General features: G+C 65.0%; 35 protein-coding genes and 1 pseudogene (2 of these 36 cut by a window edge). 9 read left to right on the top strand and 27 right to left on the bottom strand.

The window, feature by feature from the left end; all coding sequences use genetic code 11:
- Nucleotides 1–270, bottom strand: the 5' end (the start) of a protein-coding gene (locus tag KDD17_RS18720; RefSeq protein WP_254796889.1) for a cupin domain-containing protein. Its footprint begins 747 nt before the window's first position; 270 of the gene's 1,017 nt are visible here — the first part of the coding sequence; the start codon lies at nucleotides 268–270; the stop codon falls past the left edge of the window.
- A 91-nt stretch (nucleotides 271–361) separates the two neighbouring features.
- Between KDD17_RS18720 and pobA the strand changes: the two genes are divergently transcribed.
- The 3 genes and pseudogenes from pobA to pcaG all read left to right on the top strand — a co-directional run bounded on the left by pobA (nucleotide 362) and on the right by pcaG (nucleotide 2,870).
- Nucleotides 362–1,546 carry a 4-hydroxybenzoate 3-monooxygenase gene (gene pobA, locus KDD17_RS04320; RefSeq protein WP_212705444.1) on the top strand — a complete coding sequence of 395 codons (1,185 nt, stop codon included), beginning with the start codon at nucleotides 362–364 and terminating at the stop codon, nucleotides 1,544–1,546.
- Nucleotides 1,547–1,632: 86 nt separating this feature from the next.
- Nucleotides 1,633–2,316, top strand: a pseudogene (gene pcaH, locus KDD17_RS04315) (protocatechuate 3,4-dioxygenase subunit beta); the annotation flags it as partial.
- Nucleotides 2,316–2,870 carry a protocatechuate 3,4-dioxygenase subunit alpha gene (gene pcaG / locus KDD17_RS04310; RefSeq protein WP_212705443.1) on the top strand — a complete coding sequence of 185 codons (555 nt, stop codon included), beginning with the start codon at nucleotides 2,316–2,318 and terminating at the stop codon, nucleotides 2,868–2,870. The pseudogene pcaH and the gene pcaG, both read left to right, overlap by 1 nt.
- Before the next feature lie 8 nt (nucleotides 2,871–2,878).
- Here pcaG and KDD17_RS04305 read toward each other — a convergent pair whose 3' ends face one another.
- The 10 genes from KDD17_RS04305 to KDD17_RS04265 form a co-directional block, all read right to left on the bottom strand.
- A complete protein-coding gene (locus KDD17_RS04305) occupies nucleotides 2,879–4,174 on the bottom strand; it encodes an HlyD family type I secretion periplasmic adaptor subunit (RefSeq protein ID WP_212705442.1) in 1,296 nt (431 codons plus the stop codon).
- Nucleotides 4,171–5,898, bottom strand: coding sequence for a type I secretion system permease/ATPase (locus tag KDD17_RS04300; protein ID WP_212705441.1), 1,728 nt, complete (start codon nucleotides 5,896–5,898; stop codon nucleotides 4,171–4,173). Before KDD17_RS04300 ends, KDD17_RS04305 begins: the two co-directional genes overlap by 4 nt.
- A 37-nt stretch (nucleotides 5,899–5,935) precedes the next feature.
- A complete protein-coding gene (locus tag KDD17_RS04295) occupies nucleotides 5,936–19,024 on the bottom strand; it encodes a tandem-95 repeat protein (protein WP_212705440.1) in 13,089 nt (4,362 codons plus the stop codon).
- Nucleotides 19,021–26,304, bottom strand: a complete 7,284-nt coding sequence (locus KDD17_RS04290; RefSeq protein ID WP_212705439.1) for a calcium-binding protein — start codon at nucleotides 26,302–26,304, stop codon at nucleotides 19,021–19,023. Before KDD17_RS04290 ends, KDD17_RS04295 begins: the two co-directional genes overlap by 4 nt.
- Before the next feature lie 65 nt (nucleotides 26,305–26,369).
- Nucleotides 26,370–32,765: a hypothetical protein gene (locus KDD17_RS04285; RefSeq protein ID WP_212705438.1), complete on the bottom strand. Its 6,396-nt coding sequence runs from the start codon at nucleotides 32,763–32,765 to the stop codon at nucleotides 26,370–26,372.
- Entirely contained in the window at nucleotides 32,762–33,454 is a 693-nt protein-coding gene (locus KDD17_RS04280) for a hypothetical protein (protein ID WP_212705437.1), read from the bottom strand. The genes KDD17_RS04285 and KDD17_RS04280 overlap by 4 nt, the downstream gene beginning before the upstream one ends.
- Nucleotides 33,451–34,101, bottom strand: coding sequence for a hypothetical protein (locus tag KDD17_RS04275; protein WP_212705436.1), 651 nt, complete (start codon nucleotides 34,099–34,101; stop codon nucleotides 33,451–33,453). The genes KDD17_RS04280 and KDD17_RS04275 overlap by 4 nt, the downstream gene beginning before the upstream one ends.
- Before the next feature lie 60 nt (nucleotides 34,102–34,161).
- The gene (locus KDD17_RS18715) at nucleotides 34,162–34,308 is read right to left on the bottom strand and encodes a hypothetical protein (protein WP_254796888.1); all 147 of its coding nucleotides are present in this window, start codon (nucleotides 34,306–34,308) and stop codon (nucleotides 34,162–34,164) included.
- Entirely contained in the window at nucleotides 34,305–34,736 is a 432-nt protein-coding gene (locus KDD17_RS04270; protein WP_254796887.1) for a toxin-activating lysine-acyltransferase, read from the bottom strand. Before KDD17_RS04270 ends, KDD17_RS18715 begins: the two co-directional genes overlap by 4 nt.
- Nucleotides 34,737–35,034: 298 nt before the next feature.
- A complete protein-coding gene (locus tag KDD17_RS04265; protein ID WP_212705435.1) occupies nucleotides 35,035–36,474 on the bottom strand; it encodes an aldehyde dehydrogenase family protein in 1,440 nt (479 codons plus the stop codon).
- Nucleotides 36,475–36,674: 200 nt separating this feature from the next.
- Between KDD17_RS04265 and KDD17_RS04260 the strand changes: the two genes are divergently transcribed.
- Nucleotides 36,675–38,189 (top strand): PAS domain-containing sensor histidine kinase, encoded by a 1,515-nt coding sequence (locus tag KDD17_RS04260; RefSeq protein ID WP_212705434.1) that lies wholly within the window; start codon nucleotides 36,675–36,677, stop codon nucleotides 38,187–38,189.
- Between the two features lie 3 nt (nucleotides 38,190–38,192).
- Here the strand turns inward: KDD17_RS04260 and ureG are convergent, their stop codons facing one another.
- The 16 genes from ureG to KDD17_RS04180 all read right to left on the bottom strand — a co-directional run bounded on the left by ureG (nucleotide 38,193) and on the right by KDD17_RS04180 (nucleotide 53,154).
- Nucleotides 38,193–38,816 carry an urease accessory protein UreG gene (ureG, locus tag KDD17_RS04255; protein WP_212705433.1) on the bottom strand — a complete coding sequence of 208 codons (624 nt, stop codon included), beginning with the start codon at nucleotides 38,814–38,816 and terminating at the stop codon, nucleotides 38,193–38,195.
- A complete protein-coding gene (locus KDD17_RS04250; RefSeq protein WP_212705432.1) occupies nucleotides 38,813–39,454 on the bottom strand; it encodes an urease accessory protein UreF in 642 nt (213 codons plus the stop codon). The genes ureG and KDD17_RS04250 overlap by 4 nt, the downstream gene beginning before the upstream one ends.
- Entirely contained in the window at nucleotides 39,444–39,917 is a 474-nt protein-coding gene (locus KDD17_RS04245; protein WP_431358138.1) for an urease accessory protein UreE, read from the bottom strand. Before KDD17_RS04245 ends, KDD17_RS04250 begins: the two co-directional genes overlap by 11 nt.
- A 7-nt stretch (nucleotides 39,918–39,924) precedes the next feature.
- Nucleotides 39,925–41,634 carry an urease subunit alpha gene (gene ureC, locus KDD17_RS04240; RefSeq protein ID WP_212705430.1) on the bottom strand — a complete coding sequence of 570 codons (1,710 nt, stop codon included), beginning with the start codon at nucleotides 41,632–41,634 and terminating at the stop codon, nucleotides 39,925–39,927.
- A gap of 1 nt (nucleotide 41,635) precedes the next feature.
- Nucleotides 41,636–42,004 carry a lysozyme inhibitor LprI family protein gene (locus KDD17_RS04235; RefSeq protein ID WP_212705429.1) on the bottom strand — a complete coding sequence of 123 codons (369 nt, stop codon included), beginning with the start codon at nucleotides 42,002–42,004 and terminating at the stop codon, nucleotides 41,636–41,638.
- On the bottom strand, nucleotides 42,001–42,312 hold the full coding sequence (locus KDD17_RS04230; RefSeq protein ID WP_212705428.1) for an antifreeze protein: 312 nt from the start codon (nucleotides 42,310–42,312) through the stop codon (nucleotides 42,001–42,003). The genes KDD17_RS04235 and KDD17_RS04230 overlap by 4 nt, the downstream gene beginning before the upstream one ends.
- On the bottom strand, nucleotides 42,309–42,614 hold the full coding sequence (locus KDD17_RS04225; RefSeq protein ID WP_212705427.1) for an urease subunit beta: 306 nt from the start codon (nucleotides 42,612–42,614) through the stop codon (nucleotides 42,309–42,311). Before KDD17_RS04225 ends, KDD17_RS04230 begins: the two co-directional genes overlap by 4 nt.
- Nucleotides 42,615–42,623: 9 nt before the next feature.
- Nucleotides 42,624–42,926 (bottom strand): urease subunit gamma, encoded by a 303-nt coding sequence (locus KDD17_RS04220; RefSeq protein ID WP_212705426.1) that lies wholly within the window; start codon nucleotides 42,924–42,926, stop codon nucleotides 42,624–42,626.
- Nucleotides 42,926–43,789 (bottom strand): urease accessory protein UreD, encoded by an 864-nt coding sequence (locus KDD17_RS04215; protein ID WP_212705425.1) that lies wholly within the window; start codon nucleotides 43,787–43,789, stop codon nucleotides 42,926–42,928. Before KDD17_RS04215 ends, KDD17_RS04220 begins: the two co-directional genes overlap by 1 nt.
- Nucleotides 43,790–43,852: 63 nt before the next feature.
- Nucleotides 43,853–46,465 carry an AAA family ATPase gene (locus KDD17_RS04210; RefSeq protein WP_212705424.1) on the bottom strand — a complete coding sequence of 871 codons (2,613 nt, stop codon included), beginning with the start codon at nucleotides 46,463–46,465 and terminating at the stop codon, nucleotides 43,853–43,855.
- Entirely contained in the window at nucleotides 46,462–47,598 is a 1,137-nt protein-coding gene (locus KDD17_RS04205) for a metallophosphoesterase family protein (protein WP_212705423.1), read from the bottom strand. Before KDD17_RS04205 ends, KDD17_RS04210 begins: the two co-directional genes overlap by 4 nt.
- Nucleotides 47,599–47,683: 85 nt before the next feature.
- Nucleotides 47,684–48,676 carry an ABC transporter ATP-binding protein gene (locus tag KDD17_RS04200; protein WP_212705422.1) on the bottom strand — a complete coding sequence of 331 codons (993 nt, stop codon included), beginning with the start codon at nucleotides 48,674–48,676 and terminating at the stop codon, nucleotides 47,684–47,686.
- A complete protein-coding gene (locus tag KDD17_RS04195; protein WP_212705421.1) occupies nucleotides 48,673–49,647 on the bottom strand; it encodes an ABC transporter ATP-binding protein in 975 nt (324 codons plus the stop codon). The genes KDD17_RS04200 and KDD17_RS04195 overlap by 4 nt, the downstream gene beginning before the upstream one ends.
- Entirely contained in the window at nucleotides 49,644–50,468 is an 825-nt protein-coding gene (locus KDD17_RS04190; RefSeq protein ID WP_254796938.1) for an ABC transporter permease, read from the bottom strand. Before KDD17_RS04190 ends, KDD17_RS04195 begins: the two co-directional genes overlap by 4 nt.
- Before the next feature lie 49 nt (nucleotides 50,469–50,517).
- The gene (locus KDD17_RS04185) at nucleotides 50,518–51,492 is read right to left on the bottom strand and encodes an ABC transporter permease (protein WP_212705420.1); all 975 of its coding nucleotides are present in this window, start codon (nucleotides 51,490–51,492) and stop codon (nucleotides 50,518–50,520) included.
- A gap of 69 nt (nucleotides 51,493–51,561) precedes the next feature.
- Nucleotides 51,562–53,154, bottom strand: a complete 1,593-nt coding sequence (locus KDD17_RS04180) for an ABC transporter substrate-binding protein (protein WP_254796886.1) — start codon at nucleotides 53,152–53,154, stop codon at nucleotides 51,562–51,564.
- Between the two features lie 157 nt (nucleotides 53,155–53,311).
- Between KDD17_RS04180 and KDD17_RS04175 the strand changes: the two genes are divergently transcribed.
- The 5 genes in view from KDD17_RS04175 to KDD17_RS04155 are tightly spaced (at most 22 nt apart) and all read left to right on the top strand, a layout consistent with a single transcriptional unit that may run on beyond the window.
- On the top strand, nucleotides 53,312–53,854 hold the full coding sequence (locus KDD17_RS04175) for a MarR family winged helix-turn-helix transcriptional regulator (RefSeq protein ID WP_212705418.1): 543 nt from the start codon (nucleotides 53,312–53,314) through the stop codon (nucleotides 53,852–53,854).
- Nucleotides 53,851–54,552 (top strand): creatininase family protein, encoded by a 702-nt coding sequence (locus KDD17_RS04170; RefSeq protein WP_212705417.1) that lies wholly within the window; start codon nucleotides 53,851–53,853, stop codon nucleotides 54,550–54,552. The genes KDD17_RS04175 and KDD17_RS04170 overlap by 4 nt, the downstream gene beginning before the upstream one ends.
- On the top strand, nucleotides 54,549–55,550 hold the full coding sequence (locus tag KDD17_RS04165) for a ketopantoate reductase family protein (RefSeq protein WP_212705416.1): 1,002 nt from the start codon (nucleotides 54,549–54,551) through the stop codon (nucleotides 55,548–55,550). The genes KDD17_RS04170 and KDD17_RS04165 overlap by 4 nt, the downstream gene beginning before the upstream one ends.
- A 22-nt stretch (nucleotides 55,551–55,572) precedes the next feature.
- Nucleotides 55,573–56,289, top strand: a complete 717-nt coding sequence (locus tag KDD17_RS04160; RefSeq protein ID WP_212705415.1) for an SDR family NAD(P)-dependent oxidoreductase — start codon at nucleotides 55,573–55,575, stop codon at nucleotides 56,287–56,289.
- Nucleotides 56,286–57,671, top strand: the 5' portion of a protein-coding gene (locus KDD17_RS04155; RefSeq protein ID WP_212705414.1) for a M20/M25/M40 family metallo-hydrolase. The gene runs 21 nt beyond the window's last position; the window shows 1,386 of its 1,407 coding nt (coding positions 1–1,386); it begins with the start codon at nucleotides 56,286–56,288; the stop codon falls past the right edge of the window. Before KDD17_RS04160 ends, KDD17_RS04155 begins: the two co-directional genes overlap by 4 nt.

The following is a 57,671-nucleotide window of genomic DNA, read 5'->3' as shown; positions in this document are numbered from 1 at the left end:
GCCCACGCGCAGCGAAACCCCCGGCGTGCGAAAGACAAACACCTGCGCGAGACTCTTGTGACGGTGAAGTCGGATTGTCCAATGATGCTGGCTGCTGCGCTCGTGGATCGGCTCGTGGTGCACCGGGTCGGTATAGCTCCCCGAAAGCAGCTCACCAAAGAGTTCATAGGTCGGAATGCTCCGTTGCATCATGATGATCCCTGCGGTGGCGTGCATCTTCAGCCTGCCCCGTCTGATCGGATAGTGCAAGGATTGCGCGCGCAGTGTCATGGCCTCAGGCATTTCGACAGTGTAGGTATTTCTGACGTTAACTTGCGGTACGCTGCGCCGTGACCGGCCCGTGCATCATTCAGGGAAATCCATGGCAAGAACGCTGAAAACACAGGTCTGCATCATCGGCTCTGGCCCCAGCGGGCTTTTGCTGTCGCAGCTTCTTGCCAATGCGGGCATCGACACGGTTGTCATCGACCGCAAGGACCGCGCCCATATCGAGGGGCGGATCCGCGCGGGCGTGCTAGAACAGGGCACCGTCACCGCACTGGAGGAGGCCGGCGCCGCCGACCGGCTGCACCGCGAGGGGCTGCCCCACGACGGGTTCGAGCTGGCCTTTGACGGCGATCGCCACCGTATCGACCTCAAGGCGCTGACCGGCAAGACCGTCACGGTCTACGGCCAGACCGAGATGACCAAGGATCTGTTCGACAAGCGCCACGCTGACGGCCAGATCTTTTTCTTTGATGCAAGCGACGTCAGCCCGCGCGATCTGACAACCGCAAAACCACGCGTCGCCTTCACCCACGGGGGCGAAAGCATCATCGTCGAATGTGATTATATCGCCGGATGCGACGGCTTTCACGGGGTATCGCGACGGGCGATCCCGGCTGATGTGCTCAGGACATTTGAGCGGGTCTACCCATTCGGCTGGCTCGGCATTCTTGTCGAGCGTCCCCCCGTCAGTCACGAATTGATCTATGCCAATCACGCGCGCGGCTTTGCACTGGCGTCGATGCGATCGGCGACGCGGAGCCGCTATTACGTCCAGTGCGATCTGAAGGACGATATCGCAGACTGGTCCGATGACCGGTTCTGGGAGGAGCTTGCCACCCGGCTGGGCGCGGATGCGGCGGCAAACCTGCAAACCGGTCCTTCGTTCGAGAAATCCATCGCGCCGCTGCGGTCTTTCGTGGCCGAGCCGATGCGCTACGGTGCGCTGTTTCTGGCCGGGGATGCGGCGCATATCGTACCGCCGACGGGGGCCAAGGGGCTCAACCTGGCCGCCGCCGATATCCGCATCCTGTCGCGCGCGCTCATCGCGCATTACGCGGACGGTAACGATCACCACATCGACACCTATTCGGAAACGGTCCTGCGCCGCGTCTGGAAGGTCGAGCGTTTCTCGTGGCAGCTGTCGACGCTGATGCATCAGTTCCCCGAAAACTCGCCCTTCGAAAAGCGGATGCAGCGGGCGGAGTTCGACTATCTCAGCGGGTCCGAGACGGCATCGCGCGCGCTGGCCGAAAATTACGTGGGCCTGCCGCTTGATTGACGCAATGTCCCGATCCACCCTGCCCCGACGCAACCAAGAGCGTTCACCATGACCAAGCTTATCGCCGCGCGGGATCTTGACAGGCACCCCCCCCGCTTGCCCCCGATTACCGCAGTTCGCGCCTGCGCGCGCCGATGCACGCCCGGCTGCATCACGCGCCTACGCAAACCGAAATGACCGGCCCCGCGTTCGGGCACGGCGACATTGGCCCGCTCGACGATGATCTGATCGTGAACTACGCGGCGGCGGGTGCGGCGGCCATCGGCCCGCGCATTCTAGTACATGGCACGCTGCGCGATGAGCAGGGCCGCCCCCTGCCCGGCAAGCTGATCGAGATCTGGCAGGCCAACGCAGGCGGTCGGTATCGACACGTCAAGGACGGCTACCTCGCTGCGATTGACCCGAATTTCGGCGGCTGCGGGCGGTGCATCACCCGCGCCGACGGCAGCTACAGCTTTCGTACGGTGCAGCCCGGCCCCTACCCCTGGCCCAACGGTGGCAATGACTGGCGGCCCGCACATATCCATTTCTCGGTGTTCGGCGATGGATTTGCCCAGCGGCTGATCACCCAGATGTATTTCGAGGGAGATCCGCATATCGCGCTCTGCCCCATCGTGCAGGCGGTCCCCAGCAAGGCGGCGGTCGAGACGCTCATCGCCCGGCTCGACATGGCGGCGACGGTGCCGATGGACATCCGCGCCTACCGGTTCGACATCACGCTGCGCGGGCGCGACCAGACCCTGTTCGAGAACCGGATGGAGGGCGGGTGATGCGCAAGTTCAAAGAGACGCCGTCGCAGACCGCCGGGCCCTACGTGCACATCGGCTGCGTGCCGAGTTTTGCCGGGCTGGCGGACATGTACGGCGGGCACGACCCCGGCGCGCGGATGATCACCGGCGCGCCCGACGGCACGCCCGTGACGCTCACGCTGACGGTGATGGACGGCGCGGGCGATCCGGTCACGGACGCAATGATCGAGATCTGGCAGCCCGGCCCCGATGGCCGCTTTGGTCCCACCGAAGGATTCAGGCACTGGGGGCGTCAGCCCACCGACGCGCAGAGCGGGACGGCGGTGTTCGAGACGCTTATGCCCGGCGCGCCCACCGGACAGGCGCCGCATGTGCTGATCTGGATCGTGGCGCGGGGCATCAATCTGGGGCTGATGACGCGGCTCTATTTTCCGGGACAGGAGAACGCCGCCGATCCGGTGTTCCGCGCGGCGGGCACGCGGGCGCAGACACTATTGGCCACGCCCGCCGAGGGCGGATTTCACCACAACATCCACCTGCAAGGCCCCGATGAAACGGTTTTTTTCGACGCCTGACGCGCCGCCTATTCCTCGCGGAAGGCCTGGACCAGCTGATCGCTCAGCGGCTTGACGAGATAGCTCAGCACCGTGCGTTCGGCGGTGGTCAGATAGGCCTCCACCGGCATCCCGGGGATCAGCGCGCGGGTGCCAAGCCGGTCAAGCTGCACGTCAGGCACCGCAATTTCGACCCGGTAGTAGGACTGGCCCGTGATCTCGTCGATCGACGTCGTGGCCGACACGCCCGCCACCTGCCCGCGCAATTCCGGCGTGGTGCGCTGGTTGAACGCGGGGAACAGCACCTTTGCCTCCTGCCCCGGAAACACCTGGTCGATGGACGAAGGATCGACACGCGTGAAAAAGCTGAACCCCTCATCGCGCGGCACGATTTGCAGGATCACACCGCCTGGCGGCACCACACCGCCAAGCGTCGTGAACTGCATCTCGTGGATACGCCCGGCGTCGGGCGCGCGGATCTCGACGCGGTCGAGCTGTGCGGCGGTGGTAAGGATCTGCTGACGTAACTCTTCGATGCTGGTGGTGGTTTCGCGCAGACGGGTAACGACGTCTTCGGTAATCTCGCGGCGACCTTGCAGCACCTCGATCTCGGTATCGCGGATCGAATTCTGGATGCGCGCCAGCTCAGAGCGATGCTCGGCCACCTGGCCCAGCAGCTCTGCCTCGTTGCGTTGCAGCCCGCGCAGCTGGCTGGCGCGTGCGAGCCCCCTTTCGGTCAGCTGCGTCGTCGCCGCGATTTCTTCGGCGATGAACCCGATCTGGCGCTGCTTGGCCGCGATCAGCGCTTCGACACCGGTGATCTGGTTGCCGAATTGCGCGGCCTTCTCGGCGAGACGGTCGCGGCGGCTGGCCTCAAGCTCCTGCCGCGCCTCGAAAATCTCTATCTGGCCCGCGCGGTGCACTTCGGCCTCCGCCGCGTCCACCAGCGGATCGACCGCGGCAAAGCTGATGTCAGGCGCGTCAATCTGCTCGGCGATAAGCCGGTCGCGGGTCGCCAGAGCCTCGGACAGTCGCGCGCGGTAGATCGCCAGATTGGCCTCAAGCGAGGTGTCATCCAGCGTCACCAGCGGCGCGCCCCGCTCCACCGCATCACCTTCGCGCACGTGCAGCGCGGCGATGATACCGCCGTCGAGATGCTGCACGGATTTGGGGCGTCCCGTCACCTCGACCGTGCCGGAGGCGATGACCGCGCCGCTGATCTCGGTCGTGGTGGCCCACCACGTCCCGCCGCCCAGCAACAGCACGGAGGCCAGCGCACCCAGAACACCGGGCCAGCGGATAGATGTACGCAGGGTTGGGGTCATGCCGTCTCACTCGAGGTGGGCACCGCACGCGGGCGCAGCGACTTTTGCAGGATCTCGTCACGGGCGCCGAATTCTGCCACGCGGCCGCCGTGCAGCACCATCACCTTGTTCACCGCAGCGATGGCGCTGGGGCGGTGGGCCATCACAACAACGGTTGATCCCGCCTCGCGCAGCGCCAGGATCGCCTGTGACAGCGCATCGTCGCCCGCCGCATCGAGGTTCGAGTTCGGCTCGTCCATCACCACATAGCGCGGACCGCCGTAGACTGCCCGTGCAAGCCCGATGCGTTGCAACTGTCCGCCCGAAAAGGGGCCCGCGTCGGTCGTCATCTGCGTGGCGTAGCCATCGGGCAGTTGCAGGATCATCTCATGCACACCGGCCAGGCGCGCGGCCTTGATGACTTCCTCATCGGCGGCCTCAGGATCAAAGCGGGCGATGTTGTCGCGCACCGTGCCGGTCAGCAGCTCCAGCCGCTGCGGCAAATAGCCGATCTGGCTGCCTAGCGCATCCTCGCTCCATTGATCCAGCGTCGCCCCGTCGAGCCGGACCGATCCCTCATCCGGCAGCGTGGCACCCACGAGGATCCGCGCAAGCGTGCTTTTGCCCGACGCACTTGGTCCGATCACGCCCAGCGCGTCGCCCGGCTCAAGCCCGAAGGTCACACCGTCAAGGATCGGGGCGCGTTCGCGGGCGCGGTCCCCGGGGACATATTTGCTCACCCCTGCGACGCCCAGATGGCCTTTTGCGGGTGGCAGATCGACGGTTGGCCGGGGCACGGGAGCGGCGGCGAAGGTCTCGCGCAGTCGGCGGTGCGCCTCACGCGCGCGCACAACGGTGGCCCATTGGCCGATCACCTGATCCACCGGCGCCAGCGCCCGCCCGGCGATGATCGAGGTCGCCACGATCATGCCCGCTGTGATCTGTTGTTGCAGCGCAAGATAGCCGCCCAGCCCCAGTAGCGAGGATTGCAGCAGCAGACGGAACGCCTTGGAGGCCGCCGTATAGCCCTGCCCGCGATCTCCGCCGACCTGTGCCGTCGCCAGCCCGTCGCGGTGCATCTGCGACCAGCGTGCCGCCACGCCCCGGCGCATCCCCATCGGCAGAACCGCCTCCGCCGTGCGGCGGCTTTGCTCGACAAAAAAGGATTCCGCCCCGTCCATCTGCATCGCCTTGGCGGTATGTTTGCGCGTGGTGAACTGGTTGAGCAGCGCCAGCACCAGTACCACGCCCAGACCCGCCACCGTCAGCCAGCCCAACCACGGATGCACAAAGAAACACACCGCGACATAGATCGGGATCCACGGCAGATCGAAAAAGCCGAGCACAACCGGGCTGGACAGAAAACCGCGCACGATGGCCAGATCCGATAACGGGCGGTTCAGCATCGGCAGATCGGCAAGGGCGGCACGCAACCAGACGGCGTAGGCCTCATCGCTGATCTCCTGATCCAGCCGATAGGCCGCGCGCGACATGATCCGGCTGCGCAGGAAATCGTAGACGCCGAGAAACACAAACAGCACCACCACCATCAGGTACAGCGCCTGAAGCGTGGGCACAGACCCGCTCGACAGCACGCGGTCGTAGACCTGAAGCATGAACATCGGCCCGGTCAGCATCAGCACGTTCACCGCTGCACTGAACAGCGCGACCACCACAAATGTGCCGCGCAGGCGCGCGACCGCCGCGCTGTAGGCGGTCGCTCTGAGGGGGCGCAGTGCAGTCACGGGGGTCGCATCCTTTCGTTCAATGGGGGTGCAGCGGTCAATAGAAGGTAAACTGATCCTGGTCCAGCGCAGCCAGACGCGTACCGGCAAGGAAGATCTCGTCCCCGCCCCCCAGATCCAGCAGCACGCCGCTCCAGGTTTGCTGGGCCTGGGCCATGAGGGCCGCAAAATCCTCGATCCCATCAACGCTGATTGCAAGCGTATCGCCTGCAATCGGCGCGCCGCTGCGGCTGCGCGCGGGCTGGAAGCCATAGATGACGTCCTGTCCGTCGCCGGTGCCAAAACGGAACGTGTCGTCACCGCTGCCCGCAAACAGAAGATCATTGCCGGTGCCGCCGGTGATGTCGTCATCCCCACCACCCGCAAAGATCAGATCATTGCCCGCGCCGCCGCGCAGCGTATCATTGCCGCCCGAGGCGAAAAGATGATCGGCGCCGCTGCCGCCATCGAGCAGATCGTTGCCGCGCCCGCCAAACAGATTGTCGCGCCCGGCCCCGCCAAAGAGCGCGTCGTTGCCGCCCCCCGCAAACAGGTTGTCGCTGCCCCCTCCGCCCGCGAGCAGATTATCACCACTGCCACCAAAGAGTGCGTCGGAGCCGTCATCGCCCTCAGAGACAGTCTCATAGGTGTTGCGCACATCGACCGATACCGTCGCCTGCGCTGTCGCGGTGCCATCGGTCACGGTGTACGTGAATTGATCCAGACCCTGCTGATCAAAGGCCGCGACATAGCGGATCGCGCCATCCTGATCGAGCGACACGGCACCTGTGCCCGTCGCGGTCACGCCGATCACTTCCAGCGCCGTGCCGTCCGGTCCGCTGTCGTTGGCCAGCAGGTCCGCCTGGCTCAGCTCCAGCGGTTCGGTCACATCGGTGGCAAAGCTGTCGTTCGCCGCCAGGACAGTCGGCGCCACGCCCTCTTCGATGACGAGGCTGAAATCCTCGGTTGCAAAATCTGTGCCGTCGGTTGCCGTCAGACGCAGATCAACGCGACCGACCGCCGCCGCAGGTGCTGTGCCCGTAAAGGACACACCATCAAACGACAGCCACGCGGGCAGCGGCGATCCATCCACCAGCGTCGCCGCCAGCGACAGCGTATCGCCGTCCGCATCGGTGAAGACATCCGCAGGCAGGGTGACGCTGAAGCCGGTCCCGCTCGTCAGCGCGGCACCCGTATCATCGAGCGTCACATCGCCCAGCGGGTTCGCCACCACCGGCGCATCCTGACGCCCCAGAACCGTGAGGGTGAAATCATCCGAAATCGTTTCGACCCCGTCCGAGATTGCCAGCCGCAGCGCAATATCGCCAAAATAGTCCTGCGGCGGTGTCCCGCTCAGCGTCAGGCTCTGCGGGTCAAAGGCGATCCAGTCCGGCAGGGCCGAACCGTCCGCCCGCGTCAGCGCAAAGCTCAGCGTGTCGCCGTCGACATCGTCGTAGATGCCCTGCTGCAGGATGATGCTGAATGTCGTGTCTTCGGTGGCCGAGCGGTCCGAGAGCGGCGCGCGCAGCACCGGAATGTCGTTGACCGGGTCAATGACCAGATCAAAGTCGCGCGTTGTCTGAAATTGCCCGTCGCTTGCCGTCAGCTCAAGCGCGACGCGCCCGTTGAAATCAGCGGGCGGCTGGCCCGAAAGCCCACGGGTGGCCGCGTCGAAACTCAGCCAGTCCGGCAGGGCGATGCCGCCCGCGCGTGTCACGGTCAGCGTCAGCGCATCCCCGTTGGGATCGCGGATCGCCCCGGCGGGCAGGGTCAGGTCAATCGCCGTGTCCTCGCGCCCCGTCAGCGGGCCAATCGCGTCAATCTCGGGCGCAAGGTTGGGCAGCGTCAGATCGAGGTGCAGCGCGGCAGTGTCCTGAAGCGTGCCGTCGCTGACCGTGTAGCTCAGCGTCACGCGCCCCGCCAGCTGCGCGTCGCGGCTGATGACGATATCGCCGTCTTCGGTCACCTCGACCGCGACACCCGCGGCACCGGTGGCGCCAACGATGCTCATCGGATCGCCCTCGGGATCGCTGTCATTGGCCAACAGGTCAGCGGCGGCGATGGTAAAGACCGTCTGCGTGCCTGCATCTACCGTATCGTCCTGCGCGCGCGGCGCGTCGTTGACCGCGGCCACGCTCAGCACCAGCGGTCGCACCGTCTGGACCGCCCCGTCCGAGGCCACAATCTCAAGCGCCACATCGCCGTTGAAATCAGTCGGGGGCTGCCCGGTGAGCGTCAGCGCCTGCGCGTCGAACGCAAGCCATGCGGGCAGCGCGGCACCGTTGGGTCCGCGCACATCGACCACAAGCGTATCGCCATCGGCATCGGTGAAGAGCGCCGCGTCGAGGGTCGTGGCATAGGCCGTATCCTCGACACCACCTTGCAGGCTAAAGGGCGCAATCACCGGGGCATCATTCACCGCCGCAAAGGTGAGCGTCAGCGGGCTGACGTTTTCGGCGACACCATCTGTGGCCACAAGCTCAAGCACGATGTCACCGCTGAAATCCGCCGGCGGCTGGCCCGAGACGGTCAGCGTATCCGCATCAAAGTTCAGCCATCCCGGCAGATCCCCGCCGTTCTGCGTGCGTAGGCTGACACTCACGGTATCGCCCTCTGGATCGCTGAAATCACCGGGGTTCAGTGCGGCGGAGAAGGCCGCGTCTTCCTGCCCTGTCAGGGTCAGTTCGGGCACGATCGGCGCATCGTTGACGGGCACCAGATAGATCGTCACACGGGCCGTGGCCTCCGCGCCCAGACCGTTGAGCACGGTATAGTTGAAACCGGTCACGCCATCGCGGTCCGCATCGGGTGTGATGATCAGACGGCCCTCGCCGTCGTCAACCACACTCAGCCCGTCCTCGGCAGAAATTCCCGTGAACAGCAGGCCGCTGCCGTCGGGATCGTTGTCATTCGCGAGCAGATCCGGGATGAGCAACGTGATCGGTGTATCCTCGACCCCGTTGATGTTGTCGTTGCCCGGACGCGGATCATCCGCCACCGGCAGCACCTCCAGCGTCGCGCGCGCCATGACCGGCAGGCCGATCCCGTCGGAAACTTCATATTCGAAGTGGAACGTGCCGAACGCATCGGCGGGCGGGGCAAAACGGTAGGTACCATCGGCTTCTGGCGTGATCTCGTCACCGCGGAAATACAGGTTCTCGCCGATGACGTCGATCACCTGCGTCTCCCACAGTCCGGTGAGCGTCAGCGGATGGCCGTCGGGATCGCTGTCATTGGCCAAAAGGTCAGCCGGGTCGATCACGATCACCGTATCCTCAAGGATCGCGGGCAAGGTATCGAACACCGCCAGCGGGCGGTCGTTTTCGGGGTTGAGCCGGATCGACACGAAGCCCTCGACCGACGCGCCGCGGGCGTCTTCGACGACGTAGTGGAAGCCCGCGTTCCCGAAATAATCCGCGCGCGGGGTAAAGCGTGCGATGGTGCCATCCAGCGTGACGCTGCCGTTTTCGGGATCGGTCACGGAGACGACCGAAAAGGCGTCGCCCTCGACGTCGACATCGTTGCCGATGATTGTCGCCATATCGACGGTGATGACCGCGTCCTCGGTGCTGTTGATGACCGGATCGGGGTTCAGGATCGGCGCGTCATTGACCGGGGTCATGTCGAACACGACCGTGCCCACCGCGCTGTCGCGCCCGTCCGTCACCCGGTAGCGCAGCGTGGCTTCGCCATTGAAATCCGGGTCCGCCACGAATTGATAGCGCCCGTCCGGCAGGGTAAAGAGCGTGCCGTTCTCGGCCCCCGGCAGGAAGCTGTCAAAGCTGAAGGCATCGCCGTCGGGATCGCCGTCGTTGGCCAGCAGATCGGCCACGGTAAAGGTGATCGGCGTATCCTCTGGCGCGGTAAAGCGATCCTCGGCCGCCACCGGCGCCGAATTGGTCGAGATCACGCGCAGGTTCACCTGCCCCATCGCCGCGCCATCGGTGCCGTCGGTCACGACATAGGTGAACGAGGCAGGCCCGTCGTAATTCGGTGTCGGCGTGAAGCGGATCACACCGGCGAGCATCTCGACCGTGCCGTTGACGGCATTGCCGACCGACAGCACGCTCAGCGTGTCGCCATCCACATCCGCATCATTGGCCAGCAGATCCTCGGGGCTGAGCATCAGGGTGCTGTCCTCGAGAACGTCGAACCGGTCGACGCCCGGTTCGGGCGGATCGTTGACCGCGGCAACCTCGACGATGAACTCGGCCATATCAAAGCCCTGCGCGTCGTCGGTGACCGCATAGGCATAGCTGAAGGTGCCATTGGCACCGGGACGCGGCGTATAGATGATCTGCGCGCCCTCATTGCCATCGGCCTCGACCGCGATGGTCTGGGTGTGGCTTTGCACGCCGTCGCTCAGCGTCACCTCGATCTCAAGCTGGGTGTGCACGTTGAAGGGCACCTCGCCGATCAGCTCCCCGGTGTCGCGGTCGATGCGGATCCAGAACGGCAGCGCGCTGCCATCGGCAAGCTGCGCGGTATAGACGGCGTTCTCCAGCGCGGGCAGCGCATCGGCAAAGACGCCGGTTGTGGCAGGCACGCTCGAACGGGCCTCTTGCGTGGGCGTAACGGTCGCATCGGGCAGGAATTCCGCCACCAGCGCACCCCAGCCCAGTGTCCTGTCGGCGAACGACAGGAAATCAACCGTATCGGCCACCCAGTCGATCGCCTCACCGATAACCTGCAATCCGCCCTCGAAAAGCTCAAACGTATAGCCCGCAATGCTGTCAGCAAAGATCACCATGTCGGTGCCCAACCCGCCGATATAGCTGTCGGCGCCGGTACTGTCGTGGAAGGTATCCTGACCCGCGCCCCCGATCAGCGTATTGTCAGCAGCGTTGCCAAAGAACACCTCGTGCCCCGCGCCGCCCACGGCATCCTCGATCACGGTGCCCGCCGCGATGCTGAGATTGCCGAACAGCCCGCCGATGTTGGAGAATGACGGCGCAATCGCCGCCGGATCGGACGCGCGCAGATCAATCCGGGAATTATTGTCGAAACCCGACAGATCCAGCGTGTCGTGCCCCGCGCCGTCGACGAGTGTCGAGGCGGTCGTATCGGCCCAGTCGGACCACGTCGCCCAGATATCGCTGACGTCGGACGTTATCGTGGTGTTGAAGCCCCAGACGGTATCATCGGTAAAGGCATTCGCGGTGCCGTAGCCTTGTGCGCCATAGATCGTATCCAGCGCCAGCCAGTCCACAACCATCGGCGTCTGCAGCAGCGCAAAATCGGCAGCCACGTTGAAATTCCAGCTCTGGCTGAAATACGACATCATCGTCGCCTGCCAGCTGTCGTTCTGGAACGTCTGGTCGATGCCAAACACGGCCGCGCCGTTATAGGCGCCCTGATGCCCCAGACCCAGCGTATGGCCAACCTCGTGGAACATGGTCTGAACGGTGTAGTCGTTATAGCCCGACCCGCCGCCGTTCCAATCGGCATCCACGTTGATATGCGACGACACAATGCGCCCGCCCGCCCCCACAACCGACGAGGCATAGGCCCGGCCCGGGTCATTGTCGCTAAAGGTGATATCCGCCGTCAGCGCATCCTGCGTCTCGCGGAATTCGAGGCCCATCGTCGCCTCGTAAAGCTTGAACACCTCGCGCACCAGTTCGGCGCGATCGGCGGTCAGCCCGTCTGGGTCAATCTCGGTGCCGTTCAGGGTATAGGTAATGACCCCGCTCTTGGCGTTTCCACCGGTATCGGTGACGTTGTAGTAGCGGTCGTCGGCGCCCCAATAGGTATCCTCGACAAATTCGGCGAGGGCCGCGAGATCGGCGAAATTGCCCTGCCCCTGCAGATCGGCAAGCTCCAGCGCGCCGCGCAGCTCCTCGATGCGGTCCTGACAGGTGCTGCATCCGCAGAAATCATTGCGGTCGTGGGTCAGGAAATCCTGCACCATCGCGACGCTGATCTCACCGCCCGTGTCGATGCCGTTATAGGCCCAGTCTGAGGCCGCGGTTTGGGCATCGGGCGTATAGCCCGCGGCGATCAGATCGGGGGTGCCGCTGTCCACCGACACCGGATCGACGGCGTCGATCAGGCTCAGCGTGCCGCGCGTCATCTCGATCTGGCCACCGTGGCGGATCGACACAAGGCGGATCGGATCGCCCTCCGCATCGGTCGCATTGGCCAGCAGATCGGCGATGGCGACGGTCAGCTGACCGTCCTCGAGCATTGTGAATGTCTCGTTCTGGGCCTCGGGCGCCTCGGGCGTGTTGCGCACCTCGACCACGATCAGCGCATCGTCGGAAACCGCGCCCTTGTCGTCCTCGGCGCTGTATTGCACGACCACATGACCGTAGAAATCGTCGGGCGTGATCAGGCTGAACCGGTCGTCGGAAATCGTCAGCTCTGTCGGCGCGCCCTCATCCGTAAAGCGCACGACATCGTCCACAGCCAGCTCTGTCAGGACGGCAAATGCCGGGCCGGTGGCGGGGGTTGCGGCAAGACGGACGGCGGGCGTGCCCACGAATGTTTCGGGCGGCGTGCCCGCGAAGGTCAGGCTCTCGGCGTGGAAGCTGAGCCACTCGGGCAGGTCCGCGCCGCTTTCACGGGTCGCGCTCAGCGGTGTCTGCGGCAGCTCCAGCGCGTAGAGCCCCTGCGCGGCAAAGAACGGATCATTGGCAAAGAGCGCGTTGATCGCCGCCAGATCCGGCGCCTGCGGATCAATCCAGACCTCGATGGCAAAACCGTCGCGCCCGAAATTGCGGGCATCCTCACCGGGGTCAAGCTCCTGCGGGGAATAACGCAGCTCAAGCCGGATGGGGTCGGTTGCGTCGACCGGGGCCGCATCGGTTTGCGTCAGGGCCAGCGTATCGGCGTCGAATTCTAGCCACAGCGGCAGGCGGCGGCCGTTGTCGGCCACCACGCTGAACGCGCCGCCCTCGGCGTCAAACACCATCAGGGGCGGGGTAAGGTTAACGCCGTTCGCGATGTCCGTCTCGGCGGGCAGTGTCGTTGTGTGGCTATAAAGCGTCTCGCCCGAGGCGAAGGTGAGCATCACGTCCAGCGCCCCGTTCTGCCCGTCCGCGCGGGCGCCCGACAGCGTCAGCGTCTGCGCATCGAATTCCAGACCCTCGGGCAGCGGTGCGCCGTCGTCCAGCGTCGCCGTGATGCTCGCTTGCGCGAACGCACCCGTATCAACGCCAAAACCAGCCTCGAACGGATCACGGTCGGTCAGATCGTTGGTCACATAGCCCAGCACATCCACCGCCGACAGGAACAGCACGTCGCCATCCGCATCCAGATCATTGCCAAAGATTTCGCCCGGAATGATCGTGATGATCTCATCCTCAAGGCCAAAGCCCAGATCGTCGCGCACCTCGGGGGCGCGGTTGGCGGGCAGGATCTGCACGGTGACGGTCGCGGTATCGAAACCGCCGTTGCCGTCGGTGATCTCATAAAGGAACGTCGCCTCACCGTTGTAATCGGTGCGCGGGGTGAACAGGATCATCCCGTCGCCGTCCAGCTCCACCCGACCATTTTCGGCAAAGCGGTCGAGCGCGGAGAGCACGATCACATCGTCCAGCGGGTCGGTGTCATCGGTATCGTTGGCCAGCAAATCCGCGGGATCAATCAGCAGCGGCGCGTTCTCAAGCGTGACGAAGCCACCGTCGTCACGCGCGATTGGCGCGTCATTGATCGGGATCACGTCCAGATCGACGGTGATAACGCCCACGGCCCCGCGCGCGTCGACCAGTTCGTAGTCGAAACTGGCAGCACCCAGCGCGTCGGGCGTGAAGGTTATGATGCCCGTATCCGCATCCAGTGTCACCGCACCATTGCGCGCCCCTGCCAGGCCCACAAATTCAAACGTGTCGCCCTCGATGTCATAGTCATTCGCCATCAACTCGGCGACGGTGACGATCTCGTCCAGACCCAGGCGTATGGTGCGATCATCGCGCGCGCTGCGCGGCGCATCATTCACGGGCGATACGTTGATCAGCACCTGCGCCGCCGAGGTCAAACCATCGGGATCGGCCAGCACATAGGTAAAGCCCGCAGGCCCCACGTGATCGGCGCGGAATTCCAGCTCGATAAACTGGCTGTAGGGGTCGAAGTTCTGCAACGCCTCCCCGTTGTTGAGCCAGGCGCGCGCGTTGCTCGCCTCGGCGATATAGGGCAGATTGGCCAGCCCGCCGGGCAGCGGATCGATCTTGTTGCCCTCAAGATCGAACAGGGGGAACACATCCACGATCGTCAATGGATCGCCGTCGATGTCGGTGTCATTGGCCAACAGATCCGCGAGGCTGATACGCCAGACAGTATCCTCGATCGCGTCGAACGGCCCGTCGTCGGTGCCCTCGGGCGCGTCGTTGACCGGGCGCAGGTTGACCTCGACCCGCGCCGAGGATTCGCGGCCAAAATCATCGCGCACGGTATAGGTAAAGAACGCATCCCCGTTGAAATTCTCGTCCCCGTCAAAGGCGATCATACCCTCTTCGGTCAGGCGCACGGTGCCGTTGACGGCCTCGCCCACGGCGATCAGCGTAATGTTGTAGTCGCTGCTGTCGCTGTCGTTTGCAATCAGGCTTGCGGGATCGATCAGCGCCGTCTCATCCTCGACACCAAAGCGGTAGATGTCGTCAACGGCGTTGAACCGGCCCAGACGCTGCAACAGGTCCAGCTGCGCGCGGTCCCAGACGGTCCCATCGTCAAACACGACCTCTTCGATACCCTCGATCCCGCTGGCAAAGTGGTTCACCACCCGCAGCGTATCGATGAGGAAGCCGTCGTCCCGCTCTAGCTCAAGCAGCATGTCGTCGCCTTCGCGCACGACCGACAGATCCTTGGGCGCGATGCCCGTCCCCAGCAAGACCTGATCGACCTCGCCGCCGGTGCCGGATTCGATCACCACGTCATGGCCGCTGTCATAGCCAAAGCGGTAGCCGTCAGAGCCGCCGCCGCCGGTGATCGTATCGTCGCCCCAGTTGCCGTCGATCACCTCGCCCGCGTCGCTGCCAAGGATGGTATCGTCGTAGACCGAGCCGCGGATTTCTTCGATCGCGACCAACGTGTCGCCCGCCGCATCCCCGGCCCCGCCGGTGCCTGCGGTCAGATCAAGCGAGATCGCCGTTTCGGCGTCGCTGTAGTCCGCGATGTCATAGCCCGCACGTCCGTCCAGCAGGTCCGCCCCGCCGCTGCCGCGCAGGATGTTGTCGGCGTCATTGCCGCGAATGGTGTCATCGTGGAACGAGCCGCGCACGATCTCGATGCTCTCGAAGGTGTCGCCGGTGGCACCGCCGCCGCCGCTCTCTCCGCTGGCCATGTCGACCAGCACGCCCTCGGTTGACAGCGTATAGGAGGCGATATCGATACCAGCGCCGCCGCGCATCACATCCGCACCGCGCCCGCCGATCAGCACATCGTCGCCGGCACCGCCGTCGAGCGTATCCGCCCCGCGCCGACCGATCAGGGTGTTGTCGCCCGCGTCGCCGGTCAGCACATCGTCGAATTCCGACCCCGTCAGATCCTCGATCGCCGTCAGCGTATCGCCGGTGGCGTCGCCCCCTGTCGCCGTGCCATCGGCCAGCGAGACCGTGACCGCCGCCTGCGAGGCGGCGTAGTCTGCGGTGTCGCGCCCGGCGCCCCCGTCGATCAGATCGCCATCTGCACCGCCTGCCAGCGCGTCGTCGCCCGCGCCGCCCAGCAGCGTGTCAACGCCCTCACGGCCCGAAAGCTCATCATCGCCCGCGCCGCCGTCCAGACGGTTGGCGCGCGCATCGCCGTAGAGTTCATCATTGCGGATCGAGCCGGTCAGCGCCTCGATATTGTCGAGAACGTCGCCCTCGCCGTCGCCACCCTGCACCAGTCGCGTCACCAGATCGGCGCGCACGCGGCCGTTGGAGTTCTCGTAGCTGACCGTGTCAAAGCCCGCACCACCGTCGATCCGGTCCTGTCCTGCGTCGCCCACGATCAGGTCGTCACCGCCCGCCGTCTCGATGCTGTCGTTGCCCTCACCGGCAAAAACCGTCTCCCCCCGGTCCGAGCCGAGGATCAGATCGGGCTGCGCCGTACCGTTCAGGATCAGGCTGTAGCCGCCACCAACCACGCCTTCGATCTGCGCCACATCCTCAAGCCCTTCGGCATCGCGGATCCGGTAATCCATTGAAATCGGGCCGGTATACCCTTCGGGCACGCGCACCACGACAAAGCCGTCGCGCACTTCGGCCACACCGACCGAGACGGCATCCACCCCGACAAAGAACACATCCTCTCCGTCGACATCAAAGTCATTGGCCAGAATGCTGCTGATGCGGATCACCAGCGGTATATTCAGGCCGGTAGTCGCCGCCGTGTCATCAACCGCCGTGGGCTGGTCGTTTACGGCGATGATCTGGATGTCCACAAACCCCTCGTCAGAGCCGAGGATGCCGTCGGTCACGGTGTAGAAGAAGCCCGATTCCTCGGTCTCGTTCAGGCCGGCGGTGTACAGGAAATCACCGTTCTCCAAACGCTCGATCGCGCCGGTGAAATCGCCCAGATAGATCTCTTCGAAGGTATTGGGCAGGCGCGCGGTGGTCAGCGTCAGCGGATCGCGGTCGATGTCGGTGTCGTTGGACAACAGGAACGCCGCCGGGATGACGATCTGCGTGTCCTCATAAAGGATGATCACATCGTCAAAGGCTTCGGGCGGGGCATCATCGACATTCTCAAAGAACATCGTCACCCGCGCGTCATCCACCGCCCCGTCGGGGTCCGAGACCGAATAGCTGAACGACGCCACACCCCAAAAATCCGCATCGGGGGTAAAGCGCAGCGTAGTCTCGTCGATCTGTTCGATCACGCCGTCGGCAGGATCCGACAGCGCCTGGAACGTCAGCCCCAGCCCTTCGACATCGGTGTCGTTCTGCATCAGGCTGATGAGCGAGATGATCAGCGGTTCGTCCTCGGTGCCATTGAGATAGGGCAGATCGGAGTAGTGATCGTTGCGCGCCTCTGGCCGGTCGTTGACGGAGGTCACATTGATCGTGATCTGCCCCTGCGTTTGGCCGCCCTGCCCGTCCCCGACGGTATAGATCAGGCGCGCCTCGCCAAAGAAATCGGCGCTGGGATCGAACCGCGCGGTGCCGTTGTCCAACTCGGTCACCCGACCGCCAAAGCTGCGCCGCACGTCGATCACCGTGAGCGGATCACCGTCGGGGTCAAAGTCGTTGGCGATCAGATCGGCGTAGTTGATGATCAGCGGCTGATCTTCGTCGGAGGTATAGACATCCGTCTGCGGCTGCGGCGCGTTGTTCACGGGCTCGACCCAGACCGAAACGGTATTGCTGGCCTCGGCCCCCTGAGCGTCGACGACCGTATAGCTGAAGCTGGCGTTGCCAAAGAAATAGGGCCGCGGCGTGACCTGCACATAGCCGTCATCGGTCAGCGCGACCACCAGATCGGCGGAGCTTTGCACCGATTGCAGGGTCAGCGCGTCACCGTCCACGTCGAAATCGTTTTGCAAAAGACGGAAGGTGGGGATCAGGAAATCGCGATCTTCGAAGGTCTCGAACCCGGTATCGGCCCGCGCGACGGGCGCGTCGTTCACCGCCGTCACGGTCAGGCTGACCCGTGCCTCGGCCACACCGTTTTCGGGTGTGGTCGCGGTATAGGTGAACGACGCCTCGCCGTTGTAGTTGGCGAAGGGGGTGAAGGTGATCTCCCCCGCGCTGTTGAGGTTGGCGGTGCCGCCGATCTCGTTGCCGACCTGACCGATCTGCAAACGGTCGCCGTCGATGTCGTTGGACAACAGACGCGCGGCGGGAATGCTGATCCAGCCATCCTCGGCCAAGGTAAAGCCGCTGTCGTCACGCGCCTCGGCGACGGGACGCACGCGCAGATCCACGCTGGCCGTCGCCTGGCCGTTGCGCCCGTCCGAGATCGTGTAACTGAACTGCGTCGCACCCGCGAACCCTTCGACGGGCGTAAACACGACCCGCCCCTGCGCGTCGAGCTCGGCAAAACCATCGGCGCCACCGTCGACCGCGATGATGGTCACCGTGTCGTTGTCAGCGTCGAAGTCGTTGCGCAGCAGCGTCTCCGGCGTCAGTACGATCTGCTCGCCTTCGGTGACCGAATAATAGCCATCGTTGCCCGCCACGGGCGCGTTGTTGTCCAGCAGCGTCAGCAGGGTGGCACGGTCCCAGATTTGCCCGTCAGAGAAGCGATATTCCTCGATCGCGGCGGTCGTCTGCGCCAGCGCGTCCACGATGGTCAGACTGTCGTCAGGGGTGGAAGCAAAGGTCAGGATGACGCTGTCGCTGCCCTTGAACAGCCGTGCGACGGCCACTTCGCTGGAGACGAAATCCTGCAAATCCAGCACATCGACTTCAGAGGCGCGGTAAGTGTCCAGATCCTCGATCCGGTCGTGGCCAAACCCCTTGCGGAAGACATACAGATCGTTGCCAGAGCTGCCGATGATCGTGTCGTTGCCCGCACTGCCGGTGAACACATCGTCGCCGTAGAAACCCCAAACAATTTCACTGCCCGCGCCTTGCGCAAAATCAAGCGCCTGTACGCGCATCTCGGCGCGGTCCCATTCGGTGCCATCGCCAAAGACGATGCGGTCCACACCCTCGACCCCGGTGCCCGCGTTCCAGCTGACCGCAGGCTCCAGCGCGTTCTCGATCACGATACGGTCGCGCCCGCCCTGGAACACCAGCACCAGGTCATCGCGCAGAGGCCCCGCGCGCAGCGCGTAAGCCAGATCGCCCGTATTCAGCCCGTCGAGTACCAGCGTGTCACCGCTGTCGCGGCCTTCGTCAATGAAACGGTCGTCGCCGTCACCGGCGGCAAAGCGGTAGGTGTCGTTGCCCTCTCCGCCCGAGACCAGATCGGCACCGGCCCCGCCGGTCAGATCATCCGCGCCGTCGGTGCCCAGAACGATGTTGTCGGCCTCGGTCGCCTGCGCGGCGATCAGCCTGCTGGTGATCTGCGCCATTGGCCAGGTTGTGCCATCGTCGGTCAGCACCACCTGCGCCAGCGCGCTCACCCCATCGGCCAGCGCGCCGATCACCGTGACTTGCGCGCCACCCGGCAGACGCACGATCAGATCCTCACCCGCGATGCCGCGCCGGTCGAATGTGACCTCATCCTCGGAAAAGCCCGACAGTTCCAGCGTGTCCGCCGCACCTGTGGTATCGACGATCACATCCGATCCATCGCCCCGCGCGTAGCGGTAGACGTCCGCGCCCGTGCCGCCCAGCAGACGGTCGTCCCCCCCAGACCGGCAAGCGTATCGGCGCCCGAAGTTCCCAGCAGGCGGTCGTCGCCGTCGGTCGCGACCTGTGCCGCCGCGATAATGTCCGCAAAATCCCCCCGCCGCCAGACGGTGCCATCGTCAAAATGGATCTCGTCCACGCCGCGGTAGCCGCCATCGTTCGACCCGTCGAGCGTGAGGCGCGCGCCGTCGCCGGCGCCGATAGCACTGGGTGCCACGATCAATTCAAGGTCACTCTCGAACCCGGATTTCAGTGTCACTGCCGAAGGATCGACGTTCACCAGCCGCAGAATGTCCGTTTCGCGGAAGTTATAGACGTCATCCGAGATGTGATCGTTGCCGTCACCACGGGTCCAGAGGAAGGTATCGTCGCCGCCCTCCCCTTCGAGCAGATCATCGCCCGGCCCGCCCTCGAGCGTTTCGGCCAGATCCGACCCGGTGAGGTAATCCGCTCCGTCGGTTGCCGCGTTGGACAGAATCCGGCTGATGATGTCGCCGGTCGAGAGCACTGCTCCCCCGACAATCACCGCATCCACTCCGGGATTCGAGAAGGCGGTATAGGGCGAATCCTGCCCCGTTACCGTGCCCGCCATCACCAGACGCCCGCCGTCGCCCGCCCCCGGCGCGCTTTCCGCGATGCGGACGGCAAGCCCTTCGGTCGTGATCGCAAAATCCAGCTGGCTTTCCGTGACGCCGATCAGCTCGAGCCGGTTGATCGCGCCGTATTCCGACACCTCCAGCCGCGCCCCGTCCCGATTGCGTTCGCTGATGTCGAGGATCGTGTCATCGCCGTCCCCGTGGCGCCACTGGTAGACATCCGCGCCGCTGCCCCCGGCAACGGTATCGTCGCCCGTGCCCGCCGCGATGGTCTCGTCGCGCTCTGTCGCTACGATCCGGTCGGCACCGTCGGTTGCCTGCCCGGCGACAAGCGCGTCCAGCACATCGCCCGCGCTTAGCGTCCCATCGGTGAACTCGAACCGGTCCAGCATCCGGGAATTGGTCGCCAGCGGATCGTCAAAAGCGTCGATCAGGCGCACGGACCCTTCGGCGACCCCCGCAGCCGCATCGGCGTCGATGCGCAGCACCACGTCATCGCCGTCAAGCTCAAAGCGCACGTCACCGATTGCCAGATCGGCAAAGCGCAGCACATCCGTTCCGTCGTACCCGCTGTCGTCGATGACATCGTGGCCGTCCCCGGCGGTGTAGATGTAGACTTCATCGTTGCCAGAGCTGATGACCACGTCATCGCCCAATCCCAGCTCATACGTGGCGTCCTGTGTCGGCCCGTCGACCAGATCATTGCCGTCCGTCGCTTCGGGCGCGGGCGGGATCAACAGCGCCGCGATGTCGCTCGCCGTCCAGACCGTGCCGCCGGTGGCAAATCTGATCTGTTGCAGCGCGGTCCCGGTCGCGGAGGCGGCATTGAGCGTCTCAACCAGACGGATCGTGCCGCCGTCGCCCGCACCCGGTGCGCTTTCCGCGATGCGCACCAGCAGATGCGCGTTCTGCAACACCAGCGTGACGGCCTCGGGCGCAATACCCTCAAGCGTCAGATCGACCTGCGGTGTGTCAAAGGATTGCACCCTGACGATATCGTCCCCGTCTCCGCGCCGGTAGACAAGCGCGAGATCGGAGGCACGGGACAGGACCAGATCATCCCCCTCAAGCCCACTTGTTGTGCCGAGGTCAAAGGGTTCGACAATCAGATAATCATCGCCCGCCGTCGCGCCGCTGCCATCCTCGGTCAGCATCGCGATCAACTCGGTGCCGCTCAGGTCGGTCTGCGCGTCCACGAGCGTGAGCGTCAGGTTCTCCATCTCGAACGGGGTCGTGAGCCAGATCTGCGCGGCATCGCTGCCATCGCCCGCCCGGGGCGCAATCTCAAGCACGTAGCGGTCGCCGCGCAGCGCCATCGACAGCTCGTCCACGCTCACGCCAGTGAGCGACACCATCGTGCCCGGCCCGGCTGGGAAATCATCACCAGGGAAATCGGGGAAATCCCCGCCACCCTCAAGGTCGGGGTTGTCGACTGTGACCGGGCGATCCGGGCCTCCGGGGCCATCCGGGCCGCCGGGCCCCCCTTCATCCGCCGGCATCTCAACGATGAAGCGTCCGGTATCCGTGCCCCGGATGAAATCGAACGCGCCCTCGAAACGGCGCGGATCGGCAAGCTCTGCGGCCTGTGCATCCGCGATCAGCTGAGCAACCGGGATCAGGCCATCGGCGGTCTGCACGTGGGACACATCGGTGCCCGCAAAGCCCCCCGTCGCACTGCCGATCATCACCAGATCGCCCGGAACACCCCAGTCGATGACCAGCGTATCCACATCGCCAAAGCTGTTGGGATCGCCGATCAGGAACGCCTCGACATCCGCCGTGGCGGCGGCGCCGAGATTGACGTGAATTTCACCTTCGTGGCTGAACCCGGGATCATCAAAGATCCGCAACGTATCCACGCCGCCGGTATGGTTAAGCACGATGGTCTGCGTGCCCCAGACTTCGGCGTAGCCCATGAAATAGGTCTGATCGCCCGGATCGAGGTCAAAGCTCGTGACAAACGGCGGGATCTCGATCGGGGGGGTAAACTCCTCCGTCGGCGCTTCTGGCCAGTCGTCGAGCGCGTTCGCGATCTCATTGCCGGACAGGGCGGAGCCGTCCGCAAACTGAATATCCGTGACCGCATACAAGCCGTCCTCGATCCAGATCCGGTCCGACGTGCCGATCACCTCGATGATCAGATCATCCGTCGGACCCGCCCCGTCGATAACCGGCGCCTCAACCCCGGCGAATACCGATGGCAACAGACGGATCTGCGCCTGATTGAGATCCGGCAGGCTGATCGTCAGATCACCGATGTAGCGGCTGGAGTAGACAAAATCCTGACCATCACCGCGCCGGAAGACGACCGTATCGAAATCGCCATCGCCAAAGAATTCTCCGGTGTCGATCACATCATCGCCGCGCCCGCCCTCGAAGATCTCGATAAAGCCGGTGCCGGTCAGCGTGTCGTTGCCGTCGGTCGGCCCGTCCGCGCCGCCCAGAAGCGGCACCGTTGTTGTGATCGCCATCGCATCGAGTGTCGCCACATCCCAGATCGTGCCGTCCTCAAACAGGATCTGTTCGATCTGGTTCGCCCCGTCGCGGCCCTGCCCGCGCAGCGTGAGGCTGTCATCGCTGCCCGAAAAAGTAAGGATAAATCCCTGCTGCTGGTAGACATCGCGCGTGACGGTCACATCCGTGGGCGCGTGGCCACGAATGTCGATTGTCGCATTGCCGTTGCCAGAACGGGCCGCGACCACATCCTGCCCGTCGCCCGCGCGGAAGACGATTGTGCTGTCGTCCAGATCGCCGCGCAGGGTATCGTTGCCGGTGCCCGCCTCGATGGTCGTCGGCGTCCTGAGGGAGTGGATCTCGTCGTCACCCGCGGTGCTTTGCCCGTCGATGATCCGCTGGGTGATCTGCTGCGGCGTCAACACGCCATCGTCAAAGATAAAACTGCCGATGGTCTGACGGTTCTGACCGTTGTAGCTGCTGTAATCGAATCCATCCTCGATCACGACGCGGTCGTCAGTGTCCGCAAATGTAATGACCAGCTCGTTCGGCCCGGTCGCGGCATAGGCGAACTCCGCCTCCGCCAGGGTATAGCCGGTCAGCCGGAGCGTGTTGTTGACGCCCGAATCCTCGATCCGGTCCTGCCCGCCGCCGCGCTGGAAGATGAAATCGGTGCTGGGCGAGAAGCCGACCAGCATTTCGGAGGCGGGCGTCGAGACGACTGGCGCGCTGCCGACCGGGCGGATCTGCGCCTCGAATTGCAACGTGTTGTAGTGCGCGTTGGCGCGTGCGTTGATCTCGGTGCGGTCCCAGGTCGTTCCGTCGGCAAAGACGACCTGCGTGACGCGCGCAAAGTTGCTGGACCCGTTTTCGAGGGTGACACGCTGGCTGCCGCCCAGATCGAGGATGATGTCGTTGCTGCTGTCGCCGGGTGAGGCGATGACACGCACCTCACCTTCCAGGTGATCGGGCAGCTCGAGCACGTTGGCGTCGCCGCTCGATCCGCTTTCGTCGATCACATCGCGCCCATCGCCACGCCGGATGATAAACCGGTCGTCGCCCGCCCCGCCGTCGAGGGTGTCGTCGCCGCGCCCGCCTTCGAGCGTCTCGCTCAGCGTAGTGCCGATCAGCAGATCGTCAAATTCGGTTCCCGCCCCCGATGTGAGGTTGAGCAGTTGTTCCAGCGTGATTTCGGTACCATCGCCAAAGGTGACGCGGTCGATGCCCGCAAAGCTGGTGGAATAGCGCAGCACGATTTCGTCGTCGGTGCCGTCAAAGGTCAGCACCATGTCATTCGTGGTCACCGACCCGCTTTCGCTGGCGCCGATAGGACGGCGAACGGTCATTTCGCTATAGAGGTAACCCTCGATCAGCAAAACATCCGTCCCCGCGGTGTCAGTGATCACGTCACGCCCATCGCCCCGGCTGAAAAGATAGGTATCGTCGCCGGTGCCGCCGCGCAGATCGTCGTCACCGCGCCCGCCCTCGAATACGTCCTCGAGCGAGGAGCCGACCAGCAGGTCGTCCCCGTCGGTGGCCTGCGCCGCGGTGAGCGCGCGCATCAGCGCCGTGCGGTCCCAGACCACGCCATCGGCGAATACCAAAAGCGGCGGCACGGTGTCGGTGCGCGCGCGCACCAGGATCACCTGATCGCCGCTGTCGGGGAAATCAAGCATCAGATCAGGGCCGTCAACGGCCGTGATCCGCACCGTGACCTCGGTGGAGGCGTGATCGTTGAACACGATCTTGGTGCCGGTGGTGCGGTATCCCGTCCAGACGGTGTCGATCCCGTCGCCGCGACTGAAATACATCGTGGCGTCATTGTCGAGTTGCACGGAGTCGAACCCGCGTCCCGGCTGCAACGGGAAATCGGCGCCAAGCGCGCGCGCGTCGAAACGGTCCATGCCCGCGTTGGTCTGGCTTGCCGTGATGCCTGCGCGGATCTCTTCGACGCTCAGCACGGTGCCGTTTTCAAAGGCGAAGGTCTCAACCCAATTCGTGCTACCGGTGCCCGCACCGCCCAGGATCACCAGCGTCTCGCCCGTTCCCGCAAGGGTGGCGACCAGATCGTTGCCGACCTCGTCAAAAACAACATCCGCCTGGGTGATCCCCACACCAAAGACGACGCTGTCCACGCCACCGCTGTCAAAGGCGCTGTCGTCGCCATGCCCGTAGCCATAGCGGTAGGTGTCATCGCCGCCGCGCCCCTCCATCGCGTCCGATCCGGCCCCACCGTCCAGCGTGTCATCACGCGTCTCGAAACCGATCAAGCGGTCGTCGCCGTCGCTGCCCAGCAGCATCCGCGCGCGGACCTCATCGAGCGTCCATGTGACGTTGCCCGCGAATTCAAAGACTTCGATGGTGCGCGCGCCGAGCCCGTCCACGATGGTCAGCACGTCGGTGCCGTTGCCCAGATCGATGATCAGCGTGTCGCCGTCGCGCCGCAGGATTAGCGCTTCGGGATCGACCGTTGCGCCAAAAACAACACGGTCGACGGTGCCGTTGTCCACCTGCTCCTCGATCCGGTCGAGGTTGTATTCCACGCCAAAGGCGTAGCTGTCGGCGCGGTTGCCGCCGATCAGCAGATCGTCGCCCTGCCGCCCGTCCAGCACGTTTTCCTGATCCATAACCCCGGTCAGCACGTTGTCGCCGCGGTTGCCGCCCTCGATGTTGAGATCCTGTTCAACCTCGCGGATCGTCATGATCGAACCATCAAAGAACTTGAACCGCTCGACCCCGTGCGCGGTGCTTTTGAACTGGTCGCGGATGCGCAGCGTATCGGGGCGCTGGTCGATCTCGATCACCAGATCGTCGCCGTCACGGGTGAACAGGATGTTGTCGCGGGTGATGTCCCCGCCCAGATCCACGGTGTCATAGACCGGATCGGGCACGTGGCGGCGATCGTCCCAGCTGGCGCGCTCGCGCACGTCGATGATCACATCGTTGCCGTAGCCTGCATCAAAGACGTAGGTATCCCCGCCGTCACGCCCGATGATCGTGTCATTCCCGCCTCGGCTGTCGATCCGCTCGGCAAAGTTTGAACCTTCGATGATCTCATCGGCGGCGGTGCCGATGAGGTCGATATCCTCGGGGTTCACATCCGTGTGCACCAGCGTACCATCGGCAAAGATGAACTCCTCGACGGCGAATGCCTGTTTTTGCGCGCGCACGTATTGGTTTTCGAGCGTCAGCGTCTCACCGGTGGAGCGCAGGCGGATGATGAGATCAAGCGCGGTCCGGTCGAATTCGATGTCCGCAAAGGCGATATTGCGCATCTCGACCCGGTCGGCCCCGCCCGCGTCCAGAATGACGTCCGTGCCGTGCAGCGGCTGGAACACGTAGATATCGCCACCGCCCATGCCGACCAGCCGGTCATCGCCCAGGCCTCCATCAATGCTGTCAGCGACGTTGAAGCCATAGATCGTGTCGTCGCCATCGGTGCGCGCGATGTCGACGTAGTGCTGCAGCAGCTTGGTCCATTCCCAATTGGTCCCGTCACCAAAGGTAATGTCCTCGATCCGGTTGATGTAGCCGATGAAAGGAAATGTTTCGAGGTAGTCGGTCAGCACCACGCCGTCGTCGGTGCCGCGCACCATCAGGCGCAACGTGTCGCTCGCCCCATCGCGCAGGAAATCAAAGTCGGTCCAGCGCAGATCATCGCCAAAGATCAGGCGGTCCTTGGGTTTTTCGCCCAGGATCACGACGCTCAGATCATTGTCGAGGATCACATCCTCGCCGTCGCCCCGGCCAAAGTAATAGGTGTCGCCGCCCGCCAGACCGGTCAGGAAATCGTCGCCCGCCCCGCCCGACAGCTCATCGTCGCCGATAAAGCCGTAGATCGCATCGTCGCCCGCGGTCGCGGCCTGTTGCAGCACCAGCTGCATCATCCGCTCCACGTTGATCGAGGCACCCCCGTCAAAGACGAAGCGTTCGATCATGAAGGGCGAGACATAGTCGAATTCAAGCGACGGGTCGAATTCGCCCAGCGCGCCCGGGATCGGATTGCGCATTCCCCAGAACTGTTTCTCGATGGTCAGGCTGTCGCCGGTCTCGACCCCGTCGTTATCGAGCATCAGGATCGTCAGATCGTCTCCGTCGGCTTCGCGCACGAACTTCATGTTCGACAGGCGCAGACCTTCGGCAAAATACAGGTAGTCCACCCCGCCCTTCAGCGGCCCGATCCCCGCCTGACTGGCCGAGTTGAAGAAATCGGTCTCTTCGCCGATCAGGTCCTGACCGCCGGTGTAGTAATAGTAGTCCCCCCCGCGCCGCCGCGCATGATGTCGTTGCCCAGCCCCGCGCGCAGCACATCCGCCGAGCCTGAGCCGATGATCTCGTCGAAGGTGTCGCGCTCCTCGCTGACCTCCAGCGAGATGCGGAAACGGTCGTAGACCGTGCCATCACCGAACACGATATGGTTGACGCCGCTGTCCTGACGCCCGCCCGCCAGCAGCGGGTTGAGCTCCCCGAGGAAGTGATCGTTCACGGTGATCGACTTGTCGAGGTCGTTGTAGCTGATGACCAGATCCTGGCCCTTGCGCTCAAAGGTCACGTCGTCCGGCGTCACCCCGGTCAGCCGCAGATCATCAAGATCTCCGTCGTCGTAGTCGGTAATCGTGTCGTGGCCAGTCAGCTCACCGGCGAAATAGGCATCCTCCCCGTCGCCGCCCAGAAGGGTCTGATCGCCGTCCGCGAGATAGAAATAATCCGTCCCCGTGGTGCCCAGAACCTCCGTGACGGTCTCATCAGCGGCCATGCGCAGCCGCCCCTCGTCGAGCTGCATCGCGTACATCGCGGCGGCCAGATCCAGCGGTGAGGCGTTCCGCTCGAACGCGGGGATCAGGTTTTGCAGCACGAACACCTTGTCGGCGCGCACCGATTGCCCGCCGTCGTTGTTCTCTCCGCTCGGCGCATAGTCGGGGATGACCTGCGCCAGCAGTTCGGCCCAGGATTGCAGGTATTCGACCGCCGGCTGATAGTCGCCCGGCAGCGCCTTGAATATCGCGTCGAAGACCGGGATCAGTTCCTCGTCGGTGGTGGGCCGGTAGGCGTCGATCTGCGCGTCATAAGCGATGCCCTGCGCAAAATCGGCCAGCCCGCCCTGAAACGCCAGCCGCATGGCATAGCCATTGGCCGTCTGGATATAGTTCGGCACCACCTCGTCGAGCAGCGCGATCACCTGATTGATGCCCGAGACATAGCCATCCGGCCCCGCAATGCCCGTATCGGACCGTGGCGAGACCGTGTAGGACAACACGCCCGTCTGCGCGTCGATTGTGCCGCTCAGCATCTGCGGCTGGAATTCGAACCCGGCAAAGGCCAGCGCAAAATTCATCTGCCCCGGTGTCAGGATCTCCACTCGGAACTGGCTGTCGTCGGTGGAGTTCACCTCATCGAGCGTGTCAAAATCGATCTCGAAGTTGCGCAGGTTGAATTCCTGAGCGGTGCCGTATTTCGCCTGAAGCTCCAGCGCCCGGTCGACATTGCGCGCCCAGACGTGGAATGTGCCGTTCTGGTCGGTGATCTCGACCGTGTAATCGGTCACGATGCCGTCGACTTGCCGCACGCCGATCTCTTGCACGGCCACGTCGTTGAGCGGGTTGAACCCGAAGGATTCCGCGCGCCATTGCTGGCCCACCGTGGCGGCCTGCGCCAGCACCTCCTCAAGCGTGGGCGCGGCGATGGGGGCGCCTTGCGCGTCGGTGATCGGCGTGCCGCTGGCCAGCTGCCAGCTGCCATCGGGCTGTTGGGTCCCCCAGTCGAGCACGGTCGCGACCCCGTCAATAACCTCGACGAGGAAGGGCCGTTCGCTGCGATGCTCCAGCGCCGCGGCGCGCGTCGCGGGGGAGAACGCCTGCGTGATCTGCCAGCCGCCCTCAAGCGCCAGCACATCGGCCATCGTCGGCCGGTCGATTTGCACGCCGCCCGCATCCAGCACGGGCGCGCCGCTGGCCAATTGCCAGTAGCCGCCGGTTGCGTCCTCAACCCAGATCGCGCGGTCCAGAACCGTCTGCGTGCCGTCCACATCACCGATCCGCACAGGCGTCAGCTCACGCGATTGCGCCTGGGCAAAGCCCCACAGGCTCAGCGTCTCTCCCACCTCGGCGCGCAGGGTGCGCATGTCGATGGTCGTCATCCCGTCGGCGGCGGCACGCGCGATATCGGCCAGTTCCAGATCGTTGGCCATCGCCACGTCGAGGTTGACCAGATTGCCAAAACCGCGGCTTTCCAGCTTGGGGGCAGCCGTGATCCCGATCTCGCCCCGGAAGGCGGTGAAGGTCTCGCTTGCGTCAAAGATCGCGTCGTAAAGCTTGGTCACCCGCCCGTCGGCAAAGGTCACATCCCCCTCCCGCAAGAGCCGCGTCTTGGCCGGGGTGACAAAATCGCCCATGTCCTGGCCCCAGGCGTCAATCCGGGTGATACCGTTGCTATCGAGCGACGATAGCTCGCCCGCGTCCGTCTGCGCGTCCTGATCGAAATCGCGCCAGATCGTCAGATCGGCCCAGATCGCATCCTCGACGGTAATCACCCCGTCGTCATTGTCGTCATAGTCGCGCAGCTCGGCAAAGCCCGACAGGCCCGGCCCGCCAAAAAGCTCGGTGATGTCCGAAATCAGCCCGTCGCCGTTTCGATCCAGCGCGAGAAACCCGTCATCGGCATCGAGCCAGCCGGTACGCTCGGCAAAGAAATCGCCGTCAAGGTCGAAATAGACCTCAAGATCGCCGATGGCCGATGTCTCGATCCCGTCACCGTCCAGATCGATCACCAGCGGGTCGTTACCCTCGCCCCACTGCAGGTTCTTGGCCCTCAGCGCCGACGCACCTGCCTGCACCAGAACATGCTCGATCATCGGGATCCAGCGGGTCAGCCCACCGGGAAAGCCGGGAATCCACGAAATGATATCAAGGACAGGGTTGCTGTCCTTGAAAAGCATCGACATGTCGCCCCCGGCGTTGACGTTGAAGGTGACATTGCCGCTGACGACCTCGCGCAGGCCGGTCCAGGCGTTGATCGGCTGCTCGCCCTCGTCGAAACCTTCGGCAAAGGCGATGCCCCACATGGTCGTCTTTTGCTCGAAATTCTGGAACCGCATGGAATTGCCGGTCGAGGGCGCGCCCGCGCCCCAGGTCTCTCCCCCCGTCGAGGTAGCCCCCGGCAAGCGGTTGATGACAAAGAATTCATCGCCGACCTGCTGATACTGAATATGCGGTGTCAGATAGTCGTAATAGATTTCGGATTTGTAGGTCGCAAAGCCCGAGACAGAGACGATGGCGTCCAGCAGGATCGTGCGTACCGGACCCAGCGGCAGGTTCTGCGCGCCGCCGATCAGCGGCCGATCGAAATAGCGCAGATAGTCGTTCTCGTCGGGGTCCTTCATCGTGACGCCCGGCGCCCACCAGATCAAATCGCTGTCGCCCGTTCCGCTGCCGGATCCATCGCCAAGGTTGGTATCGCCGTAGATCTCGCCCCCCGCCGAGGTATTATAGATCCAGTCCTCGCCGTCACCGCCAACGGTCAGCGCCTTTTTGCCTCCCTTGACCACGATCCAGTCGTCGCCCGCCCCGGCGTCGAGTTTGGTCCGCAGCTCGCCCTTTGCAGTGGTGCCGCCGCCTTCGGCGCCGCCCTTGCTTTCGGGGATGGGGGCATCCTTGTCAAAATAACCGGGATTGATGACATAGATGTTGTCGTTGCCCGCCCCGGAATTGATGTGCGCGACCGCGCCGGGGCGGTTGTCTTCGGCCCAGTTGCCAAAGCTATCCAGCGCAATGCCGGCCGCCGCCTGAATGAATGTATCGCCCTGCGCCGTGCCGGTGAATTTCTCGACGTTCATCAACGTCAGCGGCGTCTCGGTTTCAAGCGGATCGAAGCCTGGCAACAATTCGTCAAGCGCGTGGCCAAACACCATCTCATAGGTTTCCATGAGATCGCCCTGTCGCGGCGCCTCATCGCCCCCATCGTGAAGCCGCAGCGAGCCATTGACGATTTCGATCCCGCGGCCCAGCGCGGAAAAGTCCAGCTCGTCAAAGTCCTGCTGCGTGACCGGTCCCTTCTCGAACGCGCCAAAGTCGATGATCTGCGGCACCGACAGCCAGCTCTCCTGCACCCGCGCGAGATCGCTTTTCTCCGACAGGATGATCGTTTCGACGTCGTGGAAGAGATCGCGGAAGGGATCAGATCGGTCGCCACCGTTGCGATCCACGATCGACAACTGCACAAATTCCGCCCCTCCAAACGTGCCATCTCCGATCGTGCGCAGCGAAACATCCGTCAGCTCAAGCCCCAGCTCCGCAAGCGCATCACTTTGGGTGGGCTCCAACAACGCGGAGTAACGGTATTCATCGTTTTCAGCATCATCAACGCTGCGGGAAACGACTGACTGATATACCTCTTCAGCGGCGATCTCGCGATGGGTCGCATAGAAGATGTCGTCGATATCGCGGCCTTCATCGTTTCGCTTTTGATCTTCGACGAAATAGTCGACGACCTTATCCGCCCCCAGCCGACCAAAGACGATGTCCTGCCCGCTGCCGTCGTATGGCTTATCTTCGGTCGATTTGCGCAGTGAAAGATGGACCTCGTCATCCGCGTCGCTGAGCAGAAAGATCGTGTTGTCGTTGGAACCATAAACCGTCTGCGCCACATCGGCCGAGATGAACAGGCTTGCGGTCATATCGAACAGCGCTTCGGTCGCCGCAGCGTTGTCGCCCTGAGCAGGTTTACGCTCGGCAAGGTGTTCCTCACCGGACGCATTGTCTATCGCGATCTGCACCTCACGAATGAACCGCCCGACAACACCTGTCAGCTGCCATTGGCGGTCGTCATCGCCCTCGCCGTAAACCGCGCGCAGGATCTGCGGCAGCCCGGTCAGCGCAAAGGCGGAATCCGTCGCCTCCTCCGGATCGAGAAGCTGATCGTCCTGCGTCGTCGCCCAGAGCGCCGACTTGATCCAATGCCCAAGCCGTCCGACTTCACGCGTCGTGTTGACAACATTGGTGCCGCTGTCGTTGAGCTCCCACAGGTGCGACGACAGGTTGATCAACATCAGATCGGCCGATGCCGTCTCATCATCGGGGTCATCGGCAAAGTCGATATGCGCACCACCTGCCGTGAATGTCAGGATCCCCTGCTCGGGTCGCAGATCGGTATGCTGTTTGAAATCGACTTCTTGCAGCGCCATCTGTCCGGCAAATTGCACAATTGCTTCTGATACCGCCGAAAACAGGTTCTTGGGACCGTTAAAGTAGTTCTGGAACCGGACAAGGCCGGTCGCCTCATGCAGGGAGCCAAGCTCGTCAATGTCATCGACCATCGCCCGGATACCGGTATTGCCGAACACCAGACCGCTCGACTCCTCAAGCGCAGAATAGGCGATCGCATGACGCATTTTTGCGCTGGTCGTCGCCTTGCCCGCGATGTTCGTGAAACCGGCGGCGACGGCGATGCTTTCGGAGAGGTAGTCTGGGCCGTTGGGGTCAATCTCGTTGTCGAAATAGGCCTCCATGAATTCGCGCGCGATATAGCGCCACTTTTCGATTTCGGGATCAGAATTTGGCTGCGCATTGTTGCTTTTCTCCGCCGAAAAACGAAGCAGCGTCAGCAGATCAATCATGTGAAGCACAAGCGCGCGATCAGCCAAATCGGTAAAGAAGGGATCGATGGTTGCGTCGTAGACGATCCGGTCCGAGGTGTTTTGAACGTGACGCTGGTAGATATACGTCAGGTCAGCGGCGAGATTGCCGTATTCTCGCATGCTGTCATTATCGGCGAGGAAGTTGATGTAGTCGGCAAGATCGGGATCGGCTGCGAGGAACTCCTGAGCGACCTCCGTCTCCACCAGCGATTCGATGATCGGGCCAAGCGCGCCGCCGAACAGCTGAAAGTCGCCGTTGCGCACGCTTTCGAGGATTTCATTCTTCGTCGAAATTTCGAGCCAGCTGGTGCTGTTGATCCCATCAAACGCAAAATTCGCGTCGCCCGATCCGACCCCGCCGCCATCCCGCACCATGCTGTCGAGCAGGTCTCGCAGGGTCGAGATGAATTCAGCGGGCGAAAGCTGACCCTCAGCACCCAGCCCCCGCTGGTCGGCGATGTCCTGCATGAACGCGGCAATCGAGAAGGGCATATTGTCATAGCCTACCCCTTCGGTGCCCGACAGTGCCGAGACAAACCCAGCCAAGCCGCCGCCGAGTGAGTGACCGGTCAGGATCGCGTTGGACGCTTCCTGCCGGTAGCCGGGCAGACCGGTTTGCGCATCCATGGTCTGACCCGTCGCGGAGGTGAAAAAGTCCAACGCCAGGCTCGATTGGTTCCAGCCGGTAAATCCTCCGCCCATGGTCCAACCACGGGTAAAGTCAGGCGCCCCGTCGGTGCCGCGATAGGAGATTGCGAATGTCTCGCCTCCCCAACCTGAGATGCCCGTCGCGTTCACATCGTATGAGACCGCGTAAAAACCCTGTTCTTGCCAGCGGGCATAGTCCTCTACCGAAACGCCATCCGCGCTGGCGCTGCGTACCGTGGCACCACCGATGTTTGACTTGCCGTGCACCATGCCCGGATCGTAGCCCTGATGATAGGAATCCATGGCCAGGATCGACAGAAACAGCTCGCGGGAAATGGTCATCTTTTGACTCCGGCAACAAATTCGAAAGGCGCGATCTGAAGAGCGCGCGCGCCCGGACGGGGCAGCGTGATCCAGTCGTCGTATGTGGCGAGCCACGGCAGGATATTGTGCAGGCGCCCCCCGGTTGAGGCGGCCTGCAGGGTCGGGCGTGTCGTCACCCCAACCAATGTGTGACCCGGCCCGTAGAGGGCTGCGAGATCGCCCAGGTCCACCAGTTCGGCGCTGTTTGGGTCAGCCGGATCGGCAAAACGGAAAAACACCAGACCCGGCAGCGCACCAAAGAGCGCGGGATCAACGGGACGCGGATCGCCCTCCCCCTGACTGCTCAGCGTATCGAGAAAGATCTGGCGCGGAGACAGCTCCGCGTAGGCGCTTTCAAAGAATTCTGTGTTCCGGATGATGCCAAAGATCCATGCATCGGGCGCGATCTCAAGCATCAGGGGACCGCCCTGCACCGTGTATTCGATCTGCGTGATCGTCGCAAAAGGCGGCGACTCGGCGTAGAATGTCGCGTTGATCTCGTGCACCGCGCGGGCGCTCACAGGCCCCGCGGGCGTCGCGACGGTCAGCCTCGTCTCCTGCGCCCAGCCAAAGCGTTGCGCGCCTGCCTGCGCGCCGCTGACCAGCACGCAGCAAACGAGGACCAGAATTACCGTGCGCAGGGGCACGGTTGAGAAAGGAATGCTCACGACGCCTCCCTCACGAAATCCCGACGGCGCAGCCCGTTGAGCGGATGACCATAGCTGCGCCGGATCCCGTCGCCCAGAGGCACGTTCGCGTCGCCCCACCACGGCAGCAGCGCGCTGATCGGCGTCGTGGGCGCGGCGGGTTCCTGGCGCGCCTGCACGGTAATCCGTTCCAGCATCATCCCTTGCCCAAAGACCGCCGCCATGTCTGTCGGATCGACAAGAACGAGGCTTACGGCATCGTGCGGATCGGTGAACGCGACCAGAGCGGGCCAGAGATCACGCGGAAGCGGCAGCGCTTCTTCCTGTGCCATCACCCCCTGCAGATCCGCGCCCATTGTCGTGTCGGTCAACCTCAAAGCGTAGCGCGCGCGCCAGACACGCCAGCCCGTGCGATCATCGAATGGCACCGCCAGAACCGGGCCGCCCAGCGACACCACCAGGGCGCGCCCCGCGATCTGTACATCGTCGCTGTCCAGCGCCCCCGCCCAAACCTGCGCGGGATCGAAGGAGACCGCCACGCTTTGCGACAGCGCGACGGGGCCATCGTTCGTGGACAGATGCAAGGTCATGACCTCGTACCAGGCGGCAGAAGACGCGCAGGCGGTCAGGGCCAGAAGCCAGGCCCCAAGCGTGGCGCGCACCGCCATCCGCGCCACACGTCTTTTGCCCCGCGCGATCACCGCCCCCGCCCCATCGGGTCGCGTGGTTTAGCCATCGGTCGCTTCGGTCTGCGTGGCCGCGGCCTCCCTTGCGCCCGTCATCCGGGTCAACATCTCGCGATCGACCAACCGCCCGACGATGGGATGCACGCGCAGCTCCCCCTCACCCGCGACCTGACGGAAATTCGCGATCACCGCCCTGTGGTCTTTTGGTCCGAGGCGATCACGTCGAACAGCCAGTTGATCTTGCCGGACGTCCAATCCTCGGATTTCAGCCGCAGCGGGAACACGCCCGCCTTGATCTGGTCGCGGATCTTGGCATCGACTTCTTCGGAAACGCTGGCCCAGATCGCCATGCCGGCCACATCGCGCACGGCGTTCTTGTCCCCGTTGGGATAGGCCATCGCGATGCGGTCGCGCATCAGCGGGTCGAGAATCAGGTGCTGCAGATCCGCCAGCGAGGAGTGGCGATAGCGCGCCAGCGCCGTCATCGCCATGGCGACCGCGCCAAAATTCTCACGCACCTGCGTGCGCAGGCCCACAAGCTTTTCCATCACCTCTGGATCAGGCTGATCGACCCGCGCCCCATTTTTGTCGGCGCCGTTCAGCGTTTCGTCACTCATGCCCACACCCGTTCCCGTTCATCATGATTGTCCTATCAACCAATATCACGAACCCGTGAGAAGGGAACGAAAATCCACCCTATGGTTGAAGAATAGCCATGGAGTTTTCGCAATAAAATGCAGCGTTACTAGGCTATTACCGCCCTGGTTGCATCAAGGTGCACGATGCTCGCGCAAGCGAACGTGGTGCGCTGTCGCGGCGGGGGCCCAGAATCGCGGCCCCATTCCCGTACCCCAAAGAAAAAGGCGCGCCACCAAGGGGGACGCGCCTTTCAACGACTTCACGGTCTGGAGACGCCTATTCGGCGGGCCAGCCACCGATGGCGCGCACTTCGAGGAACTCGTCGAGCCCCCAGCGGCCGCCTTCGCGCCCGTTGCCCGACTGCTTCATCCCGCCAAAGGGAGCACCGGCACCGCGCCCTTTACCGTTCATGTCGACCATCCCAGAGCGGACCGCCCGCGCAACGCGGCGTGCGCGCTCGGGATCGGTGGTCTGGATGTAGTTGGTCAGCCCATAGTCGGTATCGTTGGCGATCTCGATGGCTTCCTCTTCGCTGTCGAACGGCATCATCGACAGCACGGGGCCAAAGATTTCCTCGCGCATGACGGTCATCTGGTTGTTGCAATCGGCAAAGACGGTGGGTTTGACAAAATACCCGCGGTTCAGACCGTCCGGACGGCCCACGCCGCCCGCAACCAACCGCGCACCTTCGTCGATGCCCTGCTGTATCAGATCCTGCACCTTGTCGAACTGCATCTTGCTGACCAGCGGCCCGATGTGGCGACCGGATTCGGATGCGGCGTTCACCGATGTCGCCTCGGCGGCGGCCTTCGCCTCCTCCACGGCCTGGTCATAGCGCGAGCGTTCGACCAGCATCCGGGTCGGCGCGTTGCACGACTGACCGGTGTTGTTGAAGCAACGGATGATGCCCTGTTTGACGGCCTTCTCGTCGGCATCGGCAAAGACGATGTTGGCGCCCTTGCCGCCCAGCTCGAGGCTGACGCGTTTGATCGTGTCGGCGGCGGCCTTGGTAATCAGGCGGCCCGCGCGGGTCGAGCCGGTAAAGCTGACCATATCGACGTCCTTGTGCGACGACAGCGTGCTGCCCACCCCGGCACCGTCGCCGTTGAGCATGTTGTACACACCCGCGGGCACACCCGCCTCATCCATGATTTCAGAGAACAGGATACCCGACAGCGGCGATTGCTCGGACGGCTTGAGGATCGACGTGCAACCCGTTGCAAGCGCTGGGATAACCTTGAGCACGATCTGGTTCATCGGCCAGTTCCACGGCGTGATCAGCGCGGTGACGCCTATGGGCTCGTGGATGATACGGGTGTCTTCCTCACCGGGGCGCAGCGGCTCTTCGAACTCGAAGGATTTGAACGCCTCGATAAAGGCTTTCAGGTGGCCTGAACCGGCACCCGATTGCTGGGTTTTGGACATATCGATGGGCGCGCCCATCTCGGTGCTGATCGCGGCCCCCATCTCGTCTGAGCGGCGCATGTAGACGTCCAAAATGCTTTCCAGGAGTTCCAGACGCTCTGCCTTGGACGACAAGCGCCACTTGGGGAACGCAGCCTTGGCGGCGGCGATGGCGGCATGGGTGTCGGCCTCGCCACCCAGCGAAATGGCGGCGACGACCTCTTCGGTGGAGGGATCGATGACATCAAAGCGCGTGCCGTCCTGCGGAGCGACCCAGGCGCCGTTGATGTAGAAATTTTCGGCATTTTTCATGGTGGTTTCCTTTCGGTTCCGATTTGGGCGTAGTTTCATTGCTTGGCAAGGCGGCGCAAGGCCATTCTTCATGCAAGCGCGCGATACCGCGATGCGCGAAAACCGCGATTCTCAATAATTTTGGATTTTAGCGAGATTAATTTTTACGCAGGCAAAGAAATATTGCATCATCAGCCAAATTCCGCAGCGGGCAGACAGCTATGAAAAAGTCGAGCAAGACAGCGCAGACTTCCGGAACGGGCGACACGGAATTCGCCCACGGTGCGGGGGTTCAGGATCTGGGCGCGCTGGATCCCATGCAGATTTTTGAAAGCGCCGTCGCGATGGTCACGATTGTGGGCACCGACGGGCTGATCGAACGCGCAAACCCGCATTTCTGCGCGGCTCTCGGTTACCCCGAGGACGCCGTCATCGGCAAAAGCACGGCAGATTTCTATGCGCCCAGCGAAACCGTGCGTTTTGACGACATTCACAGCGTGCTGACCTCCGGCCAATGCTGGATCGGCAAACAGCGCATGCAGCGTGCGAGTGGCGCACAATTCTGGGTGCGCACGACGGTCTACCCGGTGTTTGACGCTGCGGGCAGGCATTGCCGCTCGTTGTCCGTCCGCTTTGACATCAACCGCGAAGAACAAGCCAGATCCGACCGGGATATGCTCGACGCGCTGGATCTGTTTCGCGACGAGATGTTCATCATCACCTCGGACTCGTTGCGCTTCACCTATATCAACCGCGCCGGGCTCGAGACATTGGGCTGGTCGCGCGATGACATGACCGGTCAGACCATCGACCGCGCCGCCCATCTGTTCGAGCGCGACAGCTTTGTCGCGCTCACCACCCCCCTGCTGCGCGGCGCCGTGCCCGAAGTGTCCTATATCCGCGAGGACGGGGCCCGCGCCTACGAGGTAACGCTGCGCCTGACCACGACCGAAGGCAAGGCACAGCGCTTTGTCGCGATCGCCCGCGACATCTCGGAACGGCTTGCGCTGGAGCGGGCAAAGGCCGATTTTACCGCCACCGTCAGCCACGAGTTGCGCTCACCGCTGACCTCGATCAAGGGGGGCATCGGGCTGGTCCTGTCGGGTGCGGCTGGCGCGCCCACCGACAAGGCCCGCAGCCTGCTGGAAATCGCGCATCGCAACGCGGACCGGCTGGTGCTGATCGTCAACGACATGCTTGATCTGGAAAAGATCGCCGCCGGGCAGATGACCTTCAACATGAAGCGCGTTGCGGCCCGGACGCTGATGACCGACGCCATTGACGCAAACGCCGGCTATCTCGCGCAGTACGGCGTTATCGCCCGCGCCTGTAGCGACGACATGGCGACCCAGATCGATTGCGACCCTGACCGGATGCTTCAGGTGCTGGGCAATCTGATCACCAACGCGGCCAAATTCTCGGACGAGGGTCAGGAAATCCGCCTGGATCTGCGCAGCGACCGCGACACGCTGACCTTCACGGTGCAGGATTTCGGTACCGGCATCCCGGCAAGCGCGCAGGCCACGATCTTTGATCGCTTCACTCAAGCCGGTTCGCAGACACGCGCGCGCAGCGGCAGTACGGGCCTGGGGCTCAGCATCGTCAAGGCCATCGTCGACAGCCACGGCGGACATATCGATATGCACAGTGTCGAGGGCGAGGGCACGCGTTTCGACATTACGCTGCCCAAACGCCAAAGCGATAACGGCAACAGCCCGGCACAACGCGCGGGCTGAGGGTCAGGCAGGCACCCGCAACCCGCCCACGGACACGATCAGATCGACCACCGCGTCGATCCCTTCGCCGTGGCGCAATGCGCAAAAGGCCACGGGCCGCGCACCGCGCATCCGCGCCGCATCGCGGGCCATCACCTCCAGCGAGGCACCCACGTGCGGCGCCAGATCGGTTTTATTGATCACCAGAAGATCGGATTTGGTGATCGCTGGGCCGCCCTTGCGCGGGATCTCCTCTCCCGCCGCCACGTCGATCACGTAAAGCGTCAGATCGGCCAGTTCGGGGCTGAACGTTGCCGACAGGTTATCTCCCCCGCTTTCGATCAGGATCAGCTCGACCTCCGGGTGGCGCCGCTGCATCTCGGCCACGGCGGCAAGGTTGATCGAGGCATCCTCGCGGATCGCCGTGTGCGGGCAGCCGCCCGTCTCGACCCCGATGACCCGATCCTGCGGCAGCACCTGCATGCGCATCAGCGCCTCGGCGTCCTCTTGCGTATAGATATCGTTGGTAATCACCCCCATCGACAGCTTGTCGCCCAGCGCGCGCGCCAGCGCCGCCGTCAGCGTTGTCTTGCCTGCCCCGACGGGCCCCCCGATGCCCACGCGCAGCGGGCCGTTCATCTTGCTCATGTGCGAAAAATCCTTGGCTCAAGTGTTTCGTGGCGCATCGCCGCGATATCCGCCGCAAAGGCGCAGGCGCCCAGATCCTCCAGCGGTATACCAGCGCTGGCCGTGGCCACCTCTGCGGCGGTCTGGACAAGCGTTGCGGTCATACGCTGTCCTTCGGTCTGGCCCAGCGGCACCGCACGCACCGCGCAGGACACCAGATTGGCCGCGAAGGATTGCAGATACATCGTGACGGTCAGGTCCAGCGGCAGGTCCATCTGCCCCGCGGCATATCCCACGGCAACCGGATGGGTCAGCGGTGGCACGTCGATCCCCCAGATCGCGGAGGTCGTGAGGGCAAAAGCCACGCCCTGCTGCACCGTCTCCTCTAACCGCTCTGCGCTACCGGCGTAGGCGCGCGCGATGGCGTCGACCTCACGCACCCCGCTTGCGTCGCTCCCAAACCCCGCGCGCAGCAGCACCGCATCCGACTGCCCCGCCCCGTGGCGCAGCACGGCGCCGATCCACGCCTGCACCCCCGCCGCGTCGTGCAGTGTGCGCGCGGCGATCTCCGTTTCCATCCCGTGGCTGTAGGCAAAGCTGCCCAGCGGATAGGCGGGCGACATCCACTGTGTCAGGATCAGCGTCGCCTCAGTGCTCATGCGCGGTCGCGACATGTTCGTGGCTATGCGTGCGCCCGTGACCGTAGGCGCCGCCTTCGGGGGTGAAGGGGGCGGTGATCTCCTCCAGCGCGGCGCCCACGTGGCCCAGCATATGCGCAATCACCGGATCGTTGCGGATCAGCAGATGATCGTCGCCGACCTGACAGGGCGTGTGCCGATTGCCGATGTGCCAGGCGAGCCGCGCAAGGTTCGGCCCTGTCACCCGCAACAAAGGCTCGGGTGCTGCACGCACCGCGATGCGCGCACCGCTGTCGCAGGCCAGCACGTCGCCGTCCTCCAGCGAGGTCGTGCTTTCGAGATCCACTAGCACCCGCGTGCCGCCGTCCGCCGTCAGCACCTTGCGCCGCAGAAAACGGGCCTCGTAATCGAGCGAGATACGATCCGCCACCTGCCCCGCCTCAGCGGCGCGCAGGACCGTTTGTGCCAATTCGTCGTGCATCATCGTCCCCTCAAAACAGGAAATAGCGCTGCGCCATGGGCAGCACCTCGGCAGGCTTGCAGGTCAGCAATTCACCGTCAGCGCGCACCTCGTAGGTCTCGGGGTCCACCTCAACCACCGGCAACGCGTCGTTGTGAATGAGGTCTTTCTTGCCGATGGTGCGCGTGTTGGCCACCGCGACCGTCTCTTTGCCCAGACCCAGCCGCGCGCCCAGCCCGTCGGCCTGCGCCGCCGCCGAGACAAAACAGACCGAGGACGCGATGCGCGCACCGCCAAAGCTGCCGAACATGGGCCGCGAATGCACCGGCTGCGGCGTGGGGATCGAGGCGTTCGTGTCGCCCATCTGCGCCAGCGCGATAGAGCCGCCCAGCAGCACCATTTCCGGCTTCACCCCAAAGAACGCCGGGCTCCACAGGCACAGATCGGCGCGTTTGCCGACCTCGATCGAGCCCACAACATGCCCCACCCCCTGCGCAATTGCGGGGTTGATCGTGACCTTGGCGATGTAGCGGCGCACGCGGAAATTGTCGTTGTCCCCCGTCTCTTCGGGCAGGCGCCCGCGCTGCTTGCGCATCTTGTCGGCGGTCTGCCAGGTGCGGATCAGCACCTCGCCCACGCGCCCCATCGCCTGACTGTCCGAGGCGATGATCGAAAACGCGCCGATGTCGTGCAGGATATCCTCCGCCGCGATGGTTTCGCGCCGGATGCGGCTTTCGGCGAAGGCGATGTCCTCGGGGATCGCCTTGTCGAGGTGGTGACAGACCATCAGCATGTCGAGGTGTTCTTCGACCGTGTTGACGGTGAAGGGCCGCGTGGGGTTGGTGGAACTCGGCAGCACGTTGGGATCGCCGCAGATCTTGATGATGTCCGGCGCGTGCCCGCCGCCGGCCCCTTCGGTGTGAAAGGCGTGGATGGTGCGCCCGGCGATGGCCGCGCGGGTGTGTTCGACAAATCCGCTTTCGTTCAGCGTATCGGTGTGGATCATCACCTGCACGTCCCACGCATCCGCCACCGAGAGGCAGCAGTCAATCGCGGCGGGGGTCGTGCCCCAATCCTCGTGCAGCTTGAGCGCGCAGGCCCCGCCGCGCACCATTTCCTCAAGGGCTGCGGGTTGCGACGCATTGCCCTTGCCCGACAGACCGATATTCATCGCGATCCCGTCAAAGCTTTGCAGCATGCGCCCGATGTGCCACGGCCCCGGCGTGCAGGTGGTGGCCAGCGTGCCATGCGCGGGGCCGGTGCCGCCGCCGAAACAGGTGGTGATGCCGGAATGCAGCGCATCCTCCATCTGCTGCGGCGCGATAAAGTGGATGTGGCTGTCGACACCGCCCGCCGTGAGGATCCGCCCCTCGCCCGCGATCACCTCGGTGCCCGGCCCCACGATGATATCGACGCCCGGTTGCGTATCGGGGTTGCCGGCCTTGCCGATGGCCGCGATCAGCCCGTCCTTGAGCGCGACATCCGCCTTGTAGATCCCCGTGTGATCCACGATCAGCGCGTTGGTGATGACGGTATCCACCGCCCCACCCGCGCGGGTGACCTGCGATTGGCCCATGCCGTCGCGAATGACCTTGCCGCCGCCGAATTTCACCTCCTCACCGTAGGTGGTCAGATCGCGCTCTACCTCGATGATCAGATCGGTATCGGCCAGCCGGACGCGGTCGCCGGTGGTGGGGCCGTACATGGCGGCATATTGCGCGCGGGAGATGTTCTGGGGCATGTCAGTATCCGTGAAATTCGAGCAGGAGCTTCGTGCGGGCGACGGTGAGGTCCGTCAGGCAGGTGGACAGGATCAGCGGTTGCAGCGATCCGCCCTCGAACGGGCTGGCGTGCACCGCGCAGGCCGCATCGCGGTAGGCCAGCCACGCGCGCTGCGCGTCGAGCAGATCACCGCCGACGCCGATCCGGTCGCCAAAGTCCTTCGCAGGCCCCCACGCGCGGTTCAGCGCGGCATCCGCCTCGCGGTAGTCCTTGGCCGCGCAGGCGTTCATCAGCTGCTGCTGTTGGGGAGCGATGCATTCGGCGGCGGTCTGGGCCTGCACCATCGGCGCGGCAAGGCACAGCGCCGCAGCAAGAACCGCGCGCCTCATGCCTTCACCCCCCGTTTGGTCAGCCGCCGCCGGTTGGCGCGGGTGCGCGCGCGGATGGGTTTGATCGCGGCGGCGGCGATGTCATCCGCGTCGCCGCCGTTCATCATCGCGCGGTTGGCCGCCGTGTAGGATTTGACGAGCGCATCGGTCTTTTCCTCGATCATGCGGCGGTCCTCATATGGGGTGACGGACCACAGGCCCGCCATGCCCATCAGCCGCATCCCGACGACCGCCTGCGCCTCTGCCATGACCATGCTAACCTCAAGACCGTTGGCAAAAGCTTTCATCGGATCGTAGCGCTTTTTCATAAGTCCCCCATGACCTGTGCGTTAAATCCAAACACCCGCCGCGCGCCGCCAAAGGGGATCAGCGTGACCTCGCGCCGCTGGCCCGGCTCGAACCGCACGGCGGTGCCCGCCGCGATGTCGAGCCGATGTCCGCGCGCCGCATCGCGGTCAAACTCCAGCGCCGGGTTGGTTTCGGCAAAATGGTAGTGGCTGCCGACCTGCACGGGGCGGTCGCCGGTATTGGCCACCTCCAGCGTGATCGCGTCGGCACCTGCGTTGAGCGTGATCTCGCCCTCGGCGGGCATCAGTTCTCCGGGGATCATCGCGGCCTCCTATCTGATCGGGTCGTGCACGGTCACCAGTTTGGTGCCGTCGGGAAAGGTCGCCTCGACCTGGACCTCGTGGATCATCTCGGCCACGCCGTCCATGCATTGATCGCGGGTGACGATATGGCCGCCGGCCTCCATCATGTCGGCGACCGACCGCCCGTCGCGCGCGCCCTCGACCACCGCATCGGTAATCAGTGCGATCGCCTCGGGGTGGTTGAGCTTCACGCCGCGCGCGAGGCGCTTGCGCGCGACCTCGGCGGCCATGGCGACCAGCAGTTTATCTTTTTCGCGGGGGGTCAGGTTCATCAGAGCCTCCAGACAGATGGCAGGGAATGGGTGGCGAGCCGTTCGAGCACGGGGATCATCCCGCGCCGCAGGCTCAGGCTGTCGGGCGCAAGGGCCCGCAGCAGCAGGGTATCCTCGCCGCGCAGGCTGACGCCCGCCGTTTCGGGCAGCATGGCACGGATCGCGGGCAGCTGTGCGGCGGCATCGGGGGCAACGTAGATCAACGTGGCAATGGCGCCTGCCCCGCCGCCCGTGGCGGCAGCGGCAAGCACCGCATCGGCGTCGCCGTGAAGGCGCACCCCGTCGCGCACCAGCGGCACGCCCACGCGGTCCACCGCGATGCGGTCGTGCAGCGCCAGATCGTGCACAACCTCGCCCATCGCCGCGCGGCCCATCACATGCGTCTCGACCGCCAGCAGACGGGCATCGGGCGCAAGCGAGATATGCAAACGCCGGTCGAGTGCGGCGCGGTCAAACAGGATCGTCTCTTGCGGCAGCCAATGCAGCCGCGCGCCTGCCCCGACCTCAACGCGGGTGGCGATCCGCCCCGGCGTGCCATCGGCGCTGCGGTAGATCCGCTCCGCCGCCTGGGTGGTTACGCGAACATCGCTTCCCCCGGCCAGCGTGATCCGCAGATCCAGATCATCGCCGCCCGTCACCCCGCCTGCGGTATTGACCACCACCGCTTCGGCCTGCGGGCCAAACACCCGCGGCAGGATGCATTTCAGGCATCCCGACTGGCGCAGGTTCGCCACCCGCGTTGCCCCACCACGCGGCGCCAGCGCAAGCGCCACGGCGCCGATGGCGCGCGGGGCGGCAACCGGTGTCAGATCGGAGGGGCGGAGTTGTTTGATATCAAACCCTTTGCTTAAACACCCCACCATATCAGCACAGCCGCGCCCGCCACGAAAGGCTTTCCTGAGCCGCACGGCACCCGTGCCGCATTATCAGTCAATCGGCGCAACCGTCAGCTGTGGACGCGCGCCGCCCAACCCGGCAAAGGCGCGCTGACGGCAGGTAAACACGATCACCTGCTGATCCAGCGCCACGCGGTGCAGCGCGGTGAACATCCGCTCGATCCGGTCATCATCGGAATAGACCAGCGCATCGTCGAGGATCACCGGCACCGGCGTGCCCTGCCGCGCGAACAGCCGCGCGAACGCAAGCCGCGTCAGCACGGCGATCTGCTCCTGTGTGCCGCCGCTCAGCTGCGTGAGCGCTTCGGGCGTGTCACCGCGCTGCATCCCCGTGGGCAGCAGCGTGGCCGGATCAAAGCTGAGCGCGGCATCCTCGTGCAGGATCGCGAGCAGCGGCGCAAGTTCGGCCTGAATGGGCCCGAAATAGGCCTCCTGTGCGGCGCCACGGGTCTGCGCCAGCGTGTCGAGCAAGCGGCGCAGCGCCGCCGCCTCGCGCGCGAAACGCGCGGCCCGCGCCTCGGCAGTCTCGGCGCGGGCGCGGGTCTCTTCCAGCCGCTCCTCCAGCCCGTCGTCGGCCTTGCTGCGGATGCGCCCGTCCAACTCGCTGCGCTCCTGCCGCAGGCGGGCCGTCTCTTCCTGCGCGGCCTCGACGGCGCCGCGCGCGCGCGCAAGCTCGGCGGCGATGGTGTCGTGATCGGGGGCCTGCGCGATGACCTCATCCAGCGCCCCGTCCCGCTCCGCACAGAGCGCCTGCGCCTGCGCAAGCGTCCGGCTCGCGCTGCGCTCCGCCTCGGCGGCCTCTTCCTGCGCGCCGATGGCGGCACGGGCTGCGGCGTGGTCGCGTGTCGCGTCCTCCAGCCCGATCCGGGCGCGCTCGTGTGCCAGGCGCGCACCGTTCAATACCGCGTTGGCCTCCTCAAGATCGGCGGCTGTTTGCGCTTCATCGCGCACGGCCTGTGCCAGCGTCTCCGGGTCGGCGGGGGCGGCATCCGCCTCCTGCGGCGTGCCCAGACGGGCCAGTTCATCCTCGATCCGCGCGACTTCAGCGCGCAGCGGATCAAGCCCGTCGGGCGCGAGAACCGTCAGGCGCCCCTGCGCAAGCGCCATGGCGCGCTCGGCGTCTTCGCGGGTGCGCCCGGCGGCCCGCGCCGTGTCCAGATCAGGCATATCCGCCTCGGCCAGCGCTGCCGCGAAAGCGCTCTGCGCGCGCGCCTGATCCGGCGCCGCCTCATCCTCACCCGGATCAAGATCAAGCGTCCCGATCCCCGGCAGATCGAACCGCACGGGCCCGCTGAGCGCGTGCCGACCCTCGGGCAGTGCGTTGCCGTCATGGGTGATGCGGGCGGCGCCGCTGTAGTGCACGACGATAGAGGCACCGGCCTGTCCCGCCTGCACCCGCTGTGCGGCCTGCGCCGCCCGCTCGATCCCCTCCAGTACGGCCGGCGTCACGCGCATCGGGGCCAGTGCCGCGCGCGCACGCTCGGCCGCGACACGCTGCGTTTCTGCCTCGACGACGCGCGCTTGCGCCCCCTCCAACGATTTGCGCAATTCGGCGTGCAGCGCGTGCTGACCCGCCCGTGCCTGGGCCGCGCGCAACGCATCCGCGCTGCGGCGCGCCTCGGTCGCGTGTCGTTGTGCCGCGTCGGCGCGCCCCTGCGCCTGATCCAGCACCGCTTGTGCGGCAGTCTGTGCCCCCTCTGCCGCGTCCAGCGTTGCCGCGGTTTCGGTGGAGCTGCGCTGGCGCTCAAGCAACCCGTCCAGCGCGCCCTGCGCCGCATCCCTTTGCAACGCGGCAAGGGTAGCATCCTTACGCGCCGCCTCTACGCGTGCGGCATGGGCCTGTGCCTGCGCGAACGCCTCCTCGGCCTGCGCCAGGGATCGCGCCCGCGCGTCCTGCCGCTCGGCATCGCTGAGGTCCGCCAACTGCCGCGCGACCGCGGTGCGCCGGTCGAGCGCATCGCGCAAGCCCGCAACCTCGCTCGCCAGACCGTCGCGCAGCGCGCCCAGACGGTCCGCCTCCGTGATCGCCTCGGCCCAGGGACCATTGGCGCGCGGGCGGCCCGTTGCCGTGGCCAGCGCGTCGAATGCACTCTGCGCCGACGCAATCACCCGGTCCATGCGGCGCCCGCCAGTGACCATGTCGATCTCCCCCGCCACCGAGGACAGCAAGGTCTTGCGCGTCTCGTGTGACTGCGCGTTTTCGCTTTTGACGCCCGTTTCAAGCCCCGTCACGCCCTGGCGCACCCACAAAAGCCCCGCGGGCCCCGCAATCCCGGTGCCAAGCAGGTGCGCGGCCCAGCGCTCCGCCTCGTCATCCTGCGCGATGACCTGCCCGTCGCCGCCGCGCACCACCGCGCGCTGCTGGCTGGCAAAGCTTTTCTCGAAGGTGAACAGACCCTCGGGCAGTTCGATCTGCGCGCGCACCCGGACCGCCCCGCCCGAGGCCGGGCGCAGGGATCTCACCTCCTTGCCGGTCGCGTTGTACTTGGTGAACATCAGCGCGTGCAGCGCGTCAAAAAAGGTGGACTTGCCGGTCTCATTGGCCTCGCTGATGAGGTTGATACCATCCCCGATGCCGCTGAGCTCGGCGCGCTGGCCCGCGAATTTGCGCACGTTTTCGAGCGTGATCGCGCGCAGCTTCATGGCGCCACCTCTGCCGCCAGCGCGTGCAGCAGATCAAGCGCGTGGCGCGCCTCCTCACGGTCGCCGCGTGACAGATCGGGATCGACGGCCTGCGCGCCGAGGCTTTGTGCCGCCTGTCGGAGCGCGCCCCCCGTGGGATCCAGCGCCTCGATATCGGCATCGCTGTGCAGTGTCGTCAGCCCGTCAAGGTCCACATCCGCCGACAGAAAATCCGGGCTGCTCGCATCCAGCGCACGGGCAAGGGCGCGCCGCTCGCCGACGCTCAGCCGTCCCTCGGCGCGCAGGCGCAAAAGCGTGCCGTGCCGCCGGTCGCGCGGCGGCAGCATCGTCTCGATCAGGGCGGGCACATCCTCCCCCGGCGTAAGGCTGAGCAGGCTGGCGTGCCAATGCAGCGCGCCGGTGGCCACCGGTGCGACCCGAGGGGCGGCGCCCGGTGCGGCGATCTCGACCAGAAGCGCCTGCCCTTGCACGTCATGCTTGAAGCTGTCGGGCTCGGGCGTGCCGGAGTACCAGCTGCGCGCGTCGATGCGTATCTGCCCGTGCCAATCGCCCAGGCCCAGATAATCCAATCCGGCACGCGCCGCCCGGTCGGGCGCGATCACCCCGCGCGGCCCCTCCGGCGCCGCCTGCCCGAGGGCCGCAAAATCGGTGATGCCGCCGTGCCCCAGCCCGACGCGGATCTGCCCCTCCGGCGTGGGCTGATCCATGGTTTCGGTCAGATCGCGCCCGGGGCTGCGCACGGTGCAGGGCGCGGGCAGCACTGTGGCGGCCCCCAGGGCAATCGGCGACGGATCGGTCGCGAGGATCAGATTGTCGGGACGGTCCTGCGCCAGCGTGCTCCACAGAACCGTCGCCGCGAGGCTGTCGTGATTGCCCGGCATCAGCACCCATGTGATGTCTGCGTTCTGTGCCATGGCGTTGCGCGCGTGGCGCAGGATGCGCGGCGTGGGCGTTTCCTGATCGAAGGTATCGCCAGCCAGCAGAACCACCCCTGCGCCCCCGTCCCGCGCGGCCTGCGCCAGCCTGCCGAACACATCCTCGCGCGCCGCGCGCAACCGCCCGCGCGCATCATCGTCAAAACCGCCAAAGGGTTTGCCAAGGTGCAGATCGGAGCTGTGCAGAAAGCGGAACATACGAAGGCTCTCGGGTGAAGGGATCCAGAGCGTGCATCATCCCCCCAGCCTCCCTCCGGCACAAGCGCTTATTCCGGGTTTGTTCTCAATCCCGGAGCGGGTGGTGGCACGCGACCGAACGCGCGCCGTCAAGCGCGCGAAATGCAGGCACCTCGCGCGCGCAGCCCGCATCCGCCAAGGGGCATCGCGGGTTGTAGTGGCACCCCGGCGGAGGCGACAGCGGCGATGGCACCTCCCCCTCGATCGCCTGAAACGTGACCAACTCGTCCCCGTCGAGCACCAGTTTCGGCACCGACGCCAAAAGCGCCCGCGTATAGGGGTGTGCGGGGTTGTCGAATACGGCCTGTGTCTCCCCCAGCTCGACGATGCGGCCAAGATACATCACGGCCACGCGGTCGCTCACATGCTCGACCACCGACAGATCATGGCTGATGAACACGCAGGTGAGGCCCAGATCGCGGCGTAATTCAAGAAACAGGTTGATGATCTGCGCCTGGATCGAGACATCGAGCGAGGCGACCGGCTCATCACAGATCAGCAGATCGGGCTGCATGGCCAGCGCGCGCGCAATCGCCAGGCGCTGGCGCTGCCCGCCCGAGAACTGGTGCGGATAGCGGTCGGCCCAATGGGGGTCCAGCCCCACGCGCGCGAACCAGTCGGCAACGTATGTTTTGGCCTCGGCCTTGGTGGTCAGCCCGTGCGCGATGGGCCCCTCGGCCACCGCGTCGCCGACCTTCATGCGCGGATCGAGGCTGGCGAAGGGATCCTGAAACACGGTCTGTACCCGCGTCGTCGTCTTGACCCCGCCGCGCATGACCGGTGCGCCGTCCAGCGTCACATCCCCCTCCGACGGCGGCAGGATGCCGGCCATCACCCGGCCCAACGTGGATTTCCCACAGCCGCTTTCCCCCACAAGGCCCAGCGTTTCGCCCTGCCGCACCGTCAGCGCGACGCCGTCGACCGCGTGCACCACGCGTGTCTCGACATTTGCGCCCAGCTTGGCCGCGATGCGGTCGCCAAGGCTCAGCTGCGGGCCAAAGCGGCGCGAGACATCTGCGACGTTCAGAAAATCCTTCATGCGACGGCTCCTTGCGCGCCAACGGGCACGTGGCAACGATAGCTGCGTCCGGCCTCCTCCGTGGGGTCCGGCATGGTGGTGCAGGCATCCGCGCTGCGCGCGCAGCGCGGTGCAAAGGGGCAGCCGGGTGGCAGTGCCAGCAACGAGGGCGTGGTGCCGGGCACCTGCGCCAACAGCTCACCGGGCGAGGTCGAGGCCGGCAGGCTGTCGATCAGCCCGCGGGTATAGGGATGGCGCGGATCGCGCAGCAAGGCCGCCGTCGGGCCCTGCTCGACCACCCTGCCCGCGTACATGACCAACAGCTTGGACGCGAGCGATGAGACAACCGCCAGATCATGGCTGATCCAGATCACGGCAGTGCCCGTTTCGGCGGCGAGTTCCTTGACCTGATGCAGGATCTGCGCCTGGATCGAAACATCGAGCGCGGTCGTGGGCTCGTCCGCCACGATCACCGAAGGGCTGTGCAGCAGCGCGATGGCGATGGCCACCCGCTGACGCATCCCGCCCGAGAACTGGTGCGGATAGGCCTTCAGCCTCGCGGCGGGCGACGGGATGCCCACGCGGCCCAGCGCCTCGGCCGCGCGTGCATCCGCCGCACGGCGGGAGAGTTTTTCGTGCGCCTCAAGCGCCATGCGCATCTGCTGGCCGATGCTCAGCATCGGGTTCAGCGTGGCGATGGGATCCTGAAAGATCATCGAAATCTCGCGCCCGCGCCGCGCGCGCAGATCGTCCTGCGCCATGCCCACCAGCTCTGTCCCGCCCAGTTTTACGGACCCGCCGGTAATGCGTCCGGGTGCGTCGACCAGACCCAGCAGCGAAAAGCCGGTCACGGTCTTGCCCGATCCGCTTTCGCCGACGAGACCCAGAATCTCCCCCCGCTCAAGCGTGAAGGAGACGTCGTTGACCGCGCGCAGGGTGCCCGCGCGGGTAAAGAACTCGGTGCGCAGGTTTTCGACGGCCAGAACACTCATTTGCGCAACCTCGGGTTAAACTGATCGCGCACCTGGTCGCCCACGATGTTGATGGCAACGATCAGGATGATGAGCGCGATACCGGGGTAGATCGAGATCCAGTAGCGGCCCGACATCATGTAGGGAAAGCCGTTGGAAATGAGCATTCCGAGCGATGGCTCCGTCACCGGCAGGCCAAGGCCCAGAAAGCTCAGCGTCGCCTCGAGCGAGATGGAATTGGCGATCTGCACGGTGGCGACCACGATCAGCGGCGGCATGCAGTTGGGCAGGATATGGCGCAGGATCACCACGCGCGATTTCAGCGGGGTGGCAAGGGCGGCCTCGACGTAATCCTTGCGCCGCTCGGACTTTGCCGCGCCGTAGGCGGTGCGCGCGAAATAGGCGTATTGCGCTGCGACCAGCGCACCAATGAGCTGCCCCTTGCCCTGCCCCAGAAGGGCCACCAGCACCAGCGCCAGCAGGATCGCGGGAAAGCTCAGTTGCAGATCGACAATGCGCATGATCAGCGTCTCGATCCGCCCGCCGAAATAGGCCGCCGTGATGCCAAGTGCTGTGCCGATGCTCAGCGCCACGACCCCCGCAGCGATGCCGATCTGGATCGAGATGCGCAGCCCGTAGAAGATCGCGCTCAGCAGGTCGCGCCCCTGCGGGTCGGTGCCCAGCAGATGCGTATAGCCGCCCGAGCCCACGAAGCCCGGCGGGCGGCGGCTGTCCATCAGGCTCAGATTGCCCAGATCATAAGGGTTCTGCGGCGACACCAGCGGCGCGAACACCGCCAGCGCGATCATCAGGCCGCAGACGATCAGCGCGCCGACGGCGATCTTGTTTTCGCGAAATTCGGCCCAGAAACGGCCAAGGGGGTGGATGTGCTCATGCGGCGGCCTTTGTGCGCAGGCGCGGATCGATCAGGGCAAAGACCAGATCCACAACAAAATTAATGGTCACGAACAAAAGCGCGATCAGGATGAGATAGGCGACCATCACGGGCCGGTCGAGCACGGCGATGCTGTCGATGATCAGCTTGCCGACACCCGGCCAGCTGAAAATCGTCTCGGTCACCACGGCAAAGGCGAGGGTTGATCCGAGTTCAAGCCCAAAGACAGTGATGATCGGGATCGAGATGAGTTTCAAAAGGTGCCGGCGCAGGATGACACGCTCGGAAATGCCCGCGGCACGGGCGAATTTCACCGTGTCGGTCAGCATGATTTCCCGCGTCCCGGCCCGCGCGAGGCGGATCATCATGGCGAATTTGAACAGGGCGAGGTTCACGGCCGGCAGGACGATGTGGCTCAACCCGTCGATGGTGAGGAAGGACCAGCGGATGCCCCAAAGCTCCACCGTCTCTCCGCGCCCGCCCGCGGGCAGCCAGCCCAGCGAGACCGCGAAGGTCAGAATGAGGATCAGCCCGACCCAGAAGGACGGCACCGAAAAGCCCAGGATCGACACGGCCATGATCGTCTTGCTCAGCCAGCCGTCGGGGCGGTAGCCCGCGTAGATCCCGAGGCTCACGCCCAGCACGGTGGCCGAAACGACCGAGATCAATACCAGCTCAAGCGTGGCGGGAAGGCGCCCGCCGATCAGCTGCAGGACCGGCTCGTTATAGATGAAACTGCGGCCGAAATCGCCCTGCAGCAAGTTTACGACAAAGATCCCGTATTGCTCCCACACGGGGCGGTCGAGGCCCAGACGGCGGATCGCCTCCTCCCGGATTTCCTGCGTGGCGTCGGGCGGGATCACGATATCGACCGGGTTGCCGATGGCGTAGACGCCAAAAAACACGATCACCGACATCACGGCCATCACGGCGATGGCCTGCAACAGCCGCTGGATCACAAAGCCGAGCATGGGGGGCGTCCTTTAGGGGATATGCGGGGGAAAGGCGGGCCAGCATTGCGGCCCGCCCCGATAGCGTGCTTATTCGGCGGGCTTCACGAAGAACGCGAGCGTGTCCTCGTCAAAGCGCGGATCGAACTCCAGCGCGCCGGCCTTGGCGCCCCAGACCGTTTGCAGCTGCACGATCGAGATATAGGCACGGTCGGCCATGGTCAGCTCCATCGCTTCCTCATAGGTCGCGCGGCGTTCGTCGGCGTCCAGCATGGTGGCCCCGGCCTGCATCAGCTCATCCACCTTGTCGTTCTTGTACTCGATCCGGTTGAACGCGCCGAGTTTGACATCCGGGTTGTTGGAGTGTGCAAGGCTGCCCAGCGTGTAGGATGCCTCCCCCGTGAGGGTGCCCCAGCCGTTCATGAACACCGAGTATTCCAGCCGCGCCTGCGCGGGGAAATAGACGGTCTTGCTGATCGCGTTCACATCCGTGGTAATGCCGATCTGGCTGAACATTTGGCCCAGACCCTGACAGATCGCGCCATCGCCCGGCAGGCGGTCGGCGGTGCAATAGAGCTCGATCTTGAACCCGTCTGGATAGCCCGCCTCGGCCAACAGCTCCTTGGCACGCTCGGGGTTGTACTCGGGCATCGGGATATCCTCGGACGAGCCAAAGAAGCCCGGAGGCATCATCTGGTTGGCCGGTTTGCCCAGACCTTCGAGCACGATGTCGACCATGGTTTCGCGGTCAATCGCCAGATCAATCGCCTCGCGCACGAGCGGGTCGCGCAGCGGGTTTTCATCCAGTTTCGAGCCGTCGTTGGCAAAGACCTTTGGCGTGTCCTCGCGCTGGTCGAGTTGCAGGTTCATCACGTAGACGGAATCGCCCTTGATCGCATCGACCGCCGCGTCACGCTCCAGCGCCAGATAGTCGACCGATGAGACGTAGTTGACCAGATCCACCTGCCCCGACTTCAGCGCCGCGAGACGTGAGCTATCGTTGGGGATCTCCTTGCGGATGACCTGTTCCCACGCGCCCATGCCGCGCCAGTAGTCGTCGAACCGCTCCAGCACCAGATCACCCTTTGGCTCCCAGCTGACGTATTTATAGGGGCCGGTGCCGATGGTCGCCTCGCCGGAGTTGAAACCAGCGGCGGCTGTCTCTGGCGTCGAGAAATCGGCGGCCGCCTCGGAAGAGACAATGAACAGGCGCACGAAATCGAACGGCAGCGTCGCTGCCGGGCCGTCGGTGTGGATGTTGAGCGTGTAATCGTCGATGATCTCGACCTCGCTCACACGGCGCACGTAGATCGTGGTCGTCGTGGGGCCGGTCACGACCGGGATCCGCTCGATCGAGAATTTCACATCCTCGGCGGTGAAATCACTGCCGTCGTGGAATTTCACGCCCTCGCGCAGCTTGAATTCCCAGGTGTCCTCGTCAATCGGCGTCCATTCGGTCGCCAGACCCGGCTCGATCTGGAGATCGGTGCCGGACCAGACCAGCGTGTCAAAGATATGCTTGGCCGCTTCAGCGTGGCTGCCCAGCGCCGAGAAATGCGGATCAAGCGATTCCGGCCCGCCGCGCACGCCCATCGTGAGCGTCTGCGCCGAGACAGCCCCCGCGCCCAGTGCTGCCACGGCACCCGCCGCGATCAGCCTTTTGAGATTGAATGTTGTCTTCACAGTAGTCTCCCTCTGGATGAGTGCAGTATTTTCTTGTTTCTTCATTTAGGTTCCATTTGGAACTTGTTTTTCAAAACTGCTGCGGTTTACAGTATCCGTCAAGTTCTATTTGGAACTTTGTTCATTATCCGCTCCCGCTAAAGGAGATTAGCGCAGAATGACGGCAGCCTCTCCCGACACGCTGGCCCAGGACACCACCGGCAGCCCCAGCGCCATGCTGGACGCAAAACTATGGGACAATCCCTGCCCGATTTCGTTCCGCCTGAACTATCTGGGCCTGTGCTACAACGGCATGCTTTATGACTGGATCCGCGACGCCCACGGGCTGAGCCGCCCAGAATACGTGTGCCTCTATTCGCTGGCACTCTCGCCGGGCGGCACGGCGCGCGACATCTCGCGCACGTCGGGCTTTCCCAAGAATACGCTTTCACGCGCGATCAAGGCGCTGGAGAAGCGTGGGCTTATCGAACGGCGGGGCGAGGCCGACATCGGCGCGCGCAGTCAGGCGCTGCACCTCAGCCCGACGGGGCAGACCCTGTTCGATGAAACCGTCGATGTCTTTGCCGGACAGGAAAGCCGCATGTTGGCCGCGCTCGACCCGGCAGAGCGGCAGATCCTCAGCGGGCTGCTCTCGAAACTCGTGGTCAAGGCGCCCGATTGGGCCGCCGATCTCCCCTCCCCCAAAAAGGACGCCCCATGAAAATCAGTGACATGAACTGGCGCGATGTCGAAGCCGCTGCCGCCCGCGATCCACGCTGCATCGTGCCCATCGGCTCGACCGAGCAGCACGCGCAACTGTCGCTCTGCGTCGATATGATCCTGGCCGAGCGGGTGAGCGTGGAGGCGGCAGAGCCGCTCGGTGTGCCGGTCTACCCGGTCATGCCCTTCGGCCTCGCGCCCTATTTCAACGCCTACCCCGGCACCGTGTCGCTGCGCGTCGAAACCCTGCTGGCTGTGATGCGCGACGTGATCGCCTCGGTGCGGCGCGCGGGCTTCACCCGTGTGTTGATCGTCAACGGCCACGGCGGCAATGATCCTGTACGCGCGCTGGCCCAGGAGCTGATGGCGGAACACCCCGATATGTCGATCAAATTCCACAACTGGTGGAGCGCGCCCCGGACTTGGGCGGCGGTGCAGGCGACGGACACATCCGGCAGCCACGCCAACTGGATGGAGAATTTTCCCTGGACGCGCCTGCCCCACGCCCCCGCGCCTGCGGGCGAAAAGCCCCCCGTCGACATGACCGCGATGAAGGCGCGCGGCCCTGCGGCGGCGCGCGAGGTGCTGGGCGATGGCTCCTTCGGCGGCGCGTGGCAAAAACCCGACGCCGAGATGCAGGCGATCTGGGAGACTGGCGTCGCCGAAGTGCGCGACGCGCTCGAAGGGCCGTGGGCATGAACGATCCGGTCCTGATCTGGGGCGCGGGCGCCATCGGCGGCGTCTTTGGCGCGTATCTCGCGCGCGCGGGCGTGCCCGTTCTGATGGTCGACATCGTGGCGGATCACGCGCGGGCCTGCGCCACCGACGGTTTGCGCATCACCGGCCCGGTCGCGGAATTCACCCAAGTCGTCCCCTGCGTGACCCCAGATCAGCTCACCGGCACCTACAGCCGCATCGTGCTGGCGGTCAAAGCGCAGGCGACCGAGGACGCGCTGGAGATGCTGCTGCCGCATCTGGCCGAGGATGGATATGTCCTCTCCGCGCAAAACGGCCTCAATGCGCATACCATCGCCGCCCGTGCCGGCGCGGAACGCACCATGGGGGCCTTCGTGAACTACGGTGCAGATTGGCTGGGGCCGGGCGAGATCCTGCTGGGCAACCGCGCCGCCGTGGTGATCGGCGAGATCGACGGCCAGATCCGCGACCGCACCCGCGCGATGCACGCGCTCTGGCAGCATTACGAGCCTGACGCGGTGCTGACCGAGGATATATTCGCCTATCTCTGGGGCAAGATGGGATACGGCGTGATGCTCTTTGCGACCGCCCTCACCCACGACAGCATGACCGAGAATTTTGCCGATCCCGCGCGCGGCCCCGCGCTGATGACGCTTGCCCGCGAAGTCATGGCGACCGCCGCCGCCGAAGGCGTGACGCCAAAGGGGTTTAACGGGTTTGACCCTGCGGCCTTTGCCCCCGGCGCGCCGTCTGAAGCGGCCTCCGCCTCGCTCGCCGCCCTTGCCGCGCATAACGCCAAGACGGCCAAGACCCATACCGGCATCTACCGCGATCTGGCGGTGCGCAAGCGCCGCACCGAGGTCGACCCGCAGGTGGGCCGCGTGGTCAAGATCGCGCACAGCCACGGCATCCCCACGCCGCTCACCGCCCGTCTGGTCGAGCTGATCCACGACATTGAGGGGGGCGCCGGCCGCAATCCACGGCCACGTTCCACGAGCTGACCAAACTGCTGGAGAACGCCCCATGACCCGCACCGCCCTTGTCACCGGCGCCGTGGGGGGCATCGGCGCGGCCATCGCCCGCGATCTGAGCGCCGCGGGGATGGACGTGACCGTCAGCGACATGCCCGGCAGTGACCCCGGCCTCGATCTGCGCTTTGCCCCCGCCGATCTTGCCGATGCGCAGGCCGTGGCGGCGATGATCGCCGCCCTTCCCGCGCCACCCGACGTGGTGGTCAACGCCGCAGGCGGCGTGCGTGGTCAGGTGGGCCGACCGCTGGCCGAGGTTAGCGCCGAGGACTGGCGCGCGATCTTTGCAGCCAATGTCGATTCGGCCTTTCATCTGGCAAAAGCCTGCGCGCCCGCCATGGCCGCGCGCGGCTGGGGGCGGATCGTCACGATCTCCTCCGGTGCGGGGCTGCGGCCCAGCCTGACGGGGATTCAGGCCTATACGGCGGCAAAACACGCACTGGTCGGTCTGACCAAACAGCTGAGCTTTGAGTTCGCGCCCTCGGGCGTGACCGTCAATTCCGTCGCCCCCGGTTTCGTGCTCTCCAACCCCGCGACCGAACGGCAATGGGCCGCGATGGGCACGGAGGGGCAAGCGGCACTGGTGCAGCGCATCCACACAAGGCGCCTTGGCACGCCGCAGGACATCGCCAGCGCCGTCGCTTTCCTGTGCTCGGACGCGGCAAGCTGGATCACCGGGCAGATCCTGTCGGTGGACGGGGGCGTCACATGAGCTGCCGTGTCACCGACCATGCGCTGGCGACGGTGGATCGCTACCGCGAACGCCTTGCCGCCTTTACCGCCCTGCCCTCCGTCGGCGGTGACCCGGCGCAGGCGCGCGCGATGGAGGACACCCGCAGCTTTCTCGAAGGGCTGATCGCCGAGGCCGGATTTACCAATCAACGCCGCCTTGGCCCTGCGGACAGCGGGCATCAGGCACTCTATGCCGAACGGCTGGAACACCCCGGCGCGCCCACGCTGCTGGTCTACGGCCACTACGACGTGCAACCGCCCGAGCCCTATGATCTGTGGCACAGCCCGCCCTTCGAGATGACGGAACGCGACGGTCGGCTCTACGCGCGGGGCATCTCGGACGACAAGGGCCCACTGCTGATCGCGCTGCACGCGCTGGCGGCGTTTGAAGCCGTCGACGGCACCCTGCCCCTCAACGTCAAATTACTGATCGAGGGCGAGGAAGAGACCGGCAGCCCCTCCATGCCCGCGATCCTCAATGAAAACGCCGATCTGCTGTCGGCCGACGCGATGCTGTCGGCGGACGGCGGGCGCTGGCGGGCGGATCTGTTGACGCTCAACGTCGGCTCGCGCGGCAGTGGCGGGTTCGAGATCACGCTGCGCACGGCGGCCAAGGATCTGCACTCGGGCCGCTACGGCGGGGCGGTGCCCAACGCGCTGCACGAAATGGCGCGTCTGCTCGCCGGGCTGCACGATGACGCGGGCCGCATCACCTGCCCGGGATTCACCGACGGCCTGCCCGAACCGGACGCGGATGAACGGGCAGAGATGGCCAATATCCCCTTTGACGAGGGGGCCTTTGCCGACGCGCTCGGGACGGTGCCACAGGGGGAGGACGGCTACACCACGCTCGAACGTCTCTGGCTGCGGCCCACGGTCGAGCTCAACGGGATGTGGGGCGGCCACACCGGCGCGGGCGGCAAGACCGTCACCCCCGCCGAGGCGCACGCCAAGATCACGCTGCGCTTTCCCCCCGGTCAGGACGCCGCCCGCGCACAGGACGCGGTGATCGCCGATCTGCGGGCGCGCACGCCAGCGGGCGCCACCCTCGATGTCTTTGACGTGCGCCAGGCCACCGATGCGGCCAGCGTGCCGCAGGGTCACCCGCTGCTGATCGCCTGCGGCGACGCGCTGGAGGCTGTGCATGGCCACCGCCCGCGCCACGTGCGCATGGGCGCGTCCCTGCCGCTGGTGAACATGATCAAGGACGTGCTGGGGATTGAAACGGTGATGTTTTCCTTTTCCACGTCCGACGAGGATTTCCACGCGCCCAATGAATTTCTGCGCGCGGCCTCCATCCCCGAAGGCATCGCCGCCTGGGTTGCCGTGCTGCGCCGCGCGGGCGCGCTGGACGTGGATGCA

It is taken from the genome of Sulfitobacter albidus (assembly GCF_018200035.1).
GTDB classification, from domain to species: Bacteria; Pseudomonadota; Alphaproteobacteria; order Rhodobacterales; family Rhodobacteraceae; genus Sulfitobacter; species Sulfitobacter albidus.
This window is presented reverse-complemented; position numbering and strand designations above follow the sequence as displayed.

Coding starts and splice junctions, on each gene's coding strand:
- pobA (WP_212705444.1), top strand. CDS start 362: ATGGCAAGAACGCTGAAAACACAGGTCTGCATCATCGGCTCTGGCCCC.
- pcaG (WP_212705443.1), top strand. CDS start 2,316: ATGCGCAAGTTCAAAGAGACGCCGTCGCAGACCGCCGGGCCCTACGTG.
- KDD17_RS04305 (WP_212705442.1), bottom strand. CDS start 4,174: ATGACCCCAACCCTGCGTACATCTATCCGCTGGCCCGGTGTTCTGGGT.
- KDD17_RS04285 (WP_212705438.1), bottom strand. CDS start 32,765: ATGACCATTTCCCGCGAGCTGTTTCTGTCGATCCTGGCCATGGATTCC.
- KDD17_RS04275 (WP_212705436.1), bottom strand. CDS start 34,101: ATGGCGGTGCGCGCCACGCTTGGGGCCTGGCTTCTGGCCCTGACCGCC.
- KDD17_RS04270 (WP_254796887.1), bottom strand. CDS start 34,736: ATGAGTGACGAAACGCTGAACGGCGCCGACAAAAATGGGGCGCGGGTC.
- KDD17_RS04265 (WP_212705435.1), bottom strand. CDS start 36,474: ATGAAAAATGCCGAAAATTTCTACATCAACGGCGCCTGGGTCGCTCCG.
- KDD17_RS04260 (WP_212705434.1), top strand. CDS start 36,675: ATGAAAAAGTCGAGCAAGACAGCGCAGACTTCCGGAACGGGCGACACG.
- ureG (WP_212705433.1), bottom strand. CDS start 38,816: ATGAGCAAGATGAACGGCCCGCTGCGCGTGGGCATCGGGGGGCCCGTC.
- KDD17_RS04250 (WP_212705432.1), bottom strand. CDS start 39,454: ATGAGCACTGAGGCGACGCTGATCCTGACACAGTGGATGTCGCCCGCC.
- KDD17_RS04245 (WP_431358138.1), bottom strand. CDS start 39,917: ATGATGCACGACGAATTGGCACAAACGGTCCTGCGCGCCGCTGAGGCG.
- ureC (WP_212705430.1), bottom strand. CDS start 41,634: ATGCCCCAGAACATCTCCCGCGCGCAATATGCCGCCATGTACGGCCCC.
- KDD17_RS04235 (WP_212705429.1), bottom strand. CDS start 42,004: ATGAGGCGCGCGGTTCTTGCTGCGGCGCTGTGCCTTGCCGCGCCGATG.
- KDD17_RS04230 (WP_212705428.1), bottom strand. CDS start 42,312: ATGAAAAAGCGCTACGATCCGATGAAAGCTTTTGCCAACGGTCTTGAG.
- KDD17_RS04225 (WP_212705427.1), bottom strand. CDS start 42,614: ATGATCCCCGGAGAACTGATGCCCGCCGAGGGCGAGATCACGCTCAAC.
- KDD17_RS04220 (WP_212705426.1), bottom strand. CDS start 42,926: ATGAACCTGACCCCCCGCGAAAAAGATAAACTGCTGGTCGCCATGGCC.
- KDD17_RS04215 (WP_212705425.1), bottom strand. CDS start 43,789: ATGGTGGGGTGTTTAAGCAAAGGGTTTGATATCAAACAACTCCGCCCC.
- KDD17_RS04210 (WP_212705424.1), bottom strand. CDS start 46,465: ATGAAGCTGCGCGCGATCACGCTCGAAAACGTGCGCAAATTCGCGGGC.
- KDD17_RS04205 (WP_212705423.1), bottom strand. CDS start 47,598: ATGTTCCGCTTTCTGCACAGCTCCGATCTGCACCTTGGCAAACCCTTT.
- KDD17_RS04200 (WP_212705422.1), bottom strand. CDS start 48,676: ATGAAGGATTTTCTGAACGTCGCAGATGTCTCGCGCCGCTTTGGCCCG.
- KDD17_RS04195 (WP_212705421.1), bottom strand. CDS start 49,647: ATGAGTGTTCTGGCCGTCGAAAACCTGCGCACCGAGTTCTTTACCCGC.
- KDD17_RS04185 (WP_212705420.1), bottom strand. CDS start 51,492: ATGCTCGGCTTTGTGATCCAGCGGCTGTTGCAGGCCATCGCCGTGATG.
- KDD17_RS04175 (WP_212705418.1), top strand. CDS start 53,312: ATGACGGCAGCCTCTCCCGACACGCTGGCCCAGGACACCACCGGCAGC.
- KDD17_RS04170 (WP_212705417.1), top strand. CDS start 53,851: ATGAAAATCAGTGACATGAACTGGCGCGATGTCGAAGCCGCTGCCGCC.
- KDD17_RS04165 (WP_212705416.1), top strand. CDS start 54,549: ATGAACGATCCGGTCCTGATCTGGGGCGCGGGCGCCATCGGCGGCGTC.
- KDD17_RS04160 (WP_212705415.1), top strand. CDS start 55,573: ATGACCCGCACCGCCCTTGTCACCGGCGCCGTGGGGGGCATCGGCGCG.